At 46.4% G+C, this 47,803-nt stretch carries 35 protein-coding genes and 6 tRNA genes; 7 read left to right on the forward strand and 34 right to left on the reverse strand.

What is annotated here, in order from left to right:
• Window positions 1-76: 76 nt before the first annotated feature.
• From FC83_RS05215 to ilvB, 6 genes are all read right to left on the reverse strand, one after another.
• On the reverse strand, window positions 77-679 hold the full coding sequence (locus tag FC83_RS05215) for an ECF transporter S component (RefSeq protein WP_035454628.1): 603 nt from the start codon (window positions 677-679) through the stop codon (window positions 77-79).
• A gap of 70 nt (window positions 680-749) precedes the next feature.
• A complete protein-coding gene (locus FC83_RS05220) occupies window positions 750-2,639 on the reverse strand; it encodes an ABC transporter ATP-binding protein (RefSeq protein ID WP_057002482.1) in 1,890 nt (629 codons plus the stop codon).
• On the reverse strand, window positions 2,632-4,413 hold the full coding sequence (locus FC83_RS05225) for an ABC transporter ATP-binding protein (RefSeq protein ID WP_052004878.1): 1,782 nt from the start codon (window positions 4,411-4,413) through the stop codon (window positions 2,632-2,634). The genes FC83_RS05220 and FC83_RS05225 overlap by 8 nt, the downstream gene beginning before the upstream one ends.
• A gap of 167 nt (window positions 4,414-4,580) precedes the next feature.
• Window positions 4,581-5,363 (reverse strand): ABC transporter ATP-binding protein, encoded by a 783-nt coding sequence (locus tag FC83_RS05230; protein WP_035454630.1) that lies wholly within the window; start codon window positions 5,361-5,363, stop codon window positions 4,581-4,583.
• Between the two features lie 124 nt (window positions 5,364-5,487).
• Window positions 5,488-6,507 carry a ketol-acid reductoisomerase gene (ilvC, locus tag FC83_RS05235; RefSeq protein ID WP_035454632.1) on the reverse strand — a complete coding sequence of 340 codons (1,020 nt, stop codon included), beginning with the start codon at window positions 6,505-6,507 and terminating at the stop codon, window positions 5,488-5,490.
• A gap of 76 nt (window positions 6,508-6,583) precedes the next feature.
• A complete protein-coding gene (gene ilvB, locus FC83_RS05240) occupies window positions 6,584-8,293 on the reverse strand; it encodes a biosynthetic-type acetolactate synthase large subunit (RefSeq protein WP_035454634.1) in 1,710 nt (569 codons plus the stop codon).
• Window positions 8,294-9,045: 752 nt separating this feature from the next.
• Here ilvB and FC83_RS05245 point away from each other — a divergent pair.
• The gene (locus FC83_RS05245) at window positions 9,046-9,744 is read left to right on the forward strand and encodes an isocitrate lyase/phosphoenolpyruvate mutase family protein (RefSeq protein ID WP_035454636.1); all 699 of its coding nucleotides are present in this window, start codon (window positions 9,046-9,048) and stop codon (window positions 9,742-9,744) included.
• Between the two features lie 100 nt (window positions 9,745-9,844).
• A complete protein-coding gene (gene ilvA / locus FC83_RS05250; protein ID WP_035454638.1) occupies window positions 9,845-11,116 on the forward strand; it encodes a threonine ammonia-lyase IlvA in 1,272 nt (423 codons plus the stop codon).
• A gap of 57 nt (window positions 11,117-11,173) precedes the next feature.
• On the opposite strand, the gene FC83_RS05255 is transcribed toward ilvA, so the two are convergent.
• From FC83_RS05255 to FC83_RS05300, 10 genes are all read right to left on the reverse strand, one after another.
• Window positions 11,174-11,258, reverse strand: a tRNA-Leu gene (locus FC83_RS05255).
• Window positions 11,259-11,333: 75 nt separating this feature from the next.
• Window positions 11,334-12,200, reverse strand: a complete 867-nt coding sequence (gene thrB, locus FC83_RS05260; RefSeq protein ID WP_057002483.1) for a homoserine kinase — start codon at window positions 12,198-12,200, stop codon at window positions 11,334-11,336.
• Window positions 12,197-13,486 carry a homoserine dehydrogenase gene (locus tag FC83_RS05265; RefSeq protein ID WP_035454640.1) on the reverse strand — a complete coding sequence of 430 codons (1,290 nt, stop codon included), beginning with the start codon at window positions 13,484-13,486 and terminating at the stop codon, window positions 12,197-12,199. The genes thrB and FC83_RS05265 overlap by 4 nt, the downstream gene beginning before the upstream one ends.
• Window positions 13,487-13,515: 29 nt before the next feature.
• Complete coding sequence (locus FC83_RS05270; protein ID WP_035454647.1) at window positions 13,516-13,980, reverse strand: SprT family protein; 465 nt, start codon at window positions 13,978-13,980, stop codon at window positions 13,516-13,518.
• Window positions 13,973-16,171, reverse strand: coding sequence for a Tex family protein (locus FC83_RS05275; RefSeq protein ID WP_035454649.1), 2,199 nt, complete (start codon window positions 16,169-16,171; stop codon window positions 13,973-13,975). Before FC83_RS05275 ends, FC83_RS05270 begins: the two co-directional genes overlap by 8 nt.
• Before the next feature lie 111 nt (window positions 16,172-16,282).
• Window positions 16,283-16,717, reverse strand: a complete 435-nt coding sequence (locus FC83_RS05280; protein WP_035454651.1) for a hypothetical protein — start codon at window positions 16,715-16,717, stop codon at window positions 16,283-16,285.
• Window positions 16,718-16,865: 148 nt separating this feature from the next.
• Entirely contained in the window at window positions 16,866-19,535 is a 2,670-nt protein-coding gene (locus FC83_RS05285; protein ID WP_057002484.1) for a cation-translocating P-type ATPase, read from the reverse strand.
• 204 nt (window positions 19,536-19,739) lie between these two features.
• Complete coding sequence (nadE, locus tag FC83_RS05290; protein ID WP_035454653.1) at window positions 19,740-20,564, reverse strand: ammonia-dependent NAD(+) synthetase; 825 nt, start codon at window positions 20,562-20,564, stop codon at window positions 19,740-19,742.
• Window positions 20,565-20,590: 26 nt separating this feature from the next.
• Window positions 20,591-22,060, reverse strand: coding sequence for a nicotinate phosphoribosyltransferase (locus FC83_RS05295; protein WP_035454655.1), 1,470 nt, complete (start codon window positions 22,058-22,060; stop codon window positions 20,591-20,593).
• Between the two features lie 96 nt (window positions 22,061-22,156).
• Entirely contained in the window at window positions 22,157-23,239 is a 1,083-nt protein-coding gene (locus FC83_RS05300; RefSeq protein WP_035454656.1) for a glycosyltransferase, read from the reverse strand.
• 74 nt (window positions 23,240-23,313) lie between these two features.
• Here FC83_RS05300 and FC83_RS05305 point away from each other — a divergent pair, with 74 nt between their 5' ends.
• Entirely contained in the window at window positions 23,314-24,024 is a 711-nt protein-coding gene (locus FC83_RS05305) for a WecB/TagA/CpsF family glycosyltransferase (RefSeq protein WP_035454658.1), read from the forward strand.
• Window positions 24,025-24,085: 61 nt separating this feature from the next.
• Here FC83_RS05305 and FC83_RS05310 read toward each other — a convergent pair whose 3' ends face one another.
• Genes FC83_RS05310 through FC83_RS05325 form a run of 4 tightly spaced genes read right to left on the reverse strand, consistent with a single transcriptional unit; the run spans window position 24,086 to window position 29,140 of the window.
• Entirely contained in the window at window positions 24,086-25,513 is a 1,428-nt protein-coding gene (locus FC83_RS05310; protein WP_035454660.1) for an oligosaccharide flippase family protein, read from the reverse strand.
• A 6-nt stretch (window positions 25,514-25,519) separates the two neighbouring features.
• Entirely contained in the window at window positions 25,520-26,632 is a 1,113-nt protein-coding gene (glf, locus tag FC83_RS05315; RefSeq protein ID WP_035454662.1) for a UDP-galactopyranose mutase, read from the reverse strand.
• 15 nt (window positions 26,633-26,647) lie between these two features.
• Window positions 26,648-27,547: a glycosyltransferase family 2 protein gene (locus FC83_RS05320; protein ID WP_035454664.1), complete on the reverse strand. Its 900-nt coding sequence runs from the start codon at window positions 27,545-27,547 to the stop codon at window positions 26,648-26,650.
• Between the two features lie 18 nt (window positions 27,548-27,565).
• Window positions 27,566-29,140, reverse strand: a complete 1,575-nt coding sequence (locus FC83_RS05325; RefSeq protein WP_035454666.1) for an O-antigen ligase family protein — start codon at window positions 29,138-29,140, stop codon at window positions 27,566-27,568.
• 324 nt (window positions 29,141-29,464) lie between these two features.
• Between FC83_RS05325 and FC83_RS05330 the strand changes: the two genes are divergently transcribed.
• On the forward strand, window positions 29,465-31,378 hold the full coding sequence (locus tag FC83_RS05330; protein ID WP_052004880.1) for a HelD family protein: 1,914 nt from the start codon (window positions 29,465-29,467) through the stop codon (window positions 31,376-31,378).
• Here FC83_RS05330 and FC83_RS05335 read toward each other — a convergent pair.
• Complete coding sequence (locus tag FC83_RS05335) at window positions 31,365-31,676, reverse strand: ArsR/SmtB family transcription factor (RefSeq protein ID WP_035454668.1); 312 nt, start codon at window positions 31,674-31,676, stop codon at window positions 31,365-31,367. The two genes, FC83_RS05330 and FC83_RS05335, sit on opposite strands and share 14 nt — an antisense overlap.
• A 97-nt stretch (window positions 31,677-31,773) precedes the next feature.
• On the opposite strand from FC83_RS05335, the gene FC83_RS05340 reads away from it, so the two are divergent.
• On the forward strand, window positions 31,774-32,133 hold the full coding sequence (locus FC83_RS05340; protein WP_035454670.1) for a nuclear transport factor 2 family protein: 360 nt from the start codon (window positions 31,774-31,776) through the stop codon (window positions 32,131-32,133).
• Between the two features lie 56 nt (window positions 32,134-32,189).
• Here FC83_RS05340 and FC83_RS05345 read toward each other — a convergent pair whose 3' ends face one another.
• The 3 genes from FC83_RS05345 to FC83_RS05355 all read right to left on the reverse strand — a co-directional run bounded on the left by FC83_RS05345 (window position 32,190) and on the right by FC83_RS05355 (window position 36,540).
• The gene (locus FC83_RS05345; protein ID WP_035454672.1) at window positions 32,190-32,891 is read right to left on the reverse strand and encodes a GntR family transcriptional regulator; all 702 of its coding nucleotides are present in this window, start codon (window positions 32,889-32,891) and stop codon (window positions 32,190-32,192) included.
• A gap of 18 nt (window positions 32,892-32,909) precedes the next feature.
• Complete coding sequence (nagA, locus tag FC83_RS05350; RefSeq protein WP_035454674.1) at window positions 32,910-34,055, reverse strand: N-acetylglucosamine-6-phosphate deacetylase; 1,146 nt, start codon at window positions 34,053-34,055, stop codon at window positions 32,910-32,912.
• Window positions 34,056-34,212: 157 nt separating this feature from the next.
• Window positions 34,213-36,540: a nitric-oxide reductase large subunit gene (locus FC83_RS05355; protein ID WP_035454676.1), complete on the reverse strand. Its 2,328-nt coding sequence runs from the start codon at window positions 36,538-36,540 to the stop codon at window positions 34,213-34,215.
• A gap of 301 nt (window positions 36,541-36,841) precedes the next feature.
• On the opposite strand from FC83_RS05355, the gene FC83_RS05360 reads away from it, so the two are divergent.
• Window positions 36,842-37,717 (forward strand): helix-turn-helix domain-containing protein, encoded by an 876-nt coding sequence (locus FC83_RS05360; protein WP_057002485.1) that lies wholly within the window; start codon window positions 36,842-36,844, stop codon window positions 37,715-37,717.
• 37 nt (window positions 37,718-37,754) lie between these two features.
• Here the strand turns inward: FC83_RS05360 and FC83_RS05365 are convergent, their stop codons facing one another.
• Complete coding sequence (locus FC83_RS05365) at window positions 37,755-38,501, reverse strand: tyrosine-protein phosphatase (protein WP_082622565.1); 747 nt, start codon at window positions 38,499-38,501, stop codon at window positions 37,755-37,757.
• A gap of 160 nt (window positions 38,502-38,661) precedes the next feature.
• Window positions 38,662-42,996 (reverse strand): 2-hydroxyacyl-CoA dehydratase, encoded by a 4,335-nt coding sequence (locus tag FC83_RS05370; RefSeq protein ID WP_057002486.1) that lies wholly within the window; start codon window positions 42,994-42,996, stop codon window positions 38,662-38,664.
• A 208-nt stretch (window positions 42,997-43,204) separates the two neighbouring features.
• Between FC83_RS05370 and FC83_RS05375 the strand changes: the two genes are divergently transcribed.
• On the forward strand, window positions 43,205-43,810 hold the full coding sequence (locus FC83_RS05375; protein ID WP_035454679.1) for a TetR/AcrR family transcriptional regulator: 606 nt from the start codon (window positions 43,205-43,207) through the stop codon (window positions 43,808-43,810).
• Between the two features lie 52 nt (window positions 43,811-43,862).
• On the opposite strand, the gene proC is transcribed toward FC83_RS05375, so the two are convergent.
• From proC to FC83_RS05415, 8 genes are all read right to left on the reverse strand, one after another.
• Complete coding sequence (proC, locus tag FC83_RS05380; RefSeq protein WP_035454681.1) at window positions 43,863-44,654, reverse strand: pyrroline-5-carboxylate reductase; 792 nt, start codon at window positions 44,652-44,654, stop codon at window positions 43,863-43,865.
• Window positions 44,655-44,753: 99 nt separating this feature from the next.
• Window positions 44,754-44,828, reverse strand: a tRNA-Gln gene (locus FC83_RS05385).
• Between the two features lie 6 nt (window positions 44,829-44,834).
• Window positions 44,835-44,915 (reverse strand) — tRNA-Tyr (locus tag FC83_RS05390).
• Window positions 44,916-44,978: 63 nt separating this feature from the next.
• The gene (locus FC83_RS05395; protein ID WP_035454683.1) at window positions 44,979-45,803 is read right to left on the reverse strand and encodes a metallophosphoesterase; all 825 of its coding nucleotides are present in this window, start codon (window positions 45,801-45,803) and stop codon (window positions 44,979-44,981) included.
• A gap of 21 nt (window positions 45,804-45,824) precedes the next feature.
• Complete coding sequence (locus FC83_RS05400) at window positions 45,825-47,243, reverse strand: peptide MFS transporter (protein ID WP_236700809.1); 1,419 nt, start codon at window positions 47,241-47,243, stop codon at window positions 45,825-45,827.
• Window positions 47,244-47,452: 209 nt separating this feature from the next.
• A tRNA-Thr gene (locus FC83_RS05405) sits at window positions 47,453-47,525 on the reverse strand.
• 5 nt (window positions 47,526-47,530) lie between these two features.
• Window positions 47,531-47,602, reverse strand: a tRNA-Glu gene (locus FC83_RS05410).
• A 60-nt stretch (window positions 47,603-47,662) separates the two neighbouring features.
• Window positions 47,663-47,735: transfer RNA gene (locus tag FC83_RS05415), tRNA-Asn, on the reverse strand.
• Window positions 47,736-47,803 lie beyond the last annotated feature (68 nt).

Here is a 47,803-nt window from a genome sequence, read left to right on the forward strand (position 1 = left end):
TTAGAATTTCTGAGATTTTTGTTTTTCATCGGTGCACTTGACAGGGACCCTATCATTGCAAGGTGTGGCTCTTTTTTTAGTTATTTTTTCTAAATCGTAATAAGGGCATGCCAATCGTTGGCACTAACAAGGTGCCCACAATGGCTTCAATAATGGCATTAAAACTGACCAACACAATTAAAAACAGTAACAAGTTTTGGGTGTTAGCCGCCCCCGCTGTTTTCAATAAGACGCCGGCGCCCTTGAAGCTAAACCAACCCCAGGTGAATAAAACCACCAACACGGTATTGGTCAAAGCACTGAGCAGGCCGGTGATCCCTAAACTTAACGGCCGGTTGAGTTTGGTCCGTTTAACAAAAAAGCCGAACAATAGCCCAGCCACGACCCCCACCATGACCCGCGGGACAATGGCGATCAAGGGATTGGTGAATAACAAAATCGACAAAGGACCGTCTGGGGAAGTATAGGCTCGAAATAAGGATAACAAGCCCCAAACGCCTCCTAAAATTGCCCCATCCCGGGTACCTAAAATAACGGCACCTAACGCGACAGTAATATGCATCGTCGTGATGGCGACGCCGCCTGGAATAACCAGGGGAATATAAACCTGTAATACCAAAAGCGCAGACAGTAAGCCTAAAATGCTGACTTCAAATGCCGCACTGCGTGTTTTACCCATGTTGGCTTTACCTCCAAAATAAGTCTTATTGGTACCGCTATTATAACAACCAATAGACTATATTAAAAGCTTAATCTAGAATCGTTTTGCCGGTATATAGTTCGTAATATATGCCCTTTTGCGCCATTAAGGTGTCATGATTACCCCGCTCCTTAATTTCGCCGTCTTCAATGACTAAAATTAAATCAGCGTTGAAAATCGTGGATAGGCGGTGGGCGATGGCAAACGTGGTCCGATGGGCCATTAAATTATCCATCCCCACTTGAACTTGGCGTTCGGTTTTCGTATCGATACTAGAGGTGGCTTCGTCTAAAATCATCACCGGCGGATCAGCCACGGCCGCTCGGGCAATGGATAATAATTGGCGTTCCCCTTGGGATAAGGAACTGCCGCCGTTGGCAATCAGAGTTTGATAGCCTTGGGGTAGATTTTGAATAAACCCGTCAGCATTGGCTAACTTGGCAGCTTTTTCCACAGCAGCGTCGTCAGCATTCAGGTCCCCAATGCGAATATTATTAGCCACCGTATCTGTAAAGAGATTGGTCTCTTGTAAAACCATTCCCAAGGACTTTCGCAAAGAATCTTTTTTAATGTTCACAATATTGATGCCATCGTAGGTAATGGTCCCACTGCCAATTTCATAAAACCGATTCAACATATTGGTAATGGTGGTCTTCCCCGCCCCAGTGGCACCCACTAGCGCCACTTTTTGACCGGCTTCGGCCACCAAGTTGATATCTTTTAGAATTTGTTTGTGGCCATCATAGCTAAAGTCCACGTGGTCAAAGACTACCCGGCCCTGTAAGGGAATCAGGGCTGCTTGCTTGGGATCTTGCCAAGCGTAAACACTGCCCTGGTCATCTTGAACCAGCTGCCCATCGGCGCCGGCATGAGCTTTGACCAAGGTAACTTGGCCATTATCCACCTCTGATTTTTCATCCAGTAATTGGAAAATACGCTCTGCCCCGGCAAGGGCGATAATGATGGCATTTAATTGTTGAGAAATTTGCGAAATCGGTTGGCTGAAGTTGCGACTCAATTGCAAGAAGGCCGCGATGGCCCCTAGCGTCAACGCGCTGTTGTGACTTACCACGAGCACACCACCTACTAAAGCCGTCAGCACGTACAAGATATTCCCAATGTTGCCCATGATCGGGAACAACATGGTGGAATAGCCATTGGCTAAGGCCGCATCTTGGCGCAGGGACTCATTATATTTGTCAAAAGTCGCTTCAGATTCTTTTTCATGACTAAATACTTTCACGACTTTTAAACCATTTAAATTTTCTTCAATGAAGCCGTTGATTTGCCCTAATGAGCGTTGTTGGGCCTGGAAGTATTTGCTGGATCGATTACTTAAAAAGCGAATCACCCCAATACTCAAGGCAAAAATGAACAGCGATAAGATGGTCAATAAGGGGCTTAGGGTTAACATCCCCACGATAACAAACACAATGTTGAATAATGACGAGACAAATTGGGGCAAACTTTGACTGATCAATTGCATCAACGTATCCACATCATTGGTATAGCGACTCATCACATCTCCGTAATCATTGCGGTCAAAATACCCCACGGGCAAGGTTTGCATATGGGCAAACATATCATCACGAATACGCCGCTGAATCCGTTGGCCTAAAACCGGCATAATTTGCGTGAAGAGTAAAGTGGCAATGACCCCTACATAATAAATCCCCCCCATGATCAAAATAGCCCGGAATAGGTTAGAAAAATCATGACTGTGCTGCTGCACTAAGGGCAAGATGTAATCATCCACCAAACGTTGCAAGAATAAAGAACCCATGACCCCCGCTAAGGCCGCGATGATAATACTGATCATGGCCACGATCAACGGTAGCGGATAACTGGTGAAAATCAAGCCTAATAAGCGTTTGACCGTTGCCCCGGTATGCCGGGGGCCTGAGCCCTTTTTACCAAAAGAACGTACACCACTATTCATGACTGTCACCTACTTTCTGCAAGGTTGGCCCGGCGGGATTCACATCTGGATCTTGGGACGCATGGATTTGGGATTTATTCAAATCCTGGTAAATGGCATTTCTGGCCAATAATTCATCATGGGTCCCAATATCATTGATTTTGCCTTGGTCCATGACCACGATTTCATCAGCGCCTGAAATGGAAGAAATTCGCTGGGAAATCAAAATTTTGGTCATGTCCGGTAAATCGTGACTAAAGGCCTCTCTGATCTTTTGCTCAGTGGCCGTATCCACGGCACTGGTGGAATCATCCATGATCAATACTTTTGGCTGTTTCAACAGGGCCCGGGCAATGGTCAGCCGTTGTTTTTGGCCCCCGGATACGTTACTGCCGTCTTGTTCCACGTAAGTGTCATAGCCTTGGGGTAACTCATTGATAAAGTCATCTGCCTGGGCAAGTTTAGCCGCCGCGATCATTTGGGCATCCGTGGCATCGGGATTACCCCAGCGCAGATTGTCCTTAATGGTCCCAGAAAACAACATATTATTTTGTAACACCATGGCCACATTGTCCCGCAACGTTCGTAAATCGTAATTTTGTACCGGGATCCCCCCTACTTTCACCGTACCTTCATTGGCTTCATAAAGCCGAGGTAGCAGTTGTACCAGGGTGGATTTCCCCGAGCCCGTGGAACCAATGATCCCGATCAACGCACCATTTTGAATGTGTAAATTAATATCACTCAACGTGGGTTGTTTGCGTTTTTTAGCATAATAAAAGCTCACATCTTCAAAATCCACTGCGCCATTGGGCACTTCAGTCACGGGCTGCGCGGGATTAGTAATGGTGGCTGTTTCATTTAAAACGGCCACGATTCGATTGCCCGAAGCTTGGGACAAAGACAGTTGGGTGATAATATTGCTAAGCATCATCAAGCTAAATAATACCGACATGGCATAAGCAAACATACTGACTAATTGACCAGTTTGCATGCTATTGCCCACGATCATCTGACCCCCGATCCAAGAAATGGCCAAAATCGTCGTGTTGATCATAAAGGTCATCAACGGCGCATTTAACGCCAATAAGCGCTGGGCTTTAGAATAAGTGCTGAAAATATCGGTTGAGGCGGTGTTGAATTTGTGGATTTCTTCATTCTCCCGAACGAAAGTCTTCACCACACGAATTCCCCGCAGGTTTTCCGAAACAACTTGATTTAAGCGGTCATAACGTTTAAATACTTTTTGAAATAAAGGATAGGCAAAATGCACAATGATGTATAAGGCCACCCCTAAGATGGGGACCACCACTACGAAAATCGTAGCCATTTGGGCGTTGATATTAAAGGCCATGATGATGGAGAAAATCAGCATCAAAGGCGCCCGCACCGCAATTCGAATGGCCATTTGGTAAGCATTTTGCACGTTGGTGATATCCGTAGTCATCCGGGTCACCAAACTGGAGTTGGAGAAGTGGTCGATATTTTCAAAGGAAAATTTTTGAATATTATAGAAGATATCGTGGCGCAGGTTTTTGGAAAAGCCTGCCGCCGCGTGGCTGGAAAACCAGCTGGATGCCGCCCCGCTGGCTAATGAAACCACCGACATGGCTAATAGGATCAAGCCTAAGCGCCAAATAACATCCACGCGCCCGGGGGTGATCCCCTGGTCGATAATGGCCGCCATTAAAAATGGAATGAAGGTTTCGATCCCCACTTCAAGGGCTACTAACAGCGGTGTCAGTAATGATTGACGGCGGTATTCCCGTACTGCCGTCAATAGTGTTTTGAGCATCAGAATTCCCCCTAACCTAAACATGATAACGAATTCATTCATTATGGTCATTTTAGTTAATTTGGTCAAGAAAAGGTAGTTATATGCTTAGGTTAGCCAGTTTTCGCCACTTCAATTCTCAAAAAAAGATCCTGCCACTTTAAGCGTCAGAATCTTTAAATTACACCTTATTTCGGATAAACGGCAATACGGTTGCCGGTGATATGTTGGGTTTGGATGGGTTTTTGATAAAAATCTGATAAAACCGCATCTTGCATCAAGTCTTGTCGCGGCCCTTGTTGGACGATACGGCCGCCCCGCAATAACAACATGTGGTCAAAGGCCGGCAGGATTTCTTCCGTGTAATGGGACACCAATAACAAAGCCGGGCTATCTGGGCGCTTGGCAATGTCGGCTACCCTATTTAACAGCTCTTCTCTGGCAAACAGATCTAACCCATTACAAGGCTCGTCTAAAATTAACAACTGGGGTTGAGTCATCAAGGCCCGGGCAATCAAAATCAATTGGCGCTCCCCTTGGGATAAGACCGCATAAGGTTTGCCCAACAATTTGGCTCCCCCTAAGTCTTTGAGGATTTGCCGAGCTGTTTCTAAGTCCTCAGCGGCATATTCCTGATAGATGCCAATGCTGGCAAATTTGCCGGATAAAATGATCTCATCCACCACGTCTCCGGGATGTAATTCATCTTGTAGGGCCGTGCTGACCCAGCCAATTTTAGTCTTTAACTCTGGGATGCTGATGTGGCCGAATTGACCGCCCAATACTTCCAATTGGCCGCTACTAGGCCATAGATCGCCATGGATCATTTTTAACATAGTGGTTTTGCCAGCACCGTTTAAGCCAAGAATGGCCCAATTTTCCCCGGTATGGACTTGCCAACTCAAATGTTTGATAATTTCCCGCTTGCCTCGGGTGACGGATACATCGTCAAATTTTAAAATTCTCGCCATTAGCCTCACCTTTTCATCTGTAATAATATTAGTATTAAAAAAGGCAGCTGACTGTAAACCAAAGTTTAGGGTCAGCTGCTTTTTTGTGCATCAGTTAAGTCGTTATCAAACTAGGAGGTTTTGATTACTCAGCTGGTGTACTGTATTTATCGGCATCCTTAACGAATGGCATGTGTGAACGCAATTCAGCACCGACTTGTGATAATTGTGAATTAGCAGAACGTTCTCTGAGTTTGTAAAGTTCAGGGAAGCCAGCACGGTAATCGTCCATGAATTCACGGGCAAATTCGCCGTTTTGGATCCGTTTCAAAGCGTCTTTCATAGCTTGTTTAGATTCTTTGCCGATAACCTTAGGGCCAACAACGTATGAACCATATTCAGATGTATTAGAGCAGTCAGCATACATCTTGTTAAAGCCGCCTTCATAGATCAGATCACAGATTAATTTCATTTCATGTTCAACTTCAAAATAAGCTAATTGTGGTGAATAGCCAGCTTCAGTTAAGACTTCAAAGCCAGTTTCGATCAAGGCAGTTACCCCGCCCATCAGAACGTTTTGTTCACCGAACAGATCTTCTTCAGTTTCTTCTTTAAAGGTTGTCTCTAACAGGCCGGCGCGGGCAGCACCATTGCCTTTAGCGAATTCTTTAGATAAATCTTCAGCATGGCCGGAGTAATCTTGGTATGTAGCGTATAATGCTGGAACACCAAAACCTTCTTTATAAGTCCGACGACATAGGTTACCAGGACCTTTAGGGGCCATCATAACGACATCAACATTTGCTGGAGGTACGATTTCTTTATAATGAATGTTGAAACCATGGGAGAAGCCTAAGATGTTGCCTGGTTCTAAGTTGTCAGCAACTTCTTTTTTGTAAACATCAGCCATGACTTCATCAGGTGTTAACATTTGGATCCAGTCAGCTTTTTTAGCAGCTTCGGCAACTGGGTAAACATCGAAACCATCAATTTTGGCATTGTCAAAAGATTTACCGGGACGGATACCAATGATGACATTATAACCGGAATCTCTTAAGTTGTTGGCTTGGGCATGGCCTTGAGCACCATAACCGATAAAAGCGATTGTCTTATCTGCCAAATAGTTTGTTTGAACATCCTTGTCGTACAACATTTCTACATTCATATAAATGCCTCCATTTTTTGTGTGTTATATCTATACCTACAATCAACTGCATCCAGTTAATGTGATACCAAAATTATTATTGATCTAGCCCCATCATGTCATTATTGGCATGACCTGGCGCAATCATGGGATAAACCTGTTCATTTGTGGGAATGTTGACCTGAATCAAAGTCGGTTCCGGACTAGCCAATAGCTTACTGAGCCGTTGGTCTAAGTCATCGCCTTTTTTCAATTCGGCATAATCAATCCCATAGGCCTGGGCCAGGCCCGCAAAGTTCGGTTGGTGGGTAAACATCGTCTGGGAACGGCGATGCTGGTAAAACTCATCTTGCCACTGGCGAACCATGCCCAGGGTCTTGTTGTTTAACAACACCATTTTAACGTTCACATGCTCGGTGGCTAAGACTTCCAGCTCTTCGCTGGTCATCTGAAAGCCCCCATCCCCGACAAACAAGATAACTGTTTTATCAGGATTGGCGATTTTGGCGCCAATCGCTGCAGGGATACCAAAGCCCATGGTCCCTAAGCCCCCGGAAGTAACTAATTGCTTGGGGTGCTTGAAAGGATAGTACTGGGCAGCCCACATTTGGTGTTGGCCCACATCCGTGGTGACGATCGCTTCACCGTCAGTCACCCGACCGACAGCTTCAATCACTTCTTGAGGTTTCAAGAGTTGGTGACTCAGGCGATAATTGTAAGGATGTTGAGTCTGCCGCAGGTGCAATAAGTGTTGCCAGGCACTGGGCCGAGGTGCTGGTGCTGGCATTGCTAAGAGATAAGCCAGCGCCGTTTTAGCATCAGCGTTCACCCCATATTGTGTGGGAACGATCCGGCCAATTTGGCGGGGATCCACGTCGATATGGGCAATCGTAGCATCCTTGGCGAAGAGCTTGGGATTAGGGACTAAGCGGTCGTCGAAGCGGGCGCCAATGTTCAAGAGAAAATTGCACTCATCCAGCGCCATATTGGCGGCGTAAGTCCCGTGCATGCCCCCCATGCCTAAGAAATTAGGATCATCACTGGGGATCGTGCCTAGCCCTAGCAAGGTGCTGACGACAGGTAACTGCCATTTTGCCAAGAACTGGCGCACTGCTTCAGTTGCCCCGGCGGCACTGACCCCGGCACCAATCAAGACCAGCGGCTTGCTGGCTTGGTGCAACCCTTGCATAATTTCGGCAAGCATTGCTTTTTGACTGGGTTTCAAAGGGATAGCCCCTTTGAAATGAGTGGGTGTCGCTGGTTGGTCAGCATCCATGTAAGCACTCATGACATCTTTTGGTAAATCCACCACCACTGGCCCTTTGCGACCGCTTTGGGCGATGGTAAAGGCCTGATCCAAGATAGCTGCTAAGTCCTCAACCCGTTTAGGTTGAAAATTCGCCTTGGTGATGGCCTTAGTCATACTGATGATGTCCAGTTCCTGAAAAGCATTCGTGCCAATCACGCTGGTAGCAACCTGGCCGGTTAAAACTACCAAGGGGACGGAATCTAACATGGCATCGGCGATCCCGGTCATGGCGTTAGACGCCCCGGGACCGCTGGTGACACAGACAACCCCGGTTTTCCCGGTGGTTTTGGCGTACCCTTCAGCGGCATGCACCGCTGCTTGTTCGTGTCTGGTTAAAATGTTGGCAAAGGACTCAGTGTAAAAGGAATCATACACGGGTAAAACGGCACCGCCGGGATAACCAAACAACAGATCCACTCGATTTCTCACTAAAGCTTGAACCAATATTTCAGAACCGTTTAAATGTTGGGCCGGATTGGGCGACTGTTTTGCGAGCATGTAATCATCCTTTCTTTAATTTACCTGACTATCATTTTGCTTGCCGAAAGATTAATAATTACTCATCAACCTCTCATTGGTTTCTAACATTAACACAAATTTGAAACTTGTCAACAATTTTTTGATTTAATTTCAAAAAAATATTTTGGATTAAATTTGCGTCGTAACACGCATTATACACATAATTTTTGAAACGTAAAGCCTGAATTTCAAAAAATCAAAAATAAGTTTTTGGTGATAAACAAATCAACTTCTTGCTGATTGCCCAAATTTAACTTGATTTTTTTGTAAAGTCAACCCCATATTTTATAAATAAGGGAATTCCCTTATAGGCTTCTGAAAGCCTATTTTGTCGCCTTTAATGGAAGATTTTATGAATTTTTAAATATAAAGCTGTGAATTCCCAAAATAAGTGTTGACTTCTCTTCTCTGTGTGTTATATTTGGATAAATTAAAAGATTATTAAAGCAAAATTGGAACGAGTAAGAATTAACACACTTCACAGAGAGCCCGGAGTTGCTGTAAGCGGGTAGGTGTTCTTTCCGAAGGTTACTCCACGTACAGATTATCTGTATGCCATTGCAAAGCGACCAGGCTTTACCCTGGTGTAACGAGGTAGCAGATGTTCTGCTACGAAGTAAGGTGGTACCGCGTATAAAACGCCCTTTGATATTGATATCAGAGGGCGTTTTTTGTTTCCATTTTTTTGTTTTAGTTTTTGACTTAATTATTGTTTAAGAAAGGGATGTATTATGATGTCACACATTATTCCAGCTGCTTCAAATGCGTTAATGATCAAGTACTTAGAATCTCAAGGCTTCACAGAAGTCTATTTGGATAGTGTCTTAGTGAGTACCCAACTATTAGGGACGGCGGACACAACTTTATTAGACACCACGGAGTACCTGAATTATGTGCAACGTTTAGCCAACGCCACCACAATGAACATTATTGCGGATGCGCCTATTGACTGTGCCCAAAGTACATCCTGGACATTACCACAAACAATTGCCAAGCTTGAAGCCATTGGGACTCGGCGGATCATCATCGATGACCAACGTAGCCTAAATGATCCTCAAGAATTCCAAAAACAACTCCAAACTGCCCAAACAGTCATTACAAACGACGATACCCAAATTATCGCCGAATTGGATGGCTTTATTGACTATGGTATTATTGGGTTACAAGAACGAATTAGTATTGCAGAAGCTGCTGGCGTGGTGGATATTATTATCGGCCAAATTAGCAACTTAGATATTAGTGCGATTCAAAACTTATCAGTGGACCACAACATTAATTTAGTCATTGATAACCCAGAAATTAACTACAGCGCTGCTGGACAGTTAGAACCTGAATTCATCTTGGATACCTACCACGTATCCGAAGCCTTAACACGATCGGCGAAAACAATCAGCCAGAACATGATTATCAAAATGTTCATGGGTAATTAAAAAAGCCAATCAAACTTCGATGAAAAAGGGGTCAGCTAGCAGCTGACCCCTTTTTTATATAGATTTTCCAAAAAAAAAATTAATCTAAGGATGTGATCGAATGACAGTTAAACCAGTACAAACGCTATCCGCAACTGACGTAACCAAAGCATACGAGGTGCTCAAGCCAATTGTAAGCCACACACCTTTGCAATACTGTGCTTATTTATCACAGAAATATGACTGTAACGTCTATCTCAAACGTGAGGACTTACAAGCCGTCCGCTCCTTTAAAATTCGTGGGGCTTATTATGCCATTTCCAAAACCCCCGCTGAAACCAGAAAGCGCGGTGTCGTTTGTGCTAGTGCCGGCAACCATGCCCAAGGTGTAGCTTGGACTAGTGCCAAAATGAATATTCCAGCCACTATCTTTATGCCCACCACTACTCCCCGGCAAAAAATTGACCAAGTGAAATTCTTTGGTGGGGATAATGTCACCATCAAATTAGTGGGCGATGCTTTTGATGCCGCCAACACAGCTGCTTTAGAATTCTGCGAAAGCCACCATCAGACCTTTATCGCGCCTTTTAACGATTTAAACACCATGGCCGGGCAAGGCAGCCTCGCTGTAGAAGTCTTCGACGATCTGAAACAAGACAACAAAACTGCCGATATCTTATTTGCAGCCGTCGGCGGGGGTGGTCTGCTCAGTGGCATCAGTACCTATACCAAGTTCGCCAGCCCCACCACCAGTGTGGTAGGTGTGGAACCAGCTGGCGCTACTTCTATGGCTGAAGCCTTTGCTGTGGGTCACCCAGTTGCTATTTCTGAAATGGACAAGTTTGTGGACGGGGCCGCTGTGCAAAAAGTGGGTACTTTGACCTACGCCACTTGTCAAGAATATGTGGACCGATTAATTCAAGTCCCAGAGGGTTTAGTCAGCACAACTATCTTAGATTTATACACTAAGTTAGCCATTGTTGCCGAACCAGCTGGGGCTTTAAGTGTGGCCGCTTTAGAGACTTACAAAGACCATCTTGTGGGTAAAAACGTTGTTTGCGTCATCTCTGGTGGCAATAACGACATCAATCGCATGGCCGAAATTGAAGAGCGGGCTTTGATTTATCAAGGCTTGCAACATTACTTTGTGGTGAACTTCCCCCAAAGAGCCGGCGCTTTAAAGACATTTGTCAATGCTGTCTTGAATCCTGACGATGACATCACGAAGTTTGAATACACTAAAAAAGTCAATAGCGGCATGGGGCCGGTCTTGATTGGTATCCGTTTAGGGGATGCTAAGAATCTAGGCCAGCTTTTAGCGCGCTTACATGACTTTGATCCTAAATACATCAACTTGCAAAAGAACCAAATGCTCTACCGCATGCTGGTTTAAACCCAAAAAAACGGCTGCCCCTAAGGACAGCCGTCAATCAAATGTTTGTTTTGCTGATGCGGGCGAGAAGACTCGAACTTCCACGGGGATAATTCCCCACAAGATCCTTAATCTTGCGCGTCTGCCATTCCGCCACGCCCGCATTGCTTTTATGCGAATCGCACAAAAACAATTATATTCTATGGGCGATTGGTCTGTCAACTAGAATCTGTAATTCTTAGTTGATCACCCGAGCGCCCAAGCGGTCAATGGTCAACTTTTTAACAGTACCGGCCAAGTTAGCCGCGGCTAAAGCTGCCATAACTTGCGGGGTTTGGTCTTTTTCGGCCACAGTCATCACCGTGGGCCCAGCGCCAGAGAGATAAGTCCCCACATGGGGGACTTGTTGCAGCAAATGGCGAATTTTATCCAAGTCCGGCACTAACTTACGCCGGAACTGTTCATGAAATTCATCTTGAATCATTAACCGGCTGATCAGGTCAATATTTTGTTGGGCGATAGCCGCCACATACACATTTCCCACCGCAGCGCCGTGAACTGCTTTACCGAAGGCTAATTTGTCTGGTAAAGCTTCACGGCTTTCTTTTGTCCTTAATTCCTGATTAGGAATATAAGCAATGAAATCCAGCTTGGGATAGGGCACTTGTAAGGCATCGCACCAATCCCCATCGTAAGTAGCAGCGACGAAATCTCCTAAAACTGCTGGGGCCACATTATCCGGATGCCCTTCTAATTTCGTGGCTAATTGTAACAACATAGTATCATCTAAGTTCATCTGCCCTAATTCATTGGCCAACAATAAGCCGGCCACAATGGCAGAACTACTGCTGCCCAAGCCCCGGGCTAAGGGAATATCGGAGGTAACTTTCAAATGGTGGGGGGTCAAATCCCCATTAATGGCTAAGGCGGTGCGCACCACCAAATTAAATTGATTGGTGGGCACGTTACTGCCAAAGTCATGCTCCACAAACCAGTCAGCGGATTCTTCCAACACTTCAACGACCAAGTAAGCATTCAAGGCGATACCTAATGAATCAAAGCCCGGACCACAGTTTGCAGAAGTGGCAGGTGCGATGATTCTCATTTTTGGGCCTCCAATACTTTGTAGCTAGCTTTCAATTCAATAGAAGCTTCTTGATCGATTTGGTCGATGATGGTATGCAATTGGGCCAGGCTGATATTATGGGTGATGGCCACGACCCGAGCTTCCTTGCCATCCGTTTCAGTTTGGACCACTTGGCTGACCGAAGTTTGCGCTTCGGTGAGGATCTGAGTCAGCTTTAAGAGTTGCCCAGGGATGTCCGGCATTTTAACTGCTATATAATAAGAAGAAAAAATTTCAGATGGTTTGGCTAGGGCCGCTTTTTGGCGGTAGCCATTGAAGGTATTGCCGCTGGTCCCTAAGACAATATTCTTGGTGGTGGCGATAATATCACTGACCACACTATTGGCCGTTGGCATCTTGCCGGCACCGGGGCCATAAAACATGGTGGTCCCTACAGCCGCGCCCTTGACCAATACAGCATTGTTTTCATTTTGAATAGTGGCTAAGGGATGATCATTTGGCACTAACACTGGGGCCACGGAAACGGCCAAATGGTCGTTGATTTCAGCGGATTCCCCCACCAATTTCACGGTATAGCCCATGGATTTGGCTTGTTGGATATCCACGGCATCGATCTTATCAATCCCTTCCACGGACAAATCGGACAACTTCACATTGGTCCCGTAGGCAAATTGGGTCAAGATGATCATCTTATAAGCCGCATCGATACCCTTCACATCATTGGTGGGATCACTTTCCGCAAAGCCTAATTCTTGGGCGGACTTCAAAGCCGCCTCATAAGTCATCCCCTTGGCCACCATTTGGGTCAAGATGTAATTGGTGGTGCCATTGACGATCCCTTTGACATCTTCAATTTGATCGGCCGCAAAACTATTGACGATGGTCCGTAAAATTGGGATGCCACCGGCCACACTGGCTTCGTAGAATAAATCGGAATGGTTAGCTTGGGCAATTTTCACCAGTTCACTCCCACGTTGGGCGATTAAATCCTTATTAGCGGTCACCACATGCTTGCCATTTTTCAAGGCTTGGATGATGTAGTCCTTGGTGGGATCAACGCCACCCATGACTTCGACGACAATTTGGATGTCGGGATCATTTAAAACCGCATTCACATCATCAGTGAGTTCAATGCCCAGTTCTGCAACTTCTGGATGGGCGGCCACATGTCGCACGGCAATCTTGGTAATCTCCAAGCGCCGACCGGTAATGGCCGAGATCTTTTCTTGATGTTCCTGCATAATCTTGAGCACACCGCCACCGACAGTGCCTAAACCAAGCATACCTACTTTAATGCTTTCCATGTGTGAAACCTCCATTAAGTTACATTTTTTTATGATGCTTTTTGTTGGATGGTACGTATATGTGCTAATTTGCCGCCACAAACCCCGCAGGCATAGCGGGCCGTGTTAAGTTTGCGTTGCCGGAGATATTGTTTGTGGCAGTTGGTGCATTGATACAGTTCTTGTTTTTGACCAGCCTTAGGTAAGGGTGGTGCAAAACGGCTACCGCCCACTTGGGCCAACAATTGCTTAAATTCTACACTACGGTGGTCATAGGGCAACCCTGCCAAGTGTAAATGGTAGTGACATAATTCGTGTTTGATCACCCCGGTCAAGGTAGCCACATCATAGGTGGCTAATATGCGGGGGTTGATATCAATGTGGTGGTCGGCTAAATGGTAGCGACCGCCGGTGGTTTTCAACCGGGCATTGAAGTTTGCCTGGTGGGTAAAAGGCCGTTGAAAAGCCTGCAACGAAATTTGTTGGATCAATGCTGTGAGTTCTTGATCAGTCACCGCTAACCGCCCGCTTTTGTTTGTTAGGATCTAACATGGTCAATTGGACCCGCTCGCGCTTCACATCCACACTTAAGACCCACACATCCACGATATCCCCCACAGCCACCACTTGGCTGGGGTCTTTAATGAAGTGATTGGTCAATTGAGAAATGTGCACCAGGCCATCATGCTTCACACCAATGTCCACGAAGGCGCCAAAATCCACCACATTGCGCACGGTGCCCTGTAAGGCCATCTTGGGTTTTAAGTCTGCGATGGTCAACACATCTTGCCGTAATAAAGGTGCGGGGATATCATCCCGTAAGTCTCGACCTGGTTTGGCTAAACTAGCTTGAATATCCGTCAAGGTGGCCGCCCCCACGTCCAGCGTTTCGGCCATGCTGGCAAGGTCCACTTTTTGTAAAGCGGCTTGCAGGGCTGGTGTGCCCACATCGGTCAAGCTAAAGCCCAAAGCTTTTAAGAAGGCTTTGGCTACGGGGTAGCTTTCCGGATGGATATCGGTATTGTCCAGGGGATTTTTACCATCAATAATCCGCAGGAAACCCACAGATTGTTCAAAGGCTTTGGGCCCTAAGCGGGGCACTTTCTTCAATTCTTGGCGGGCGGTAAAGGTACCCCCGTCATTGCGAAAGGCCACAATATTTTGGGCCGTGGTGGCGGTCAACCCAGAAATATGGGTCAACAATTCCGGACTGGCGGTATTTAAATTGACCCCCACGTTGTTCACCACATCCCCCACCACGTCATCTAATTGGGCGCTGAGTTCTTTTTGGGACACATCGTGTTGGTATTGCCCTACCCCGACAGCTTCCGGGTCGATCTTCAGCAATTCCGCCAAAGGATCTTGCAGGCGCCGGGCGATACTGACGGCACTACGCTCTTCCACGTGAAAATCCGGGAATTCTTTGCGGGCATTGTCACTGGCGGAATAAACTGAAGCGCCAGCCTCGTTGACGATCACAAAGTAGACTTGCCGTTTCAAGGTTTTTAAGACACTAGCCACAAATTCCACGGATTCTCGACTAGCTGTCCCATTGCCAATGGCGATCATTTCCACCTTATTTTTTTCCAGGAAGTCTTTAAATAAGCCAGGGGCCGCGTGGCGTTTAGCGGCTGGGGCGGGATGATGGGGATAAATCACCAATTTATCTAAGAACTTCCCAGTGCCATCCACCACGGCTAATTTACAACCGGTCCGGTAAGCTGGGTCAAAGCCCAAGACAATGCGGCCCTTCATTGGGGGTTGCAACAGCAGGTGCTTCAAGTTTTCCCCGAAGACGTCAATGGCCTTGGCATCAGCTTCGGCCTTTAAAGCCCCGCGAATTTCTCGCGCAATGGCTGGGGCAATAAAGCGTTGGTAGCCATCCCATACTGCGTCTTGCACCAGGGGTGCCACAGCACTATTGGCATTTTTCAGATAAAGTTGATCTAAATGCCACTTGATGCGGTTTTCTGACACCACTAAATTGACTTTTAAAACGCCTTCTTTTTCCCCACGATTGATGGCCAGGATCCGATGGGAAACTAATTTTTTGATGGGTTCATCAAAATCATAGTAAATTTCATAAACGCCCTTTTCATCCAAGGCCTTATCCTTCACCGTGCTAGTCAAATGGCCATTGTTTTCGGTAAATGTCCGCACCCAAGCCCGCAGGTCCGCTTCGTCAGAAACGAATTCGGCGATGATTTCATGGACCCCGGCGGCCACCGCCTCAGTGTCCGGCAGTTCTTTAGCGGAATCCACATATTTTTCTAAGGCACTTTGCAATTGGGCTTCTGTGGTTAAATCCTGTTGCATGAGTTGCAGGGTCAAGGGTTCTAAGCCCCGCTCCTTGGCGATGGTGGCCTTGGTGCGGCGTTTCTTCTTATAAGGCAGATATAAATCTTCAATGGTCTGAAGTTTATCGGCCTGTTGAACTTTTTGGCGTAATTCTGGGGTCAACTTGCCCTGTTCGTCAATGTTGTTCAGCACTTCGGTCCGGCGCTTTTCCAGATTTTCTAAGTAATTATAAGTATGTTCAATCTCCCGAATTTGCACTTCATCTAAAGAACCGGTGCGTTCTTTCCGATACCGGGCAATGAAGGGTACGGTGTTGCCATCGTCTAATAAACCCAAAACAGCATTGATTTGTTTGCGCTGATATTGGTGCAATTGGGTGGCGGTTAAGTTGATAATATCGTTATCCATAAAAACCTCTAATTCTTCCTCAGTCAAATCGAATATTAAATAGATTCTAACACAATTCTAATGGTTAAGAAAAGCGTGACAAGACCAATTGGCCCCATCACGCACAAAAAATTACATTAATTGTGTTAACTTTTGGATGTACTTGCTGATTTTTTCAGATGCTTCATCTTGGGCTTTTTCAGCAGCCGCAAAGGCACTTTTAGAGATGGTGCGGTTGTCTTGCATACTGTCCACCATGGCTTGGCAGCCATCTACAAAATCTTGGTAGGCGGATACTAAATTAAATTGGGTCCCCGCAACCCGGGCTGGGGCTGGGGTCTTCTTCAATTTATTCAATTGGTCTTTGTAGCTGTCCGTGCCCCGTTGGAAATGTTCTTGAATGGCCCAGTAGTCATCTGAGGGGATGTCAGCCACTGTGTCAGTTTCAACGGCTTTTTTTAACTTTTCAAAGTCCCCGTTTAAATCTGATTGGTTATCTTCTAAGTTCTGAACTAGCCCGTTGATCATCTGGGCATAACGTACCGCTTTTTGTTGTATTTTATTCATGCGCAAAAACCTCCAAGTCAATTATAGCAAATCTCAAGGGCGGTATGGGGCCAGTTTAGAAATTTTAACCCATTACCCTGAAATAAAGCCGGTGCAAAAAAAGATTCAAAGTCGACAAATTGCCGATTTTGAATCTTTTTGAATGCTTTTATTGTTTGCCCATACGCCGTTGTACAAATTTCACGATTTCCACGATGACTAAGATGGCGATCCCGGCTACTAAGACAGCAGACCATTGGGATAGATCCAAGTAAGTCACGTGGAACAAGCCGTTAAAGCCAGGTACGGCAATGGTTGCTCCTAATAAGACGAAGGAACCTAAGATTGCCCAGTTGAAAGACTTGTTGGCAAAAGGATGAATGGTGAATAGGGATTGGTGAATGGATTTTACGTTGAAGGCATGGAACAGTTGGATCAATCCTAAGGTGGCATAGGCCATGGTCAAGGCATCGGCGTGAATAGCATCATAAGTGCTATGCACTGGGAAGTTGATGCCCCACAGATAAACCCCTAAGGTCAAGGCCCCTTCTAAAATTCCTTGATACAAGACGGAACTGGCCACCCCACCGGAGAAGAAATTAGAACTACGGCCCCGGGGCTTGCGGTCCATGATGCCGGGTTCGGTAGGTTCTACACCCAGGGCAATGGCTGGGAAGGTATCGGTGACTAAGTTGATCCACAGTAATTGCACAGGTTTTAAAATGTCCCAACCCATTAAGGTCATCATGAACAGGGTCAAGACTTCCCCTAAGTTAGCAGACAGGAGATATTGAATGGATTTTTGAATGTTGGCAAAGACTTTACGGCCTTCTTCAACGGCCACCACGATGGTGGCGAAGTTATCATCGGCTAAGACCATATCACTGGCCCCTTTGGAAACTTCGGTCCCGGTGATCCCCATGCCCACACCAATGTCGGCGGACTTCAAGGCTGGGGCATCGTTGACCCCATCCCCGGTCATGGCGACAACTTTGTCCTTATCCTGCCAAGCTTTCACAATACGCACTTTATGCTCTGGAGAAACCCGGGCATAAACCGAATATTGATCAACTTTTTCATCAAAGGTCTTGTCATCCATGGCATCTAATTGGGCCCCAGTGATGACCGCGTCATCATCGCCGGGTTCAATGATGCCCAAGCGGCCGGCGATGGCTTCGGCGGTGACTTGGTGGTCTCCGGTGATCATAATTGGCCGAATGCCGGCTGCTTTAGCTTTTTCAACGGCCGCTTTAGCTTCAGGCCGTTCCGGATCAATCATCCCCACTAAACCGGAGAAAATCAAATCTTGTTCTAAGGTTTCCGTATCTAATTGATCTGGTAATTTATCAATATATTTATAGGCCATGGCCAACACCCGCAGGGCATTTTGGGCCAGGCTGGTATTCACGTCAAGAATTGCTTGTTCAGCAGCTGGGGTCATGGCTTGCACCTGCCCCTTGGCGGCCACTTGGGTCACCCGTTTCAGCAATTGATCCGGGGCCCCTTTCACCGCCACAAACAGGCGGCCATCTTTTAATTGGTGCACGGTGGACATTAATTTCCGGTCAGAATCAAAGGGCAATTCCGCCACCCGGGGTTCTTTTTCAACTTCATCGGTGACATTGAAATTATGGTCAAAGCCATATTGCACCAAGGCCGTTTCCGTGGGATCCCCCAGTAAATTACCGTCTTCTTGGACCTGGGTATCATTACTCATGGTCATGACCCGTAACGTGGTATCAGCTGGGGCAATATCGGCAGCGGCGTCTTGCATCTGGCCGTTGGTATACACTTTTTCCACGGTCATTTGGTTCATGGTCAAAGTCCCAGTTTTATCAGAAGCGATAATATCCGTACTGCCTAAAGTTTCCACAGCGGGTAATTTCCGGACCAAAGCATTTCTTTTGGCCATCTTTTGGGTCCCCAAGGCCAAAATAATGGTGACGATAGCTGGCAGGCCTTCTGGAATGGCGGCCACGGCTAGAGAAATAGAAACCAGCAACATATCGATCCAGCTGGCATCTCCGCGCATGAAGCCAATGACAAACATGATGGCGGCGATGATCAAGATCAAAACAGTTAGGGTCTTACCTAGAGAGTTCAAGTTATCCTGCAATGGGGTGGTGGTTTCTTTGGCACTGTTCAACATCCCGGCGATTTGACCCACTTGGGTATGCATCCCCGTGCCAACTACCACGCCCACACCCCGACCATAGGTGACGTTACTATTCATAAAGGCCATGTTGTTGCGATCCCCTAGGGGCACATCATCTTTAGCAATGGTGGCCACATCTTTTTCCGTGGGAACGGATTCACCGGTAAGGGCGGCTTCTTCAATTTTCAAAGAAGCCGCATCTAACAGGCGTAGGTCCGCTGGGACCACATCCCCCGCTTCCAACAACACGATGTCCCCAGGGACCAGTTGGTCACTGCTGATGGATAAAATCGCGTTGTTGCGCCGTACCCGGGCTTCCGGGGTGGCCATTTCTTTTAAGGCATCGATGGCTTCTTCAGCCTTGGATTCTTGGATCACGCCCATAAAGGCGTTGATCAAGACCACTGCTAAGATGATCAAAGCATCGGCCCATTCCCGGGCCACTAACCCGGAAATCAAAGCTGCCACCAATAAAACAATGATCATAAAATCTTTAAACTGATCCAAGAAACGTTGCAGCTTAGTTTTACGTTTGCCCTCCGCTAATGCATTGGGGCCGTATTTCGCTAAGTTGGCATTCACTTGTTCGCCCGTTAAACCGGTGCGCTTGGAATCAACCGCGGCCAAAACTTTGTCCACATCTTGGGCAAAGTATTTGGGTTGTTGCTTTTGCTGGTCCGTCATTTTTAAACTCCCTTTCATCAAAGTAAACAAAAAGAGACTCATGTGTCGTCAATTTGCCTAACACACAAGTCTCACTATTTAAGATAACACCAGAGGCTCATGACTCAATCACGACTCTTGCTGACGATGTTACCGCGGTTATCCGCTAGTTACTCCCTTGTCAATAACATAATTATAACTTAGTTCTTAAGGCCAACGCAAGCCTTATTTCCAGAAGTCATCAAACACCGTAATTGGTAAGTGGCGCTTGTGTTGGGTCCGTTGATAAATGGCTTCAAGCTTCTCAGCGGCGGCCGGGTCGATGTCTTTACCTTCTAAGTAGTCATCGATTTGGTCATAAGTCACCCCTAGGGCCACTTCATCAGGCAGTGCCGGACGATCTTCTTCCAGATCAGCCGTGGGGGTCTTTTCATATAAATGTTCTGGCGCGTTTAACACTTTCAGTAACGCCTTGCCTTGGCGCTTATCCAAGCGATACAGCGGGGTGACATCCGCGGCCCCATCCCCAAATTTGGTATAAAAGCCGGTGATATTTTCCGCCGCATGGTCCGTCCCCACCACAACCCCTTGGGTTTGGCCGGCGATGCCGTATTGGGCGATCATCCGGGCCCGGGCTTTGATATTACCCTTATTAAAATCACTGATGGTTAGTTGATTGGCTTCTAAAGCCGCCACCATGGCATCCACGCTGGGTTTGATATTCACCCGCAGGACTTGATCGGCCTTGATAAAAGCAATCGCCGCCATGGCGTCAGCTTCATCGGCTTGTTCCCCATAAGGTAAGCGCACGGCGATGAATTGGTAACTGTCATCCCCGGTTTCTTGGCGCAATGCCGTAATAGCCAATTGGGTCAAAGCCCCGGTCAAGGTGGAATCTTGGCCCCCAGAAATCCCCAAGACATAGGTCTTTAGGCCCGTCTTTTGTAAATAAGCTTTTAAGAAATCCACCGAACGGCGAATCTCAGCTTGCGGATCAATGGTGGGTAAGGTTTTTTCAACTGCAATAATTTCTTTTTGTAATGGCCGCATAGTGCCAACTCCTTTATGTCAAAATTCTAGTCGAAATTTAACGACTCCACATTCTCCCGGACCCGTTGGATGTAATCCATCTTGTGGTCCCATAGTTTCTGAGATAGATCCACGGGATATTCTTGGGGATTTAAGTCCCGTTTGTACTCGTCCCACAAGGAATCTAAACTTTGGGTGCAATAGGTCTTGATATCTTGCAAGGCGGGCAGGCGATATACCAAGTCCCCTTTGACAAAAATGTCGTGGAGCAGGGGGCGAGCTTTGAAGTCTTCCAAAACTTTGTTGATATACGTATAGGTAGGATGGAACATATACAGAGATTTTTGTGCTTGGGGATTTTCGTCCCACAGGGCAATATAATCCCCTTCGGACTTGCCATCTTTTTTATTGTTGGTAATGCGCCAAACTTGTTTTAAACCTGGGGTAGAGATTTTTTCCGCATTATTGGACAACTTGATGGTATCCACCATTTTACCCTGGTCATCTTCAATGGCAACCAATTTGTAAACGGCGCCCAAGGCCGGTTGATCAAAGGCGGTGATGAGTTTAGTCCCCACACCCCATACGTCGATCTTGGCTTCTTGCATCTTCAAGTTTTGAATGGTTTTTTCATCCAAATCATTGGAGGCATAAATTTTAGCGTCGGTGAAACCGGCATCGTCTAATTGTTGCCGGACCCGCTTGGAGATATAGGCCATATCCCCAGAATCGATCCGCACCCCTTGGAAATTGATCTTATCGCCAAATTCTCTGGCCACCTTAATAGCACTAGGCACGCCGCTGCGCAGGGTGTCGTAAGTATCCACTAAAAAGACACAATCCTTATGCGTCTGGGCGTAAGCTTTAAAGCCTTCATAATCACTGCGATAGGTTTGAATCAAAGAATGGGCATGGGTGCCAGAAATGGGGATGCCAAACAATTTGCCAGCCCGGACATTACTGGTGGCATCAAACCCGCCAATAAAGGCTGCCCGAGTGCCCCATAGTGCGGCATCCATCTCTTGGGCCCGGCGGCTGCCAAATTCCAACAAAGGATCAGTGCCGGTGACCGACTTGATGCGAGAAGCCTTGGTGGCAATCAAAGTCTGATAATTGATGACATTTAAAATGGCCGTCTCGATCAATTGCGCTTGAGCCAAGGGCCCTTCCACTTGAAAAATTGGTTCATTGTTGAAGACCAAATCCCCTTCCACCGCCGAACGAATGGTGCAGGTGAATTTGAGATCTTTTAAGTACTGCAGAAATTCTTCGGGGTAATCTTCGGTAGCCCGTAAGTAATCTAGATCACTATCGGTAAAATGCAGGTCCTGCAGGTATTTGACCACCCGCTCTAGGCCGGCAAAAATCGCATAACCGCTTTTAAAGGGATTCTTTCTGAAGTAGCATTCAAAGACGGCGTTGCGCTCAGAGACACCTTTTTCCCAATAGGTGAGCATCATATTGATTTCATAGAGATCAGTGTGTAGCGTCAAACTGTCGTCTGGGTAGTTAGACATAAGTAAACTCCTCGTATGTTTTCCGGTTTAGTTGCATGATAAAATAATATGACTTTCATTATACTGCTTTTGCAGGGGCGGTTCCAAGAATTTTGGCTACTTTTGTGCCTGTTGGTACAAATCTACCATGGTTTTGGCCAGATTGTCCGCGGAGAAATGGCTGGCGGCAAAGTTTTTAAAGGCCTTGCCCCGGTTCACCAAGGTTCCCGCCTCAAATTCCCCGTGGGCTTCAGCTAAAGCTTTGACCAAAGCGGCCTGGTCATCGCTGGGGAAAATCCAGCCTAAATCGGCGTTAGGAATCACCACGTCATCGGAGCCCACTTTGGTGGCAATGGCCGGCAATTCCGCATCGGCGGCTTCTAATAAAACCGTGGGGAAGCCTTCGGAGGTGGATGGTAAGACAAATAAATCAGCTTGGTCGTAATAAGGTTGGGTATTTTCCGTAAAGCCGGCCACGTCTACTTTGTCTTGAATCTGCAAAGTCTTGGCTAAAGCTTTTAAGTCATCTTCCAGGGGTCCATCCCCTAAAATCGTCACCTTATAATCAAAATCCACCTGAGCCAAGGCCTTTAATAACAAGGCCTGATTCTTCACGTAAGTCACCCGGGCCACGTTTAAAATATTAAACGGTTCATGTTCCGGGCGGTCAATGGGCGTGTCGTGAAAATTAATGGCATTAAAAATCGGGGTCATGTCCCCGTCAGGGATGCCGTAGCTATGTAATTCGTCCCGGAAGTAATCCGTGATCAGATACAAGTGCTTAGCTTTTTTCAAAGCGTTGATATTTAATTTCAAGAAGGCCTTGCCTTTCAAACCGCCCTTAGGAAAATCCACATGGGGTTCAGAATGGACGGTGACTACCCAGGTAGCATTGATTTTGTGCTGGATGAAACGGGTCAAGACGTTGGCCCGGGGGCCGTGGGTGTGGACAATGTCAAAGTGGTTATCGTTGACAAAATTACGGTAGCGTTTTAACACACTGAGATCTAGCTGGGAATTTTGGGCAATGACCGTGGTTTTCACCTGATATTCCCGGGCCATTTTAGCCACGGCGCTGTCTTCAAAGACCAATAATTCTGCTTCGATCCCCGGAATTTTGTTCAAGGCGCCGATGAGCCAGACCATATGGGCCCGGCCGCCACCGGTTTCATTCCCGGCATTTACGATTAATATTTTCAAAAAAATCCCTCCGTTAAGTTTTTTTCACACGTTTCTTTGCTATAATTAGGCCATTATCAACTAGGAGTGAGCACATGGCTTTTTCAACTGTATCCGTGATGGATATTCCTTTTATTAAGGCGACCAGCCAAGAATTTTTGGCCCAGTTGCAACAAGATATCGACCACCAACAAAATCGCTTCATCGTAACCGCCAATCCAGAAATCGTCTTATACGCCCGGGATCATCCCGATTACAAAAAATTGATTCTAGGTGCTGATTATATTACACCAGATGGCATCGGGATAATCAAGGCATCCCAAGCATTAAAACAACCCTTGCCCGAGCGGGTCACCGGTTATGACACCATGATGGCCCTGCTGGACAAAGCTAACCAACAACACTTGAAGGTCTATTTGGTGGGGGCTAAGCCTGAAGTCATGGCCAAAGTAGTTGAAAAAATCCAACACAACTACCCGGGCATTGAACTCAGCGGTTACCACGACGGCTATTTCAAAGATGATCAGGCCATCGTGGCCGACATTGCCGCCAAACAACCCCAATTGGTCTTTGCCGGGTTAGGTTATCCCAAGCAGGAACAATGGATTCAGGCCAACTTAAGCAAGACCAAGGCCATTTGGATGGGGGTGGGTGGCAGCTTTGATGTGTTGTCCGGCTTGACCAAACGGGCCCCTAAATTTTGGCAGGACCTGCATTTAGAATGGTTCTACCGCTTCTTAAAAGAACCCACCCGCTTCAAACGCATGCTGGCCATTCCTAAGTTCATGTGGCTGATTCGGAAATAATCCCCATGATACGACAAAAGCTGAGTCTAAACCTTTCTGGTTTTGGCTCAGCTTTTTTGGCTTAACTTTCGCCCCGCTTATGCAAAAAGCGCGTGGCTTGATTTAATACTTTGGGCCGGAGGATCAAGATGGCCAAGCCATACACGACGACCCCAGCGGCCACTTCGATGACCAGGTTCTTAATGGTCATCTGCCAGTGGTCGTGCAAGCCCCGGACGGCGAGGAACAATAAAATCCCCCCCAGGAAGTACTTCCACTGGTCGTTGAACATTTGCTTTAGATCCACTTGTTTGGCAATGGCCAGGACTTGGTAGCCGGTGACCACCACTTCTGCCAAAACGGTGGCCAACATGGCGCCGTTGGCTTGCCACATGATGATTAACGGAATGTTCAAGACAATATTTAAAATGGCTCCCAAAACCACCGAGGTGGTAAATTTGCTATTTTGATGGGTGGCCAATAAATACTGGATCCCGATGACGTTGCTCCAGGCAATCAAAACTACCACGGCGGCTTCAATGACCATCAAGGTCCCGACTTCCGCGAAGGGCTTGCCCAGATATAACACCACAAACTTCGGGGCAATGGCGGCCAGCCCGAAGGCTAGGGGCACGGCTAAAATGCTGACGAAGTGAAAAGCTAAGTATAAATACTTGTTCACATCCGCCTTATCCCCGGCGGCATAAGCATTAGCCACATGGGGCAGCATCACCGTGGCGATGGCCGTTACCACCGATAGCAAAATCTTGGTGATGTTATCGGCGTTGTAATAAAACCCAGAAGATTTATAAGAAATCATGGCCCCCAACATGGTTTTATTCAAAGGCACATAAATTTGGGTGGCCAATTGGGGGATCAACAAGCTCAAGGACTCTAAAAAATGTTTTTTAAAGGTCAAAGCATGCCAGTTGACACCGTCCACATAGCGCTTCAAATACGGCCATAGGGTCAAATTTCCCAACAGGGTGGACCCAGCAATGATTAAAATATAAATCAATAAGTCGGATTTGGTCTTGACCAAAGTGAAGATCAAAACCAAGGACAAAATTTTAATGACAAAATTCCGCAACACCGTGACCTTGAAATTCTCAAAGCCCATAAAGAGATAGGAAATATCGAACATGGCCGCAATGATCGCCACCCCTTGGCCGATATAATAGGGCCGCAAATCCCCGGTGAAGGCCAAAAAGCCGATGAAGGCCACCATGGCCACGGTCATGGCCGCCAAGCGCATGAAGAAAATACTCCAAAAGGCATTGGTGGTGGCTTCTCTATCATGGCGCAGATAGGCAATTTCCCGGTTCCCGTAAAAGGCTACCCCCAAACTCCCAATCAAAATGAAGTACTGCACATTGGAGTTGGTGTAAGCGAAAATCCCGTTATTAGTGGCCCCAATGGTCCGGTTCACGTAAGGTAGGGTGATCACTGGGACGATGACCAAAAATATTTGGTAAAAGGCGTTCCAGAGATAGTTTTTTAAAACTTTCATAAAGGTTTACTTGTTAAATTCCCTTCCAGCCGCTTGCAGGGCGGATAAAATAACCTGGTCCATATTGAAATACTTATACTGGCCTAAGCGCCCGCCAAACAATACGTTAGGCGCCTCAGTAGCGGCGATATCCCGGTATTGCTTGAAGAGGCTATCGTTAACTTGGTTATTCACCGGGTAGTAAGGTTCACTGCCCTTTTGCCAGTCTTGGGGATATTCTCTGGTAATCACCGTTTGGTGCTTGTTGCCCTTGCCGAATTCAAAGTGCTTGTGCTCAATGATCCGGGTAAAAGGTGTTTCGGCGTCCGTATAGTTGATGACGGCATTACCTTGGAAATTCGGCGTATCTAGGGTTTCTTCTTCAAAACGCAAAGACCGGTAAGCTAAAGCGCCGAACTTGTAATCAAAGAATTGGTCGATCATCCCGGTATAAATCACCCGGTCGTAATCTTTTAAGTATTGGGCTTTGTTATCAAAGAAATCCGTGTTTACAGAGACGGAAATCTTAGGATCGTCAAGCAACTTCTCCACGATCTGGGTATAGCCGCCGATTGGAATCCCTTGGTAGGGATCATTAAAGTAATTGTTGTCATAAACATAACGGACTGGTAAGCGCCGGATGATGAAGGCTGGCAGTTCTGTGGCCTTTTGTCCCCATTGCTTTTCCGTATAGCCCTTAACTAATTTTTCATAGATGTCGGTGCCAATTAAAGAAATCGCTTGTTCTTCCAAATTAGTCGGTTTCTTGCCCTTTAAGACTTGCCGTTGTTCGGCAATTTTAGCCTGGGCCTCTTCTGGAGTGGCCACGCCCCACATTTTATTAAAGGTGTTCATGTTAAAGGGGAGATTGTACATCTCACCTTTGTAATTAGCCACAGGTTCATTGGTATAGCGGTTGAATTCGGCGAATTGTTGCACATAATCCCAAATTTGTTTTTGACTGGTATGGAAAATATGGGCCCCATATTTATGCACCTGAATACCTTGGACGTTTTCCGTGTAGACATTCCCGGCAATATGCGGGCGCCGTTCGATCATGTGCACCTTATGGCCATGTTTCACCGCTTCATTGGCAAATACGGCGCCAAACAAGCCGGTACCGACGATTAAATAATTCATACTTGGCTCAACTCCTTAATCCTTGGGAAATTCAACATTGGGATGGAACACAATGCCCGCAAACAGGCCCTTTAAAATCAAGCCCATGCGCTTGGCCCGTTTGTTGGGGCTCTTAAAGGGTACCCGTAACAAGGTGTAAATCGATGCTAGAATATGGCGGGCAAAGTAGCGGCCCCCTTGTTTTTTAGAGATGTAATATAAATTGCGATAGTTATAATAAAACCGATTCAAGCGATTGGGATCTTTCTCCGTGAGGATATCCACTCGCCCATTGGAGCCCATTTTGTGGATACAAATACTATCGGGGACAAAGTACGCTGCTTTGTGCAACACCGTAGTGGTGATCCGCAAGGTATATTCCAAATCGTCGCCCCAAATGAAGAAATCCGTAATGGGATAGCCGATTTGGGCCACCACCGTCCGGGGAATCATGACAGAAACAAATGACGCGCTTTCCACTTTGATCAAGCCCTTTTCGGCGATGTCATTCCAGCCGGTGCGATCCACGTTGGGAATATTCATCAGCGTGGGGTTGTTATCCGTCCACTTCACATTACTACACAAAAAACCAAAATCAGGGGCAATATTGGCCCCTGCTAATAGTTCTTCTAAAGCCGTGGGTTCAGGAATGGTATCATCGTCCATGATCCAAACCAAATCATCTTGGGTTTGGGTCATAAATTGTTTCATCCCCGTGTTAAAGCCGCCGGCACCCCCTAAATTCTTAGCGGTGCGATAGTTGATAATATCGCTTTGGGCCGCTAAGTAGTTGGGCGTGTCGTCTGAGGAATGATTGTCCACGACAACAATATGACTAACCGGGGTAGTTTGGGCCCGAATAGCGGCCAAACACTCCTTAAATAATTCAATTTTATTGAAAGTCACAATGACTGCCGTTACTTTTAAATTTGCCAATTTATTCACCCATTATATTTATTTGTCAAGCTCACTGCCATTAAAATCCAGACTGTCGTTGCGGCGTTTACCACTGCGCAGGCTGTACAACAAATGGCCCTCCACGAAGCCTAAGATAGTGGACTCTGACAAGAAGTCCAACACGTTGCCACTGTAAAAGGAAATTCCTAAAATCAACACGATCCCAAACAACAAGGTCACATGCCAATAGGTCAATAACTCGCGGCGGTCTTTTAAGATCCGGTAAAAACCATACAACATTAAGAAAACATAAGGCATCACCAGCAATAAGACCCCGATATAGCCCATGGAGAACCACTGGGATACAAAGTCCCGCTCCAAGTTAAAGGCGTAGTTCATTCGCGTATAAGTAATGCCTAGCCAGTTGTCCAAAGGATTATTGTTGATTTGTTTGATCCGGACTAATTGCGCCTGTTCCAACTTCCGGAAGCTGGCCCGATCTGTGGCGTTCCAATTCATCATGATGTTGTACCAGAATTGCGGATCCACTTTATAAGAATAACCACCCTCTACAAACTTAGATTGCAAGCCATATTGGGTATAGTTGTTCTTGATGATCGGTGCTAAATCTTTCCGGTCACCTTGGGCCGCTGCTTCAAATTGTTTCTTCAAAGCTTCGTCGCGTTTTTTGGCTTCTTTTTTAGAACCCTCCCGACTGCTGACCACCACGCTATCCACGGTGGCCCGGTTCAAAGTCGGCGAATAGGGTAAGAGAATACCGGACAGTAAGATGAAAGCCCCAAAAACTGTTAAAATTTTGGGATTCAAACGTTCCTTGCGTTGGAATATAGCAAATAATAAATAGATGCCTAACGAACCAAATAAAGCGATCATCACCCCGAAGGTGGACGTCTTGGTGCCTAAGATAAACATGGCCCAAAGATGCACGCCGGCCAAAAGAACCGTTTTCCAGTTAAAGTTAGTGATCATGTAATAAAACAGCATTGGCGCCAGCAATAGCTCTAAGGCTGACACGGCATTGGCATAGTAGAAGAAACTTTTCGCCGCCGTATCCCAATATGTAAAGCCTGTATTCACATCAAACCAGCTAAAGAAGTTGCCGTTGATCCAGTTGCTGCCATAAGACGCCAAGGCGAACCCCAACAAGTCAGTGACCACAATGCTGCCGGAAATCAAGATGGTTAAAGCTACAATGATGCGTAGGAATAATTTACGGCTAATGTTGATTTTATAAGACATCAAAATAACCGCTAAAGGAATCACCATGCGAATCAAATAAAACAGTTCGCCGGTCACAGAAAAGTTTAAATTATTGGTGGCAAAGGTGTAGAAATGACGGGCATTATAAATATGGGCCGCAAAGTAAACCAGCAGGATCAGCCCGTAGCCTAAAATAAAGTAATTCATCTTTTGGTTGCGCTGACTGTAAACAAAAAGCAAGCCAATGACAAATATAAATAAAATCCGAATAATCGTTGGTAATGAGAACGACAACATCTTAGATAGGGGTGGCACGTAGAAAAAATAGATATCCAAAAACGGTTGTAAAATGATAAAAAGCATAAACAAGTTTTTGGTCAGTTGTTTGTATTTATCGTTGGAATTAAACATGTTTTCCTCCTGGAAATATAAAAAGTCCTTACAAGATAATACCAGAAAAAAGGCAATTAAAACAGGGCTCCCGGTAAAATAATCATTTTACCAGCAACCCCAAATTGTCTACAAGTATCTTGATTTTACTGAATTTATGAGTTTAGAAATGCTATATTTGAACGTTCAGGAAACCATGACGGGTCCTAAAACCGAATTGTCCTGCTGCTCCCAATTCACCCAGTCATCTTTCCCTCCATTGTAATTATGGCATAAAAACGGGTCAAAAAGTAGTCTGTTTTTCAACAAAGATTGCTGGTACACTATGGCCTCGGAGGTGTTGGTATGATGCAAGTTGATTTTAATGCAGAACAAGCCCATCTAACAACGATCTACCAGTATTTGGTGGCAGAAATCGCCCGTTTAACGGCGAAACTAGCGGCTTTACAGCAACAAGGCCGACAGTTAAAGCAAAGTTTTAGTAGCGATACGTCCTTAAATTTTGAAACCATCAGCGATAATTTGGATACCTTTGCCAGTATTGAAGCCAATAACCGTCAAATCGATGCCTTAAACGCCCAAGTGGATCAGGCTAACATGCGCTTGCAGGCGGCCCACTTGTTAAAACCCCAAGCTTATTTTGCCCGGGTGGACTTGGTCTTTGACAGCGATACCCCCGAGGCCTTTTACTTGGGCAAAGTGGGCTTTAGCGGGGTTGATGAAACCAATCTGATTTACGATTGGCGGGCCCCGGTGGCTGACGTTTATTATGCCAATCGCCTGGGAGCCACCAGCTATCAGGCCAATGGTCGCCAAATTCCGGTGACCTTGACCAAGCGGCGCCAGTTCGTGATCCAAGGATCCAACTTGTTGCAAGCCTTTGACAACCAAGTGGCCATTAATGACCCTGTATTGCTGGCCGCTTTGGCGGTCAATCGCAGCGGTCAAATGCAAGACATCACCGCCACCATTCAGGCTGAACAAAATGCCATCATTCGCGCCAACGCTGCCCAAGTGCTATTGGTGGACGGGGTGGCCGGCAGTGGTAAAACCTCAGTGTTATTACAACGGGTGGCTTATTTGTTATATCAACAGCGCCAAACTTGGTCGGCAGAAAATATTTTGATTTTCACCCCCAACCAAGTTTTTGCCAAATATATCCAAAATGTCCTGCCCGCCCTAGGGGAATCCAATCCGGTGACCCTGCCCTTTGTGCGCTATTTTCAACAACTGGGGCAACGCTTTGGTTGGTCGCTCCCAGACGCCACTGGCCGCTTTAAGCTGTTAGACCAGCAATTACAGCAGGTGGTGGTTAACGTTGACGTCTTAACCCACCTTTTTCAAGACGACCTGGGCCAGCGTTATTTTCAACAAACTGACCCTCAACAGCCCCTGTTACGGCGGCTGCAAGTTATTTTGCGCCGGCTAGCCGACAAGCCCAGCACAGCTGCCGGGGATCTAACCGCTTGGCTGAGCCAAGTTGACTGGGCCACTATCCTCAAAATAGCCGGGCCTTTAACAGTAACCGAACAGTTTTATATCCTGTTGCGGCTGCAAAATTACCATCAAGATAACATCGCAGCCCTATTCATTGATGAAGCCCAAGACTACACCCCGGATCAATTAACGCTGATCAACCAACTTTTTCCGAAGGCCAGCCTTACCCTAGTGGGGGACCATAATCAGGTGTTAAAGGCCACGGGGGCCACCTTAGCCGAGATGGCGGCTAGCTTTGACCAGCGGCCCCTGGTTCAAAAATACCTGGTGACCAGCTACCGGGCCACCGCCACTATCACGGATTTCTTTGCCCAGTTTGCCGATAACCCCAAGGCTTTAAAAATTCAATCCATTCAGTCCCAGGGCCAACAACCCCAAATTTACGAACAATTGTCCCTGGCCACTTTGGTCCAGGAACTTACCAGCACGTCAACGGGACAACTACTGGGGGTGATTACCCCAGACAACCAAACAGCCCAACAAGTGCTGGTCGCCTTAAAACCCAGCCTGGCCCAGGTCACAGGTTTAACTGGGGATAGTCCAAAACTACCCACCAGCGGTGTGGTGGTCTTACCCTTAGCCGTGGCCAAGGGGTTGGAGTTCGACCAGGTGGTGTTGACCGATTTTGCAACCAGCTTTTACCAGGATCCAATTTTAGGGCAACATCGCCGTTATGTGGCCGCTTCTCGAGCAACAAAAACCCTGACCATTATTAACCGACTCACTGGTCTGCCAACTTCAAAGGCGTCTACCGGTGATTAGCGGCCACAATTGTCCCGATTAAATCAGGAAAGTAGGCGTCTAATTCTTGCCGTCTTAATTGCAGATAACTATGGCGGCCGGCTTTAGAGATCGTGATCAGGCCATTTAATCTTAAATTACGATAATGCTGGGATAAATTACTTTTTTTACCAAGATTTTCAAATAATACACAAGAGACCGGTGCTGCCTGGTCAGCCAAGCGGGTGACAATGGCCAAGCGCGTGGGGTCACTTAAGGATTTCAATAATTGGGCCAGGGTAATGGTTGCCATGGCCGGTACGGGTAATAATTGGGACATTTTGCCACCTTCTTCCCTTTACATTCTATCAGTTTAGTCTATACTAAACAATGACAGACAGTTTAGTGGACGCTAAACTATCCAAGGAGATTTTTATATGGCTCAAAATATGACAACTATTGCCCAGTATTTCGCCCTTTCCGATTTAGCCCCCCAGGACTTAAAGGCCCAAGGGCAAATCAACAATCTTTTTGCAGATAATGCCACCGTCACCGCCGCAGATGGCACCACAATTACGGGGAAGCCAGCTATTGCAGCGTTCTTCAAAGCATTCTTTACCCGCAACCAACAATTACGCCATTTGCAGCACACCGTCAAAACGGTCACGGGTTATCAAGCCCAGTGGGCCGTGGTGGGCCAAAAAGCCGGCCCAACTTTGTTTACCTTGCAGGGCTATGACGACTATCGTTTTACCCCGGCCGGTAAAATCAGCCGCCTGCAGGTCACCACAAGCTAAATGGTATGTAAAAAGCGCTCCGGGAAATTTTCCCGAAGCGCTTTTTTGGTCTCAATTTAACGTTCTAAATAAAATTCAAAGCGGGAGCCCACATATTGGGTCCGGACATATTCAAAGGGGCGGCCAGATTTCAAGAAGGAAACCTGACGTAATTTTAAGATAGCGTCATTGCGTTTGATTTTCAAGAAATCCGCGATGCGTTCAGAGGCCAAGGTGGCGGTGACTGTTTGATGGGCCCCACCCAATTGATAATTGCCCTTGGTCTCTAAGGCGTGATACAAGGAGGCAGTGATTTCTTCCTTAGAGAAACCCTCAACCAGATCAGCCGGCACCGCCGCAGTTTCAAAACTAATGGGCAAGCCATCCGCATAACGGATCCGCTCCATACGCAACACTTGGTTGCCCTGGGGCAATTCCAAGCGTTCCACTTCACTTAACGTGGGGCTGGCCAAATGATAGGAAACCGTTTTGCTGGAAGGCACTTTACCTTGGGCTTGCATAATGTCTGTAAAGCTGGTAATGCCAGACATTTTCTCTTGAATCTTGGCACTGGCCACATAAGTCCCCGAACCCACGTGGCGTTCCAAAATCCCCTCATCCACTAAGGTTTGAATGGCTTGGCGCAGGGTCATGCGGCTGACACCGAACTTTTTAGCCAAGTCCCGTTCAGCCGGGATACGTTGACCCACCCGCCATTTGCCGGCTTCAATATCTAGTCTGATTTGATTGTGAATTTCAATATAAATCGGTGAACGCATGACAATCTTCTCTCCTCTTTAGGCTTCGGGGTGATTTTCTTCCCCAAAGCTATAGGTTGTCTTCAAATTGAAGGCACCATCGAACAAATTCATATCGGCATCTTTGCCAGGTAAAATATAGCCCTTGTGTTCCAAGCCAAACTCATTGGCTTGATTGACACTAGACATTTGCACCGCATCAGCGACACTGCAGCCGGTGAAGCGCATGACATTAACAAAAGCATCAGGATATTGTAACACGGAACCTGCCAAGGTGCCATCAGCTAGCCGGGCTTGTTTATCTTTCACAAAGACTTTTTGGCCCCCCAGTTCGCTTTCACCTTCCGGCATCCCCTTAGACCGCATGGAATCAGTGACCAAATCGATGCGGTGGCTGCCTTTTTGATCATAAGCTAATTTAATCATATCTGGGACGATATGAAAACCATCACAAATCAATTCACAATACATATTATCTTCTAACATGGCATGACCAGTGACGCCGGGTTCCCGATGTTTGAATTCCCGTTGGGCGTTATACAAATGGGTCACATGGGTGGCCTTGCTATGGAGCATTTGGGCCCGGGTGGCATTACTATGCCCCACGGAAGGCACGATGCCATGGCTTAAGCAGTAATCTTCAAAGGCCTGGGAGCCAGGATCTTCGGGGGCATAAGTAATCAATTTCACCATGCCACCGGATAATTCGTTCCAGTGGGCTAATAAATTGGTATCGGGATCTTTGATGTATTGTTCTGGTTGCGCACCCTTATAGGTTGCGGAGATGAAGGGGCCCTCCAAATGCACGCCCTGAATGACGGGATTCTTAGCGGCAGCGGCCTTGACCCCTTCCATAGCATGGTCGATGTTGGCATTAGATTGGGTCATCGTGGTGGCAAACAGCGTGGTGACCCCTTCGTTGGTCATCATTTTATGGGCCATGGTATTGATTTGGTCTGGATCGCCATCCATGGCATCAAAGCCATACCCCCCATGGGCATGGACATCAATGAAACCAGGTACTAATACCCGGTCCCGCAAAATCTCCACGTCGTCGCCGGCTTGGGCTTGGTATTCAGCTACCGGGCCCACATCTAATATTTTATCCGTGAAGCGCACGTATCCGTCTGAAATCTTACTTTCACCTGTATAAATCACAACATGCTTTAAAACTTTCGCCTTCATGCTTAAGCACTCCTCTTATGATTGAATTATCTTAGTTCAGTATAACCGGTATAGACCGATAATGCAATGGTTGGTATACCTGGGGAAATCGGGCCAATTTCCAAAAAAACAAGGCCCCAAAGGACCTTGTTTTGCTGAAATTTAACCGGTTGATTCTTTAATTTTGATCCCACTCTTGATGGGAGTCGGCCATGGCTTTATTTTGGGCCGGCTTCAAATTACGTACGATCTTGTAGACCACTACCAGTAAGACCACCACCCCAGCGGTAAAGATCAAATCGGGGATGATCCTTAACCATAACAAGGTGGCTACGGTGGAACCATGATAGAAACTCAAGAGCCGGGCATGCCAGTAACCATTGGTCAAGGCATCTTTTAATTGTAAGGTCCCCACGGGCATTAGGGTGATGAAGGTCATCCCCGCTAAGCCAATGTTTAATAGCCAACAAGCCCGTTTGAGCCATTTTTCCAGTTTGGCGGTCCAAATTTCTTTTTTAGAAATATTCCGCAGGGTATATAACATAATGGCAATGGAGAACATGCCATAAACCCCGGCCATGGAACCATGGGCATGGGCCGACGTCCATTGGGTGCCATGTTCAAAGTAATTGATGGCCGGTGCGTTGATCAAAAAGCCCAAGGCCCCAGCCCCGATGGCATTCCAAATCCCCGTGGCCGCTAAGAACATGAAAGTCCCCTTGTAGGGAAATTCCAATTGGCTTTCTTTATAAACTTTATAGTGGGTCCAAGCTTCCCAAATCAATAAGCATAAGGGGATGACTTCTAAAGCGGAGAAACAAGCCCCCAGGGACAGCCAGATATTGTGATCACCTTGCCACCAATAATGATGGCCCATGCCCACGACCCCGGCACCTAATAATAAGGTCAATTGGAAATACAAGGCCCGAATCGTAGATTTGCTGGTGGTGAGTTTCATATCCACCATTAACCAACCGATGAGGATCACGGCAAAGGATTCAAAGATACCTTCCACCCAAAGATGGACGATCCACCAGCGCCAGTAATCGGCAAAGGTCACATGGGAGTTTGGCAAAATGAATAAGGAAGCCAGATAAAAGGCCGGAATGGCAATGGCCCCTAAGAATAACAAGGTGGTCAAACGGGTGCGGTCGGTACTGGTGCCAGCCTCGCCCTTGTGGCGAATCGCTGGGATAAAGCCCCGCATCAAGATCACGATCCACAACAACATGGCCACAATAAACAGCCATTGCCAGGCTTTACCCATTTCTAAGTATTCCCAGCCGAAGTGCCCAATGAGCCACCAGCCTTTTTTAACAAAGCCTAAAATGTCGCCCCATTCTCCTAACATACTGCCAGCAACCACCACCAGTAAGCCATAGAACAGGGTATTCACCAAGGCCCCTTGGTGTTTAGGTTCACGGCCCCGAATCCGGGGTACCACATAAATCCCCGTGGCGAGCCAGGCCGTGGCTACCCAGAAAATAACCAATTGCAAATGCCAAGTTTTGGCTAAGTTAAAGGGCCAAATATTTTGCAGCGGAATCCCGAAGAAACTATTTTCCACATAGTAGTGGGCCATTAACTCCCCTAATAAAATTTGCACGAGGAATAAGACCATTACCAATAAGAAGAATTTCCCCGTCTTGCGTTGACTGTCGGAAATCGGCAGATCCGGGTCGATCCGCGGCGGCTTATTTTTACCGTAGGCAAATTCCATATCAAAGTTATAACGCCGTTGCACCCAGATGATGACCCCCACCCCGGCCACTAAGATGGCCACGGAAATAGCCGTCCAAATCATAGCCTCTGCGGGCATGGTATTGCCGGCGTCTAAATCATAGGGCCAGTTGTTGGTGTAAGAAAAGTTTTGGCCCGGCCGATTGGTGGAAGCCATCCAAGCTCCCCAAAAGAAGAAACTGGATAGCTGATCCACCTTATTACCCCGGACCATGTAGGCCCCGGTATTGTTCTTGATCATGTTCTCCGGCAAACCCGCTTGTCTAGGATTATTGATGAACTCCCGGCGATAATAGCGCTGTAAGTAAGTGAAGCCAGCGGCCTGGGCGGGACTTAAGGTCAAGGTATCGGCTTTTTGAGAATAGCGATTGACCTTGATCTCTTTTTTCACCACCCCTTTGATCCCCTCTTGTTGCAGATCAGAAAGGTCCCCCCAAGCTTTGTGGTACTTGGTTTGAGCATAATAGCGGTGCATCCCCTTTAAATAAACATGCAGGGCTTGGGCGGTGTAATCCGGCCCTAAATAAGAGCCATTGCCTAAGTAAGTGCCATAATCCGTCAAACCATAGCGTTCATAGACGGCTTGACCACTGAGTAATGTTTTATGTGAGACTAACGTGTTACCGTTAGTGTTGACGATTTTTGCAGGCCTAGGGGCTTCATTTTTGAATATCAAGAAACCACCGGCAATTAAAATAGAAAAAACAACAATTAGTACCGTAATGAGTATCTTCGTGAGCCTAGCATAAGGCTTTGATGTACGCATTAGTGAACCCTCCTCCTTGATCCATGTCACAGCTAGCGGTAAACCGCTGCCATAAAAATATTAACACGGAATATTCCAAAAATATATAGATAATTGTCAAGAAAGGGGTTAAATAACGATACGCTACAGCTAAAATAAGCCCACAGCAACGCTAGATAGCTATTAAATAATTTCTATATCGGCCTTTAATTCTCATCGAATTTACTTTTTGATATATTTTTGGCATAATTAAGCCATAACTTAATTTCATTTCTGGCAAATCATGGTATGATACACCTATACGAAATAGAGGTTAAACGACATGATCAATCTTGAGAAATTCATTGCCCGCCGCAAGGCCCTGGGGCTATCCCAGCAAGAATTGGCCGCGGGTATTTGTACCCAGGCCACCTTGAGCAAGTTAGAGCGCAATGGCCGGATTCCATCTTTAAAAATTATGACCCAGCTTTGCGAACGCCTGGATTTGACTTTAAACGACCTATTATTGACCGACCCTAATACGTCCCTGGTCAAGGCCACCTTAGAAAAAGCGGAGTTTGAACTCATCACCTTGGAATATGCTCAGGCCAAAGCCCAACTGGCCAAAATCAACACCAAGGACCTGCCGGATACCCTGACAGAAATGACCTACTACTACCTGTTAGGCTACGTCCAAGTCTTGGGGGGCACCGAACCTTTAACGGCTTTATTTTATTTCAACCAAATTCTGACGGACTTAGACCCCAAGGGCCAGACTATCTTTTCATTGCTGGCCTATACCGGTAGCGGCTTAGTCTACAGCCGCCAAGGTAAAAATGACCAGGCGGAATTTTACTTTAACAAAGTTTTTAAGCAAATTTATCACACCCAGGCCACCGACGCCCAATCCGTGGGCCGGATTTTAAACATGTTGTTTTTCTGTGCCCAATTTTATGCCAAAATCAACGAGTTAAAAGTCAGCAATGCCCTGTTGGATTATGCCTACAAGCTCAGCGCCAAGTACCATGTGACCTATTACGTGGCCCGGGTATTGGCCTTAAAAGCTGAAAATACCCACAAGGCCGCCGGATCCCCGGTTGAAGTTAAAAAATTGCTGACCAGCGCCCGGGTATTTGCGGAATTCAATGAAAATGATCAATTGCTCAAACAGATCCAAACCCTCTGGGACGCTCTGGACACTAAAAAAACAAGGCCGTGATCGCCTTGTTTTTTTAGTGGTTGTAAATTTAACTGCTTTAGTCCAAGTATAACTGACGAAAACGGGCCACTTCCGCCTCGGACAATTTTAGACCCTGTTGGACATAATTAGCGAAGGATCCGAATTTTGTATTGATCACCTGAAAATAATGGGTCAGATAATCCCCATCCACCATCAAAGCCGTACCGATGGCTTTTAATTGCTGGTCGGCGAAGCCCTGTTGCTTCAAGTCTGCTAAAATTTGGGCGTTGGCGGTTTTCCGGGCAGCATTGGTTTGCAGATAGTCGGCTAAAATGTCCTGGTCGCTGACCCCCAATAGCTTCAAAATCAAGGCCGCAGCCACCCCCGTGCGGTCTTTACCGGCGAAACAGTGGAAAATAGTAGGTTCGGCCACTTGTAATAAATCTTGCAAAAATTGGTGATAGCCCTTTTGAGCGGAATCACTGAGGGCTAGCTGGGTATAGGTGGCCAGCATATTTTCATGAACATTGCCCTTTTCAGTGATCATTTGCCCTAGGCTGGCATTATTAGTGGTGGCATCCTTTAAAATATCTTGCACCACATAAGTCACCCCGGGCCAAAGGGTATCTGAATAATCAGCCCGCTCGTCGGCACTGCGCATATCCACGATGCGCTTGATACCTAGATCGTTAGCTAAATACTGCTGTTGCTTTGCGGTCAATTCAAATAATTGGCCGGAGCGGTATAACAGACCCGCTTTGACGGTTTGCCCCTGGTCATTTTGATACCCACCCATTGAACGTAAATTTGTAATTTTTTCCAATTTTGTTGCACCCTTTCGGCAGAGCCATAATCAACCCAGCCCAGTTTTAAACAAATTTCTAATCCATCATATCACGGTAGTCCGCCAATGGCATCCAAAAAGTGGCGTGGCCTAATTCCGGGGAATTATACCACACCACTGATCACAATTTTTTAACCTATTAATGTTTTACATAAGCCGTAACCGATTGGTTTAAATCCTGCCCTTGGGTGCTAATAGGCACGTCTTCCGGTTCATTATCGGCAGCCAAGTTCTTGTTGGCCGAAGCTAACATCAAACGGATCCGATTCAATTGGTTCACCACGGAGACCCCGGGATCGTAGTCAATTGGAGCAATGTTTGCTTTAGGATATTGCCGCCGCAATTCTTTGACCACGCCTTTGCCCACCACGTGGTTAGGCAAGCAGCCAAAGGGTTGCATACAAATGATATTATCCACGTTATCATCCAACAATTCGATCATTTCCCCGGTCAAGAACCAACCTTCACCAGTTTGGTTCCCCAAGTTCAAAATCTTGCTGGCGGATTTAGCCAAGTCGGCAATCTTGGCAATGCCGTTGAAGCGGCTGGAAGCTTGCAGAGCTTTTTGCATGGGTTTTTGCAGTTGGGTGATCAATTTGATACCGGCGTTGGCGATAATTTCGGACTTCAGTGGCATCCCGAATTGATCATGTTTGATTTTTTGGTTATACAAGGAGTAATTCATGAAACCGGCGATATCTGGTACCACGGCTTCAGCCCCTTCATTTTCCAATAATTCCACAATATTGTTGTTGGCAATTGGCGAATATTTCACCAAAATTTCACCAACTACCCCAACTTTAGGCTTTTGAATGTGTTGTAATGGGATAGTGTCAAAATCTGAGACGATTTGTTGCACATTGCGGCCAAATTCCCGCAAGTTCCCATTCTTCACATTGTCTTGGACCACTTCTAGCCACTGTTCGTGGAGCTTGTTGATTTCACCCTTATGGATTTCATAAGGCCGGGTGCGATAAACCACCCGTTCGAACAAGTCCCCATACAAGAAAGCAATCGCTAAGCGTTTGAGCATCTTAGGGTTGAGCTTGAAGCCATCCCCGGTCTTTTCAGTCCCTTGGTTACCCATGGACAAGGAAATGACCGGCACTTGCCCAAAGCCAGCATCCCGCAATGCTTTACGGATCAGGGGAATATAGTTAGTGGCCCGGCAGCCGCCCCCAGTTTGCGTCATTAAAACACTGGTGTTGTTCACGTCATATTGCCCGCTCTTCAACGCTTCGATCATTTGACCAATGGAAATAATGGCCGGATAACAAGCATCGTTATTCACAAATTTCAAGCCTTCATCCACGGCATTAGGATCCCGGGCTGGTAAGGTCACTACCCGGTAGCCAGAATCATTGAGCACCGTGTCCACCAACCCATCTTGGTGAATTGGCGACAACATTGGGATCAAGATCGTGTGTTTTTGCCGCATTTCTTTGGTGAACGGAATTGGTTCTGGGAAATCATACAATTTCTTCGGCAGAATTTGCCGTTTCGCCCGTTCGTTCACGGCTGCCTTTAAGGAGCGTAGCCGAATGCGGATGGCCCCCATGTTAGAGCCTTCATCAATCTTCAACAGGGTATACAACTTGTTGTGTTGGGCTAAAATTTCACCCACTTGGTCCGTGGTAATGGCATCCAAGCCACAGCCAAAGGAATTCAATTGCACTAATTCCAGATTAGGTTCTTTAGCCACTACTTCAGCGGCGGCATACAACCGGGCATGGTAAACCCATTGATCCACCACCCGCAAGCCGGATACATCCCCTAAATGGGAAATGCTGTCTTCCGTAAGGACATGGAAACCTTCTTGCGTAATGATTTGGGAAATCCCATGGTTGATCTCTGGATCCAAATGATAAGGCCGACCGGCTAAAACAATCGCCCGTTCGTTCTTTTCATGCAGGCGCATCAATACTTCTTCGCCCCGGTTTTGGATTTTTTGCTTGAAGGCCGCCAATTCTGCCATCCCTTTTTCAAAGGCAGTCTTCACCTCAGCTTCGGAAACGCCAAAATCTTTGAAGGATTCATAAAGATTGCGCACCGTGGACTTGGTATCGGCTAAATTCAAGTAAGGATTGCGATAGTCCACTTGGCCATCCCGGATTTCATCCACGTTATTGCGGATGACATCAGAATAGCTTTGGACGATGGGACAATTGAAGTGATTCCGGGCTTTACTATTTTCTTCCCGTTCATAAACCACCCCAGGGTAGAAAATCGTGTGGATGCCCTTATGGATCAAGGCCATCACGTGGCCGTGGGTCAATTTGGCCGGGTAACAAACCGTATCACTAGGAATGGTTTCAATCCCTTGTTCATACAAGTCTTTGGTAGACCGGGGCGATAATTCGGCACGAATCCCTAAGTCTTTAAAGAACGTCGCCCATAATGGGTAGTTTTCATACATATTCAAGACTCTGGGGATACCGATCGTGCCCCGAGTAGCCAATTTCTTACGCAAAGGCCGATATTTAAACAACAGGTCATATTTCTCTTTGACCAAGTTGATTTTAGAATTGGTTTTTTGCAGTTTGATCTGCATGCCCCGGGCTTGGCCCCGTTCACAGCGATTCCCGGTGACAAAGCGCCGGCCGTCGTTGAAAACGGTGACCGTTAACTGACAGTTATTTTCGCATAAGCCACAGTGCATGTATTCTTTTTCAGAAGTGAATTTCGCCATTTCCGCCGTGGATAACAACGTGGTCACGTCATTTTCTTGGTAGTTATCCTGGGCAATGATGGCGGCCCCATAGGCCCCCATCAAACCAGCGATATTGGGCCGAATGACTTCGTGGCCACTGATCTGTTCAAAGGCCCGCAGAACGGCTTCGTTATAAAAAGTCCCCCCTTGGCACACAATGTGGTGACCCAAATCTTCAGCCCGGCGAACTTTGATAACTTTATAGAGGGCATTTTTGATAACGGAATAAGATAGGCCTGCGGAGATATCCCCCACCGTGGCCCCTTCTTTTTGCACTTGTTTAACCTTGGAGTTCATGAAGACGGTACACCGGGACCCCAAGTCAGCGGGTTGTTTGGCCAATAAGGCCACTTTGGCAAAGTCTTTGACATCATACTTCAAAGATTCCGCGAAGGTTTCAATAAAGGAACCACACCCGGAAGAACAAGCTTCATTTAATTGAATCGTGGATAAGGCATCATCTTTCACGTGCATGGCCTTCATATCTTGGCCACCAATGTCTAAGATAAAGTCCACGTCTGGTTGGAAATAATGGGCAGCTTTATAGTGAGCCACGGTTTCCACTTCGCCTAAATCGGCCCGCAGTGCATTTTTGATCAATTGCTCCCCATAACCAGTGACACAGGTCTTGCCAATGGTCACGGCGTCGGGCAATTGGGCATACAAATCGTCTAAAATTTCCATGGTTTTCTTCAAGGGATCGCCATCATTTTTACCGTACCAGGTGTATAACAATTTATGGTCTGTACTCATCAAGGCCACTTTCGTAGTGGTGGAACCTGCGTCAATGCCTAAGAAAGCCACCCCAGCATAACTTGAAAGATCCCGGCTTTTAACCTGCGCCTTAGCATGGCGGGCTCTAAAAGCGTCTAAATCAGCTTGGGATTCAAATAAAGCCGGCAAGGTATCGCTTAGTTTTAAGGCATCATGATCATCGTGGTCTAGATTTGTTAATAATTGGGTCAAGTTGGTAATAGGTTGGTCGTCAGCATAAAGGGCCGCTCCTTTAGCCACAAAGAGTTGGGGATTTTCTGGGAAAATCACGTCTTCTGGGGCTAATTTTAAGGTAGCTATGAAGCGGGCTCGTAGTTCACTCATAAAGTATAAGGGCCCACCTAAAAAGGCCACCTTGCCCTTAATTTTGCGACCTGAAGCTAAGCCAGCAATGGTCTGATTGACGACGGCTTGGAAAATACTCACAGCGATATCCGCTTTATCCACGCCATCATTGATCAGGGGTTGCACATCAGTCTTGGCAAAGACCCCACAACGAGAGGCAATGGGATAGATATGGTGGTAATTCTTGGCCAATTCATTGACCCCATTGGCATCGGTCTTTAACAGGCTGGCCATTTGGTCAATAAACGCCCCAGTACCCCCGGCGCAGCTGCCGTTCATCCGCTGTTCCATGGCACTGCCAAAGAAAGTGATCTTGGCATCTTCGCCACCTAGCTCAATGGCCACATCGGTATCAGGAATCAAAGTCTCCACCGTACGGGTACAGGCAATGACTTCTTGGACAAACTTCACCTTTAAAACTTCCGCTAAACCCATGCCCCCAGAACCGGTAATGGTAAACCGAATGGGTGTATCCGGGGCCAGCTTGGCCTGGGCTTCGGTTAAGATTTTCTTTGTGGCAGTTTTAACATCTGAGTAGTGCCGTTGATAGGTTTCATATAATTCGTGATTATTATCATCCATAATAACTAATTTAACAGTGGTGGAACCCACATCGATTCCGCCGCGTAAAGCCTTTTGTGTCATAAAAACTCCTCCTCCAGGCTGACCCAACAGTGGTTGTTTAACCAACACTGCGTTTGTTATACTATACTCGTTAAGTTTATAACAAGATTGGCTAAAAACAATCATCAAATGTCCGCAAAGTATTTGGATAAGCAACACCTGTTGGAAAACGTTGTCTAAACAAGAGATTCTTTTGAGTGTTGTTCAATTTTCAGAAAGAAGTAAAATCATGCCTAAAAAAACTGATCTACGAGTCGTCCGTACTAAAAAAATGATTGTGGCCGCCTTTATTAAACTGGTGGAAAAAGAAGGTTTCGACGAACTGACGGTCCAAGAAATCGCCGATGAAGCCATGATCAATCGGGCCACCTTTTATGCCCATTTCAAAGACAAACAAGACCTTTACAACTACGTCTTCACCAGTGCCCTGGATTCCATCAAAGAAGTCCTCAGCGTAGATATCCTCACCAAAAACCATACCGTGATCCTACAAAATGTGGTGGATATGCTCACGGCCTTTTTCACCTTGGCCCAAGAAAACGAAGGCTTCTTTAAGACGCTGATCAAGGGTAATAATTCGGCCATCTTAAAACAAAGTCTCATGGACTTATTGAGCCACCAGTACGCGGAAATCTTTGACTCGCTTGAAATCAAGCAGGGGCAAACTTTAATCCCCACCAGCTTCATCATTGCGTACATGACCTCTATTTTCATTGGTAATTTACATTGGTGGCTAGATAACAGCAGTGATTTTTCACCCAAGCACATGGCCCAATTAACAGTGCAATTAATTGCCAACGGCCACCTTACAGTGTTGGGCATTGACGTGCAGTAGGGTATAAAAATAGCGCTGACGCTTTGGACGTCAACGCTGATTGAATCAATTACTAGCCGCGGTCTTTGGCAATCGTGGCATCGATCCCCTTGATGACACTGGTGATCAAGCCATGCTCTTCCATGGCCAATAACCCGGCCACCGTGGTACCGCCCGGTGAAGACACTTGATCAATGAGATCAAAGGGCGACTTGTCACTTTCCAAAACCATCTGGGCACTGCCCTTCACGGCCTGGGCAGCAATTTGGGTGGCTTGTTGCTTACTTAATCCATATTTCACGCCGGCTCTAGATAAACTATCAATGAATAAATAAATAAAAGCTGGAGAACTGCCGGCCAAAGCCACAAAAGTGCTAAAATGCTGCTCTGGTAGTGCTGTGACGGATCCAAGTTTCTCAAAAACGGTCTGTACCTGATCCAAGGCAGATTCCTGGGCCGCATCGTTACCCACGATGGCGGTCATACCTTGGTTGATTTTGACATTCACATTGGGCATTAAGCGGACAATGGGTAAGTTAGCCATGTCGGCGGCCGCATTTAATTGGCCTAAGGTGATCCCTGTTAACACGGATACTAAGATCTTAGCCTTGGTCAATGCCCCGGTGATTTCTTGAATAATTTGTTGGTACAAGCTAGGTTCGACGGCCAAGACGATCATATCGGCCATTTGGGTTAATTCCAAATTCGTTTGCGCAGTTTTTAACCCATTTGCTTTGGCAAAGGGTTCATAATTTGTTGCATGGGCAGAATGAACAATGATATCTTCAGAGCTTACTTTAGCGTTTAACAAGCCTTGAATCATTGCCTGGGCCATATTACCCACACCAATAAATCCAATTTTCATAAATCAAGCCTCCTATTTTCCTAAATTGTTTCATTACCAGTATAATTAAAAAGAAGTCCAAAGACAAACTATCGTTTATCCTTGGACTTCTTTTATAGATGGTTGGGTTAGCTGGATTCGAACCAGCGCATGACGGAGTCAAAGTCCGTTGCCTTACCGCTTGGCTATAACCCAATAAAATGGAGGAGAGTGGATTCGAACCACCGAACCCGAAGGAGCGGATTTACAGTCCGCCGCGTTTAGCCACTTCGCTACTCCTCCATACGATTATTACTTAATAATCCGACTTAAATATAATACAAGAAAATGAAACAAATTGCAAGCTCAAATTGCAATCACCTGCAACGTCTGGCGCCACTCCGTCATAAAGTCCTGGCTGGCCCACTCATGCAGCCGCTTTATGCCATAACCCACCGGGGCCATATGATAAGTTACCCCATTAATGGTCGTAGGTTGATGGCGCACATGTAAATGGCCAAAAAAGACATGTTGTACCTGGTAAGCTTCTAATAGCTGGCCCAAATGAGCACTGCCCATTAAGGCATTGGCCATGTTCCAATAACGGCGATCCAAACTAAAGAAAATAAAGGCCGGCTGAGGCACAAAATGGGTCATGAATAAGACCTTTTTATGGGCCAGCTGGGCAGCATTTAACTGCTGCTGCACCTCATTTAACACCGTCTGCATCATGGCCAAGTCTTCGCCGAGGCCTTTGATCCCCCCATCGATCCAATAAGCATTGCGCCAGCGGGTAAATTCCGCAGCGGTAACTTCTGGCAAGTTGGTGGCAAAGGAATAATCATACCAGCCATTATTGCCAATAATTCGATAATCAGTTTCGGGAATATCCACGTATTTTTGATGTAAATACGCGGGCATAATGGTTTGTTGCAATTCAGGGTAAGTTAGCCCATTGACCATATCGTGGTTGCCGGCAATAAAGTACACCTGAGTCTGACCTTGCAGTCGCTCATTTAATTGGGTCACAAAAGTCTGAGTTTTCTGGAAATTATTGAACTGATCCCCAGCAATTAAGTAATAATCAAATTTGTTTGTTTTTAAATATGCTGCTTGCTGTTCGAGAATTAAAGTGGCATCTAGCCGGTTCACGTCTAGATGATTATCACTGGTAACGCCAATTTTAATCATAAGCGCATCGCCTATCTTAAATTAATTGACCCCTTGCATTAAGTGCTTGATTCTTGGCACTAACATGAATAATAAAATCCCGAGAACGACGGCAACCCCACCCCAAATGCTGAAGTACATGACTTCATTGCCAGGTGTGTAGAATTTAACGACCTGGGCGTTGATGGCCTGGGCACAGGCATCTGACAAGAACCAAATACTCATCATTTGGGACTGAAAGGCCTTGGGCGCTAATTTGGTGGTGGCTGACAGGCCAATTGGAGAAATCAATAGTTCGGCCACTTCCACGATCAACCAGCTTAATACTAGCCATAATGGGCTAACGAGGGCATTGGTCCCGTGGGTCAAAATTGGGATAACCATGACCACAAAAGATAAGCCAGCAATGATCAAGCCAGCCGCAAATTTAGCTGGGGTCGATGGTTGTCGTTTGCCCCATTTTGTCCAAAGAATTGCAAAAAACGGGGTGTATAAAATGATAAAGGCTGGATTCAACATTTGGAACCAAGATGGTAAGATATTAAATTGGGCAAATGGTAAAGCAACTTTTAATTGGGTTTGGTTGGCCGCAAATAACGCTAAGACCACTGAGCCTTGTTCTTCAATACACCAGAATAAAACACTGGCCACAAATAACGGAATATAAGCCCATAGTCTAGAACGTTCAATCTTGGTGGTTTTATGACTGCTAAGCATCATCACAAAGTAACCAATTGGTAAGACCACCCCTAAAATACTAAAGACTAAGACCACGTTGGTGACATTCATATTGCCACTGATCAACAAACCGCCGAAAACAACGACCGCAATTAAAACAGCAATTAAAATATTGCGCTTAACCTTTGGTAGTTCTTCAGGTGTGATGGGATCAGTAGGATGCAGGGTTGCTTCAGATAAATGCTTTCTACCCCCAAAGTAGTATTGAATTAAACCGAAGAACATCCCCACAGCGGCAATGGAAAAGCCTAAATGGAAGTTAATGTTTTGACCCACAGTCCCGACGATAGCCGGTGCCAATAGGGAACCTAAGTTGATCCCCATGACGAAAATACTAAAACCAGCATCCCGGCGACTATCGGTTTCACTATACAAAGTCCCTACCATCTCAGACACGTTAGGTTTTAATAACCCAGTCCCGATGGTGATCAGGCCAATGGATAAGAATAAGGTTGGGGCGCCATAAGGCACAGCTAAGGCAATATGCCCAAACATGATCAAAACACCGCCCCAAAAGACTGTTTTACGACTACCTAAGATTCGATCGGCAATAAAGCCCCCGATCACTGCGGTTAAGTATACGAGTGAGCCATAAATGGACATGATCGAAGCTGCTGTACCTTGGCTAAAGCCTAAGCCACCCTTTTCAGCTGCGAAGTACATATAAAACAAAAGAATTGCGCGCATCCCATAGTAACTGAAACGCTCCCAAAACTCAGTCATGAATAAGGTCGATAGACCCCAGGGTTGTCCGAGAAACTTTTTCTCAGTTTCGTTGGAGTTTTCCAAAATTAATACCTTCCAATCTCGTAAGTATGTTTACCAAAATCCCAAATAAACCAAAAAAAGCCAAAAGGCGAGACCAAAGCCGACAAATCGGTGTTGGGTTCTCGCCTTTTTTAATTTAATTTTTATTAGGTTGATTTCAGTAATGCCGGCTGCAGGACTTGAACCTGTGACCCTCGGTTTACGATACCGATGCTCTACCAGCTGAGCTAAGCCGGCGCTATTGACCCGTACGGGATTTGAACCCATGTTACCGCCGTGAAAGGGCGGTGTCTTAACCACTTGACCAACGGGTCATACTTATTTGGAAAATATATAAATAAAAAAAGCGGCTATCCAGCCGTATTTCTTATTGACTCCGGTTGTCAGACTCGAACTGACGACATCTTGATTAACAGTCAAGCGCTCTACCAACTGAGCTAAACCGGAATAAAAAAAAACAGCGCGGCGACTACCTACCCTCGCAGGCAGTTTCCCACCAACTACGCTCGGCGTAA

This window comes from Agrilactobacillus composti DSM 18527 = JCM 14202 (assembly GCF_001436375.1).
Taxonomy (GTDB): domain Bacteria; phylum Bacillota; class Bacilli; order Lactobacillales; family Lactobacillaceae; genus Agrilactobacillus; species Agrilactobacillus composti.

Bases quoted from the DNA above. Each gene is read 5' to 3' on its own strand.
- FC83_RS05215 (WP_035454628.1), bottom strand. From the start codon at position 679: ATGGGTAAAACACGCAGTGCGGCATTTGAAGTCAGCATTTTAGGCTTA.
- FC83_RS05220 (WP_057002482.1), bottom strand. From the start codon at position 2,639: ATGAATAGTGGTGTACGTTCTTTTGGTAAAAAGGGCTCAGGCCCCCGG.
- FC83_RS05225 (WP_052004878.1), bottom strand. From the start codon at position 4,413: ATGCTCAAAACACTATTGACGGCAGTACGGGAATACCGCCGTCAATCA.
- FC83_RS05230 (WP_035454630.1), bottom strand. From the start codon at position 5,363: ATGGCGAGAATTTTAAAATTTGACGATGTATCCGTCACCCGAGGCAAG.
- ilvC (WP_035454632.1), bottom strand. From the start codon at position 6,507: ATGAATGTAGAAATGTTGTACGACAAGGATGTTCAAACAAACTATTTG.
- ilvB (WP_035454634.1), bottom strand. From the start codon at position 8,293: ATGCTCGCAAAACAGTCGCCCAATCCGGCCCAACATTTAAACGGTTCT.
- FC83_RS05245 (WP_035454636.1), top strand. From the start codon at position 9,046: ATGATGTCACACATTATTCCAGCTGCTTCAAATGCGTTAATGATCAAG.
- ilvA (WP_035454638.1), top strand. From the start codon at position 9,845: ATGACAGTTAAACCAGTACAAACGCTATCCGCAACTGACGTAACCAAA.
- thrB (WP_057002483.1), bottom strand. From the start codon at position 12,200: ATGAGAATCATCGCACCTGCCACTTCTGCAAACTGTGGTCCGGGCTTT.
- FC83_RS05265 (WP_035454640.1), bottom strand. From the start codon at position 13,486: ATGGAAAGCATTAAAGTAGGTATGCTTGGTTTAGGCACTGTCGGTGGC.
- FC83_RS05275 (WP_035454649.1), bottom strand. From the start codon at position 16,171: ATGGATAACGATATTATCAACTTAACCGCCACCCAATTGCACCAATAT.
- FC83_RS05280 (WP_035454651.1), bottom strand. From the start codon at position 16,717: ATGAATAAAATACAACAAAAAGCGGTACGTTATGCCCAGATGATCAAC.
- FC83_RS05285 (WP_057002484.1), bottom strand. From the start codon at position 19,535: ATGACGGACCAGCAAAAGCAACAACCCAAATACTTTGCCCAAGATGTG.
- nadE (WP_035454653.1), bottom strand. From the start codon at position 20,564: ATGCGGCCATTACAAAAAGAAATTATTGCAGTTGAAAAAACCTTACCC.
- FC83_RS05295 (WP_035454655.1), bottom strand. From the start codon at position 22,060: ATGTCTAACTACCCAGACGACAGTTTGACGCTACACACTGATCTCTAT.
- FC83_RS05305 (WP_035454658.1), top strand. From the start codon at position 23,314: ATGGCTTTTTCAACTGTATCCGTGATGGATATTCCTTTTATTAAGGCG.
- FC83_RS05310 (WP_035454660.1), bottom strand. From the start codon at position 25,513: ATGAAAGTTTTAAAAAACTATCTCTGGAACGCCTTTTACCAAATATTT.
- glf (WP_035454662.1), bottom strand. From the start codon at position 26,632: ATGAATTATTTAATCGTCGGTACCGGCTTGTTTGGCGCCGTATTTGCC.
- FC83_RS05325 (WP_035454666.1), bottom strand. From the start codon at position 29,140: ATGTTTAATTCCAACGATAAATACAAACAACTGACCAAAAACTTGTTT.
- FC83_RS05330 (WP_052004880.1), top strand. From the start codon at position 29,465: ATGATGCAAGTTGATTTTAATGCAGAACAAGCCCATCTAACAACGATC.
- FC83_RS05335 (WP_035454668.1), bottom strand. From the start codon at position 31,676: ATGTCCCAATTATTACCCGTACCGGCCATGGCAACCATTACCCTGGCC.
- FC83_RS05340 (WP_035454670.1), top strand. From the start codon at position 31,774: ATGGCTCAAAATATGACAACTATTGCCCAGTATTTCGCCCTTTCCGAT.
- FC83_RS05345 (WP_035454672.1), bottom strand. From the start codon at position 32,891: ATGCGTTCACCGATTTATATTGAAATTCACAATCAAATCAGACTAGAT.
- nagA (WP_035454674.1), bottom strand. From the start codon at position 34,055: ATGAAGGCGAAAGTTTTAAAGCATGTTGTGATTTATACAGGTGAAAGT.
- FC83_RS05355 (WP_035454676.1), bottom strand. From the start codon at position 36,540: ATGCGTACATCAAAGCCTTATGCTAGGCTCACGAAGATACTCATTACG.
- FC83_RS05360 (WP_057002485.1), top strand. From the start codon at position 36,842: ATGATCAATCTTGAGAAATTCATTGCCCGCCGCAAGGCCCTGGGGCTA.
- FC83_RS05370 (WP_057002486.1), bottom strand. From the start codon at position 42,996: ATGACACAAAAGGCTTTACGCGGCGGAATCGATGTGGGTTCCACCACT.
- FC83_RS05375 (WP_035454679.1), top strand. From the start codon at position 43,205: ATGCCTAAAAAAACTGATCTACGAGTCGTCCGTACTAAAAAAATGATT.
- proC (WP_035454681.1), bottom strand. From the start codon at position 44,654: ATGAAAATTGGATTTATTGGTGTGGGTAATATGGCCCAGGCAATGATT.
- FC83_RS05395 (WP_035454683.1), bottom strand. From the start codon at position 45,803: ATGATTAAAATTGGCGTTACCAGTGATAATCATCTAGACGTGAACCGG.
- FC83_RS05400 (WP_236700809.1), bottom strand. From the start codon at position 47,243: ATGACTGAGTTTTGGGAGCGTTTCAGTTACTATGGGATGCGCGCAATT.